We start from the raw sequence: 55,367 nt of genomic DNA, 5'->3' as shown, positions 1-55,367 counted from the left end.
AAGATCGCGTACCCGCCGGCCAGGGCGGCGGCGCCGATGACGATGAGCTTGCCGGTGCCGAACCGGTCGGCGAAGTCGCCCATCTTGGTCGAGGTGACCGCGACGAGCAGGCCGGCGGGCAGGAACGCCATGGCGGTGCCGAGGGCCGACCAGCCCAGCATGTTCTGGAAGTACTGCATGGCCACGAACTGGAAGGCCACGTACGAGCCCATGAGGATGACCAGCCCGAGGTTGGCCCGCACGATGTGGCCGGAGCGCAGGATGCCGAGGCGCACCAGCGGGTGCCTCACCCTCAGTTCGGTCAGCACGAACACGCCGAGCAGGGCGGCGACGGCGACCAGCGAGCCGATCGTCCGAACGGAGGCCCAGCCGGCCTCGGGCGCCTGCACGACGGTGTAGACCAGCAGCAGCATGGACGCGGTGATGGTCACGGCGCCGACGAGGTCGTGGCCGCCCTCGGCCCGCTCCTCGCGGCCGCGCGGCAGCACCTTCAGCGCGGCGACCAGCGCGACGATCGCGACGGGCACCGGCATGAGCAGCGTCCACCGCCAGCCGATCTCCGTCAGCAGGCCGGACAGCACGAGGCCGAGCGAGTAGCCGCTGGCGCCGCAGGCGGTGAAGATGCTGAGCGCCTTGTTGCGCTCCGGCCCCTCGGGGAAGGTCGTCGTGATGATCGACAGGGCCGCGGGGGCGGTGAAGGCGGCGGCCACGCCCTTGACGAAGCGGGCGGCGATCAGCCAGCCGCCGTCGTCGACCACACCACCGAACAGCGACGCCACGGCGAAGACCGCGAGGGCGATGAGGAACACCTTGCGCCGCCCGAGCAGGTCGGCGGTCCTGCCCCCGAGCAGCAGCAGGCCGCCGTACCCGAGCACGTAACCGCTGACCACCCACTGCAGGGAGGAGGTGTCGAGGCTCAGGTCGTGCTGGATCGCCGGGAGGGCGACGCCGACCATCGAGACGTCGAGGGCGTCGAGGAACACCACGGCGCAGAGCACGGCGAGCGCGCTCCAGCGAGAGCGTGAGGAGGTTGGGGACATGGCATGAAAGATACATGCACGTTCATCTAATGCAAATGCATTTAATGCATTTGCATACATCGATCGATAGTGGTAACCTCCGCCCATGGACGAGCAGATCGTCGTGGACACCTGGCAGTACGTCCTGTCCGCACACAGCAAGGCCATGTGTGCGCTGGAACGCGAGCTGGGCGAGCGGCACGGCCTCGGGGCCAGCGAGTTCGAGGTGCTCGACCGGATCGTCCACCACGACCGGCAGCTGCGCATCCAGGAGCTCTGCGACGAGGTCCACCTGAGCCAGAGCGCGCTCTCCCGCGTGGTGGCCCGCCTGGAGAAGGCCGACCTCGTCAAGCGCGGGGCGTGCGAGGACGACCGCCGGGGCGTCTTCGTCTGCATCACCGACGCGGGACGCGCCCGCCACGCGGAGGCACTCCCCACGCAGCGAGCCGTCCTCTGCGAGATCTTCGGCGACGCCCCGGCCCTGACCCGCTGACGGGTCAGGCGGTGATGCGGTCGATGACCAGCGGCAGCTGGGGCCGCGAGGCCGGGCCCACCGCGTAGGCGCCGTCCAGGGCCTCGATGGCGCGGGCGAAGCGGGCCGTCTCGTCGGCGTGCAGGGTCAGCAGCGGCTGACCCGCGCGTACGAGGTCGCCCGGCTTGGCGTGCAGCATCACGCCGGCTCCCGGCGACACCGGGTCCTCCTTGCGCGCCCGTCCGGCGCCGAGCCGCCAGGCGGCCAGCCCCACCGCGTACGCGTCCAGCCGGGTCAGCACGCCAGACTCCGGCGCCTCCACGGTCATGGTCTCGGCGGCGCGGGGCAGCAGCGCGTCGGGGTCGCCGCCCTGGGCCGCGATCATGCGTCGCCAGGCGTCCATGGCGGAGCCGTCCTGCAGTGCCTTGGCCGGGTCCTTGCCCGACACCCCGGCGGCCTCCAGCATCTCGCGCGCCAGCCGTACGGTGAGTTCCACGACGTCGGCGGGGCCGCCGCCGGCCAGCACCTCGACCGACTCCTCGACCTCCAGCGCGTTGCCGACGGCCCGCCCGAGCGGCCGGTCCATGGCGGTGAGCAGCGCGACCGTGCGCACCCCCGCGTCGGTGCCGAGCGCGACCATGGTCTCGGCCAGCTCGCGGGCGGTCTCGGTCGTCTTCATGAACGCGCCGGAGCCCACCTTCACGTCGAGGACGAGCGCCCCGGTGCCCTCGGCGATCTTCTTCGACATGATCGACGACGCGATGAGCGGGATCGACTCGACCGTGCCGGTGACGTCGCGCAGGGCGTACAGCTTCTTGTCGGCGGGAGCGAGGCCGGAGCCGGCCGCGCACACGACGGCGCCCGCCGTGCGCAGGACGTCGAGCATCTCGTCGTTGGACAGCGAGGCCCGCCAGCCCGGGATCGACTCCAGCTTGTCGAGGGTGCCGCCGGTGTGCCCGAGGCCGCGCCCCGACAGCTGCGGCACGAATGCGCCGCACGCCGCCACCAGCGGCGCAAGCGGCAGCGTGATCTTGTCGCCGACGCCTCCGGTCGAGTGCTTGTCGGCCGTGGGCCGGTCGAGCGCCGACCAGTCCATCCGCTCACCGGAACGGATCATGGCCTGCGTCCAGGCGGCGATCTCGCGCCGGTTCATGCCGTTCAGCAGGATCGCCATGGCGAGCGCCGACATCTGCTCGTCGGCGACCTCGCCGCGCGTGTACGCGTCGATCACCCAGTCGATCTGGGCGTCGGTCAGCTCGTGGTGGTCACGCTTGGCCCGGATGACCTCGATCGCGTCCACTCAGGCGCTCCGGCTCAGGTCCTGGGGGCCGAACGCGTACGGCAGGATCTCGGCCATCCGCTTGGGGCCGTCCTCGGTCTCGACCAGCAGGTCCTCGCCGCCGAACTCGTACAGCAGCTGGCGGCAGCGCCCGCACGGCATGAGCAGCTCGCCGTGGCCGTCACAGCAGGTGAACGCCACCAGCCGCCCGCCGCCCGTGGCCTGCAGCGCGGACACCAGGCCGCACTCGGCGCACAGGCCGAGGCCGTAGGAGGCGTTCTCGACGTTGCAGCCGGTGACCACGCGGCCGTCGTCCACGAGCGCGGCCGCCCCCACGGGGAACTTCGAGTACGGCGCGTACGCGTTCCGCATGGCCTCCTCGGCGGCGGCCCTGAGCGCGTCCCAGTCGATGTTCAATGCTGTTCCCCTCTGCGGTAGATCACGCCGTCGGCCTTGGGCATCCGCAGGCGTTGCGATGCCACCAGCAGCACGAGCAGCGTGAGCACGTGTGGCGTGATGAAGACGAGTTCACTCGGCAGCCGGTCGACCGTGAGCCACAGCCAGAACAAGCCGACCATGCCCAGGGCGGCGAACGCCATCACCGTGTACTGCCTGGCGTTTCTCGCGTCCAGATCGGACGACATGAGCTTGCGGGCCTGCATGACCAGGTAGGCCAGCAGCAGCACCGCGCCGACGAGCAGGAGCGAGGTGACCGCCCCCGAGTTCGAGCTGCGCAGTCTCAGGGCGTCGGCGTAGCCGAACAGGCCGGCACCGACGGCGAGCCCGCCGGGCCGCCAGTTACCGAAGATCATGGCGGCGAGGCCGATGAAGCCACGGCCCGCCGTCTGGCCCTCGACGTACTTGGTGGAGAAGAAGACCAGGAAGACGCCGCCGAGCCCGGCGAAGGCGCCGGAGATCATGACCGCGATGTACTTGACCCGGTAGACGTTCACGCCGAGCGACTCGGCGGCCCACGGGTTCTCGCCGACCGAGCGCAGCCGCAGGCCGAAGGCGGTGTGCCAGAGCACGTAGACGGTGATCGGCAGCAGCAGGACGGCGGGCAGGACCAGCACGTTCACGTTGTGGGTGAGTCCGCGCAGGATGCCGGCCACGTCCGACAGCAGGAACCAGTGGGTGCTCTCCAGCTTGCCCAGTAGGTCGGGGCCGTCGGAGAGGATCGGCAGGCTGGGCTCCCACGGGCGGCCGCTGATCGGCGGTGAGGTGGTGATGGCACCGCCCGCCTGCGAGGCCGCGGAGCCCTCCCGGTAGAGCACCTCCGACAGGAAGCGGGTCACGCCGGGGCCGAGCAGGTTGATGGCGACGCCGCTGATGATGTGGTCGACGCCGAAAGTCACGGTGGCGATGGCGTGCAGCAGCCCGCCGAGCGCGCCGCCGAGCATGCCGGCGACGAGCGCCGCCACGGGGCCCCACTGGTACCCGGCCCAGCCGGCGAACCAGGTGCCGAGCACCATCATGCCTTCGAGACCGATGTTGACCACGCCGGCCCGCTCGGCCCACAGGCCGCCGAGACCGGCCAGCGCGATCGGCACCGCCAGCACGAGCGCGGCGGAGAAGGTGCCGGAGGAGGTGATGTCGTCCTGGCCCGTCACGACGCGGACGAGCGACATCAGCAGCAGCAGCGCGGCGACCCCGATGAGCGCCAGATGGTATTTGCCGACCCTGGTCATGCTGTCACCTTCAGTTGCCTGGCGGCCCGCCGCTCCTCAAGCCTGAGGGCGAACCGGTTGGTCACCTCGTTGGCCACCACGACCAGCAGGACGATCGCGCCCTGGATGATCTCGATGACGGAGGGCGGGATGTTCGCGAACTGCAGCGCGCCCTGCGCCCGGTCGAGGAAGGCGAAGAGCAGCGCGGCGACCGCGATGCCGGCGGGCTTGTTACGGCCGAGCAGCGCCACCGCGATGCCGAGGAACCCCAGCCCTGAGGTGAACGTGGTGCCGAACGAGCCCGTGGAGCCGAGGATCTCGGGCAGTCCGATGAGGCCGGCGATCGCGCCGGAGAAGACCATCGCCGCGATCACCATGCGCTTGGCGTCGATGCCTGCCGCCTGGGCCGCGGAGTCGTTGAGCCCGCTGGCCTTGATGGCGAAGCCGAACTTCGTGCGCTCCAGCACCGCCCAGATCACCACGCCGAGCACGATCGCCATGACGAGGAAGCCCCACAGACCGCCCTCGCGCGTCGGGGCCGGCAGGCCGAACCACCCGAACACGAAGTTGAGGTCGGGGAACATGCCCGACGGGGGCAGCGGCTGCGTGCTGACGGTCAGCTGACCCTCGGCGCGCTCACCGGTGAAGGGGCCGCGCACGAGGTAGGCGGAGACGTTGATGGCGATGTAGTTGAGCATGATCGTGGAGATGACCTCGTTCACGCCCCTGGTCACCTTCATCACCGCGGGGATGAGCGCGTACAGGCCGCCGACCACCATCGCCACGATGATGATCACCGCGATCTGGATCGGCGCCGGCGCCACGAAGGTGGAGCCCACGTACGCCGCGCAGATGGCCGCGATGCGGTACTGGCCCTCGACGCCGATGTTGAAGAGGTTCATGCGGAAGCCGATCGCCACCGCGAGACCCGCGATGAACAGCGGCACCGCCCGGTTGAACAGCGTGGCGATGCCGTTGGCCTGGGCGCGGTCGGTGGCGCCGAAGTCGAAGAACGCCGCCAGCGCGTGCAGCGGGTCGCCGCCCGCCGCGACGATCGCGACGCTGCAGACGGCGATGGCCACGACGATGGCCACGACGGCGCCCGCGAGGGTGAGCAGCGCCCGGTTGAGCCCGGAGGGCATCACGCCTCCTCAGGTCCGGCGATGGCGCCGGTCATGTAGCCGCCCAGCCGCTCGGGCGTGACGTCGGACGGGTCGAGGGCGGCCACGAGCCGGCCCCGGTAGATCACGTGGATGGTGTCGGACAGGCCGATCAGCTCGTCCAGGTCGGCGGAGATGAGCAGCACGGCGAGGCCCGCGGCGCGCGCGTTGCGCAGGTGGTCCCAGATGGCGGCCTGGGCGCCCACGTCGACGCCGCGCGTCGGGTGAGCGGCGATGAGGAACGACGGCTCGCCGCTCATCTCACGTCCGACGATCAGCTTCTGCTGGTTGCCGCCGGACAGCGCCAGCGCGAGGGTGTCGACGCCGGGGGTGCGGACGTCGTAGTCGCGGATGATGCGCTCGGTGTCGGCCTTGGCGGCCTTGCGGTCGACCCACAGGCCCCTGCTCTTGTCGGCCTTGCCGGGAACGAGCTTCCTGGTCTGGTGGCCGAGGACGCGGTTCTCCCACAGGGGCGCCTCCAGGAGCAGCCCCTGGCGGTGGCGGTCCTCGGGGATGTAACCGATGCCCGACTCGCGGCGCTGCAGCGTGGACCACGCGCTGATGTCGCGTCCGTTCAGCGTGACGGCGCCGTGCGTGGGGCGGATGCCCATGATCGCTTCGATGAGCTCGCTCTGGCCGTTGCCCTCGACGCCGGCGATGCCGAGGATCTCGCCCTTGCGGATCTCGAACGACACGTCGTCGAGGAGCAGGCGGACGCCGTCCGCGCGCAGCTTGTCGACGTACTGGCTGACGGAGGTGCCCTTCGGCACGCGGCGGTGGCCGTCGGCCTCCATCGTCAGCCCGGCGACCGTCAGCGCGACGGTGTCGGTCACCGTGGACTCGCGGGTCTCGGGGGTGGGCAGCTCGCTGCCGACCATCAGCTCGGCGAGCTGACGCGCGGTGACCTCGCGGGGGTCGACGCTGGCGACCGTGGTGCCGCGCCGGATGACGGTGATCGCGTCGGCGATGCCGAGCACCTCGTCGAGCTTGTGGGAGATGAAGATGACCGTGAGGCCCTCGTCCTTGAGCTCGCGCAGGTTCTGGAAGAGCTCCTCGACCTCCTGCGGCACGAGGACGGCGGTCGGCTCGTCGAGGATGAGGATGCGGGCGCCGCGGTAGAGCACCTTGAGGATCTCGACGCGCTGGCGTTCGCCGACGCCGAGGTTCTCCACCAGCTTGTCGGGGTCGACCCGCAGGCCGTGGGTCTCGGCCAGCCCGGTGATGCGCTCACGCGCGCCGGCCCGGTCGAGCTTGCCGAACCGCTTCGGCTCGGCGCCGAGGACGATGTTCTCCAGCACGGTGAAGTTGTCGGCGAGCATGAAGTGCTGGTGCACCATGCCGATCCCGGCCTCGATGGCGTCGCTCGGCGTACGGAACGAGACCGGCGTGCCGTTGACCTTGATGGTCCCCTCGTCCGGCCGCTGCATGCCGTACAGGATCTTCATCAGGGTGGATTTGCCCGCGCCGTTCTCTCCCACGATGGCGTGCACCGTGCCGGGCTGGACGGTGATGCGGATGTCGTGGTTCGCGACGACGCCGGGGAAACGTTTGGTGATGCCCTCCAGCTCTACGGCGGGCTGCGCCGTGGCCAGGGTGTCAGCACTCATGTCGCCTCTCCTGTAGGGGCTGTACAGAACGAGGGCCCGAAGTACGGGGACTCCGGGCCCTCGGTCGTCACAGCGTCATCAGCTCTCCGGCGTGGTGGGAACAGTGATCGTCCCGTCGACGATGCCCTGCTTGGCCTTGTCGAGCTGGTCCTTGATGTCGTCGATCTCGCCGCCCGTGGTGGCGAGGCCGACGCCGTCGACCTTCAGGTCGTACGTGTCGTTCTGGCCGCCCTTGGCGCCGCCCTGGAAGGCCTTGATGAACTCGAAGACGCCGACGTCGACCCGCTTGAGCATGGACGTCATGATGACGTTCTGCAGGTTGGTCTCGGTGATCGTCTGGCGCTGGTCGGAGTCGACGCCGATGGCCTTCTTGCCGGCCGCCGCGGCGGCCTGGAAGACGCCGAGACCCGAGTCGCCGGCCGCGTGGTAGACGATGTCGGCGCCGTCCTGGTACATCTTCTCGGCCGCGATCTTGCCCTTGTCGGGAGCGCTGAAGCCGGAGAAGTCACCGTCGGGGGTGAGGTACGAGACGTCGATCTTGGCGTCGGGCTTGACCGACTTCACACCCGCGTCGAAGCCCGCCTCGAACTTCTTGATCAGGGCGTTCTCGACACCGCCGACGAAGCCGACGTGGCCGCTCTTCGACTTGGCCGCCGCCGCGACGCCCGCGAGGTAGGACCCCTGCTCCTCGGCGAAGAGCAGGCCGGTCACGTTCGGGCCGCTGGAGGCGGAGTCGATGACGGCGAACTGGATGTCGGGGTACTCGGCCGCGGTCGCCTTGATGTCGGCGTCGTAGGCGAAGCCCACACCGATGATCGGGTTGTAGCCGGCGTCGGCCAGCTGGCGCAGCAGGTCGCCACGGTTGGATCCGTCGGCCGCGGGGCTCAGCTCCTTGATGTCGGCGCCGAGCTCGGCCTTGGCCTTCTCGAGGCCGGCGTACGCGGCGTCGTTGAACGACTTGTCGCCACGACCGCCGACGTCGAACGCGAGGCCGACCTTGAGCGGAGCGCTGCTGCTGCTCGCGCCGCCGGCCGCGGGCTCCTCACTGGCCGTGGTGCCACCGCCGCTGCTGCTGCCACCACACGCGGCGGCGGCCATGAGCAGAACGCCGGCCACCGCACCGAACGCAACCTTGTTGAATCCCTTGCCGAGCAAGGCGACCCCTTTCCCTTCACGCCGTCTTGCGCCGCCGTCAGGAACTCATCGCGGGCGCGAAAGAGAACGTGCGGCATCTGCACGGAAGATAGTTGCATGACCAGGGGATACCAAATCCATACACAGGGTCGCAACCGCTCCGTTACCGACATCACTCGAGTCCGTGACCTGAAGCCAGATTCAGACAGATCGGGCGCGGCATCCAAAATGGTACCCAGCATTTGGACAACTTTGCCCCCTTGCCCTCAAGGCCGATCATGTGGGGAGATTTCTCCGACAGATCAACTTCACATCGGAGACCGTATGCGTCCCTGGAAGGCACTCTCCGTGCCGCTGGTCGCGTTACTTGCCGCGACCATGACCGGCACCACCCCAGCCTCAGCAGACACCCCCACCCTCAAGATCGAGAACAACGCCACCCAGCCCGTCTTCTCGCGGGCCGACGCCATCTTCCAGACGGTGTACGTCGAGGTCGCCGGGACCGACAGCGACCACGACGGCAAGCCCGACCGGGTGGCCGTGGACATCCTTCGCCCCAAGGAGACCGAGCAGGGCCTCAAGGTCCCGGTCATCATGGAGTCCAGCCCCTACTACGCCGGCGGCAACGACGTCGCGAACCACCCCGTGGACGTCGACGAGAACGGCAACCCGATCGCGACCCTACGCAAGCAGGTCACGCAGCCCGACCCGGTGCCGTTCGACGGCTACTACGACAACTACTTCGTGCCCCGCGGCTACGCCGTCGCCCTGGTGGAGAACATCGGCAGCGGCCGCGCCACCGGCTGCCCGACCAGCGGCGACGTCAACGAGACCGCCGGCCCCAAGGCCGCGATCGACTGGCTGAACGGCCGCGCCAAGGGCTTCGACGCCGAGGGCAACCCGGTCGACGCGAGCTGGTCCACCGGCAAGGTCGGCATGATCGGCGTCTCGTACAACGGCACGCTGCCCAACGCGGTCGCCGCGACCGGCGTCAAGGGCCTGGAGACGATCGTCCCGATCGCCGCGATCTCCAGCTGGTACGACTACTACCGCGCCAACGGCGGCGTCGTGGCGCCCGGCGGCTACCAGGGCGAGGACCTCGACGTGCTCGCCAAGTACGTCCTGACCAGGGAGAACGGCCAGGAGGTCTGCGGCGCCCAGCTCGACCAGCTCACCGTCGACCAGGACCGGATCACGGGTGACTACAGCGACCTCTGGGACGCCCGCAACTACCTGAACGACGTCGACAAGGTCAAGGCCAGCGTGTTCGTGGTGCACGGCCTCAACGACTGGAACGTCAAGACCAAGCAGTTCGCCCAGTGGTGGTACGCCCTGTCGGAGCGCCAGGTGCCGCGCAAGATCTGGCTGCACCAGGGCACCCACATGAGCCCCTTCAACCTGCGCACCGCCGAGTGGCTGCGCCAGCTGCACGGCTGGTTCGACTACTGGCTGCAGGGCATCGACTCGGGCATTATGCGCGAGCCGCAGGCCGACGTGGAGACCCAGGTCGGCACGTGGACCCAGGAGACGTCGTGGCCGCCGAAGGGCACCAAGCCCGCCACGCTGCACCCGGGCTCCGGCGCGAAGCTCGACACCCGCAAGGACCCGCACGCCCGCGACGAGACCTTCGTCGACCAGAACACGAGGACGGCCGAGCAGCTCGTCGAGGCCACCGGGACCGACCCGAACCGGCTCGCGTACACGACGCAGACGCTCCGCGACGACGTGCGGATCTCGGGCACGCCGACCGTCTCGGTGCGGGCCTCCTTGAAGAACGGCTCGTCGCCGTACCTGACGGCCCTGCTGGTGGACTACGGCACCGACGTGCGCCCGACCGGCTCCCTGGTCTCGACGGGCGAGAGCTACTGCTACGGCGAGAGCATCCCCGGTGACAGCGGCTGCACGACGCTGCGGACCCTCGGCACGGCCAGCACCCCGTACAAGATCGTCACGAGGGGCTGGCTCGACGTCCGCAACCGGAACCGCGCCGACCGGACCGAGGCGCTGCGCCCGGGCAAGGACTACAAGTTCACCTGGGACTTCCAGCCGACCGACTACACCTTCAAGAAGGGCCACCGGCTGGGCCTGGTGATCCTGTCGACCGACTACGACTACACCCTGCGCTACCCCGCGGGCACCGAGATCACGGTTTCGCCGAAGCACTCCGAGCTGAAGCTGCCCGTCTCGAACGGCAAGCTCCACTAGCGAAAACGGCCCGCCGCGTGAGCTTCTCTTAGCGGCGGGCCGTTACGCGAAGTCGGACCAGGTCAGGCCATGGCGCTGGTGACCGAGTCGAGCGACCCGGCCCCCCACAGCGAGCTGAGCGCCGTGGTGGCCATGACCCGCACGCCCATCGCGATCGCCGTCTCGTCGACGTCGAAGGTGCCCTGGTGGATGTCGTACGTGAGGCCGCCCGGCGTGCGGGTGCCGAGCCGGGCGAACGCGCCGGGGATGGACTCGAGGTACCAGGCGAAGTCCTCGCCGCCGAGCGACTGCTGGGTGGGCACCACCGCGCCCGCGCCCAGCGCCCGCTCGGCCGCCTCGGCCAGCATCTCGACGCTGACCTCGTCGTTGACGACCGGCGGCACGCCGCGCTTGTAGTCCATCGTGGCCTCGACGCCGTAGGCGCCCGCCACCGACTCCAGCAGCGACTTGATCAGGTCGGGGGCCGCGTGCCATGCCTCCTCGTCGAGGCAGCGGATGGTGCCCTCGGCCACGCCGTCGTCGGGGATCGCGTTGGCCGCGGAGCCGGCCTCGACCTTGCCCCAGACGAGGCTGAGCGAGGAGCGGGGGTCGACGCGGCGCGACAGCGCGGCGGGCAGCTCGGTGAGAATCTTGGCCAGCGCGAAGACCAGGTCGGCGGTGAGGTGGGGACGCGCGGTGTGGCCACCGGGCCCCGAGACCCGGACGACGAGCTTGTCGCAGGCGGAGGTGATCGGGCCGGTGCGCAGCCCGAGCTGCCCGACGTCGACCCGCGGGTCGCAGTGGAGGCCGAAGATGCGCTCGACGCCGCTGATGCCGCCGTGGGCCATGACCTCGAGCGCCCCGCCGGGCAGCTCTTCTGCGGGCTGGAAGATCAGGCGGACCCTGCCGGGCAGCAGACCGGCGGCGGCCTGCTGGGCGAGGAAGAGCGAGGTGCCGAGCAGGACCGTGGTGTGCACGTCGTGACCGCAGGCGTGGCAGACACCGGGCACGGTCGAGCGGTGCGGCACGTCCTTCTCGTCCTGCAGCGGCAGGGCGTCGATGTCGGCGCGCAGCGCGATGGTCGGGCCGTCGCCGCTGCCCACGTCGCAGATCAGCCCCGTGCCGCGCGGCAGCACCGAGGGGTTGAGCCCGGCGGCGGTGAGCCGCTCGGCGATGCGCTGCGTCGTGCGGTATTCGGCGAATGCCAGCTCGGGGTGCATGTGGAGATCGCGGCGGAACGCCACGAGATCCTGCTCGTTGTCCGCAAGGAACGCGTCGAGTTCGCCCCGAAGCTCACGTCCCCGCATATGTCACCGTCCTGTCCGAATGCCACGCGCCCCGCTCTGTGCCAGGCCATCGCGGCTCATGCGCTGAAATAACGCTCCATCCCCGGCCGCTCGGCGAATCAAAAAACACACCCGCTGGTGTCGGTGCGCGAGATCGTCAGCATGGGCTCCGCGATACATGAGTCGCGAGTGCCGCCGCGGACCGGGAGCACAGCGGTCGGCCGTGAGCCCGATGGCGATGCTTCGACTTTATCGCTCTCGCGCGACTTCCCGGCGACAGATACACCAAAAGTTGTCCGACGGCATGTCCGTAACCGCAGGTGGTCACGTTCCGTACGGCTTTGGCTGACCCGGAAATAGTCACAAGGGATCAGTAGATCGTGACCCGATGCACTCACTCCCAAACGTGGTTCCCGATTCCGAATCCTGTCACCTTCTGTCATGGTCATCACACTTCGGGGACTGCTGCGTTTGAGAAGAATGCGTGTTTCACTCGCCATATGATCACTAATATCCCGTTCGGGGAGAAGAGTGCTGGGTTGAGCATCTTCGAGCCGAGTGAGGGGACCCTGGTGGTCGTGCCCTCGCTCTCACTTCCGCAGGACGAGCTCCGCCGGATCAAGGGAGCGAGGTCGTACGAGGAACGCCTGCTCTTCCTGCTGCTCACGCTCCGCAACCCCGGGGTGAAGGTCGTCTACCTGTCCTCCGCGCCGATCGATCCCGACATCGTCGCCTACTACCTGTCGTTCCTGCCCGACCCGGACGACGCCGCAGGACGCCTCACGCTGGTCAGCGTGAACGAGCCCTGGTCCCAGCCGCTGACCAGGACCGTGCTCGCCAACCCCGAGGCCGTCGAGCAGGTGCGCGCGGCGATCAGTGGCGAAGCGTGGCTGGTGCCGTTCGTGCTCAGCGAACTGGAGGAGAAGCTCGCCGCCTCCCTCGGCATCCCCCTGTACGGCCCCGCCACGTCCCTGGCCTACTACGGCTCCAAGAGCGGCGCCAGGGAGGTCGGCCACGAGGCCGGCGTGCCCATGCCGCGCGGGTTCGGCGACGTGCGCACGATGGCGGAGATCGTGGAGGCCATCGAGGCCCTGCCGGGCGAGCGCGTGATCGTCAAGCTCAACGACGGCTACTCCGGCCTCGGCAACGCCATCGTGCCCCGGGCCGACAGATCAAGGACCAGCTTCGCCGCGGACGGCGAGACCTGGGAGACGTTCGCCGCCAAGATCTCCGAACGGGGCGGCGTGGTCGAGGAGTTCATCGAGCACAGCCCGCTCTTCCACCCGAGCGCGCTGGCCCAGATCACCCCCGGCGGCCAGGCGCGGGTGCTCGCCACCCACGACCAGGTGCTGGGCGGCGCCAACGGCCACGTCTACCAGGGCTGCACGTTCCCCGCGGCCCCCGAGTACCGGGCGGAGGTCAGCGGGGCGGCCGGTCGGATCGCGCAGGCGCTGGCCGACCGCGGGGTGATCGGCCTGTTCGGGATGGACTTCTTCGCGCTGAAGGCCGACGCCGGGTACGCGGCCCTGCTGTGCGAGATCAACCTGCGCATCGGCGGGACGACGCACCCGTTCGGGGCCGCGCTGCTGACGACGGAGGCGACGTACGACGCGGCCAGCGGCCTTCTCATGTCCGGAAATCAGCCGAAGTTCTATACCGCGACCGATAACTGCGCTTCGGCCTGTCTGCGCGGCCGTACGCCCGGTGAGGTGATCCGGACGGTGGAACGGCTCGGCATCGGCTTCGACGCCGAGCGGCGTACCGGAAACGTCTTCCACCTCCTCGGAGCACTCCCCGAGCACGGCAAGCTGGGCTTCACCTCCATCGGCGACTCCCGCGAGGAGGCCGACGAGCTGCACGCCCTCACCCAGCGTCTGCTCCGCGGCTCCTGACCGCCGCACCCGCCGACGGGGCGCGCAGCCCGCGCCAGCCGATCACCCCGAGGACGACGCCGATGACGACGTTCACCACGATCAGAATGCCGTGCACCACATAGAAAGCGGTCGGGTGACCGTCGGCCAGGTTAAACCCCAGATTCACCCACTCGAAGATCATGAACACGCCGAGGACGATCAGGAATCCGGCCAGCTTTCGTGACATGCGTGTGTCTCCAGTATCAAACGCGAACCTTCGGGGCATGTGTGGCGACATGCGTATTCACTCGAAGCTACGCTGAGACCGCCATGTGGACGAAACTCGTGCCGATCACGGCGCTCATCGCCTCGGTCACCTTTTCCGGCGGGACCGCACACGCCGAGCCGACGGCGCCGATCGGCGGCGAGGCCCTGGGCCGCCACGGCGTGGTCGCCCCGGCGGGCGTCAAGAAGCCGCCCAAGAGCAAGGCTACGTCCTACGTCGTCGCCGACGTCGACACGGGTCAGGTGCTCGCGGCCAAGGACGCCCATGGCAGGTACCTGCCGGCCAGCACGCTCAAGGCGCTGACCGCGCTCACACTGATCCCGAAGCTCGACAAGAACCACAAGGTCAAGCCGAGCCAGAACGCCTGCAACCAGGAGGGCAGCGCCGTCGGCCTGTCGCCCAAGGTGACGTACAAGGTGGACGACCTGTTCAAGGCGCTCATGATGGCCTCGGGCAACGACGCCGCGATGGCGCTGGCCGAGACGAACGGCGGCGTCGCGAAGACCATGACCGACATGAACGCCATGGCCAAGCGGCTGCAGGCCAACGACACGGTGGCGAAGACGCCGAGCGGGCTCGACAAGCCGGGGCAGAGCAGCTCGGCGTACGACCTGGCGCTCATCGCGCGCGCCGGTCTGGCCAACCCCGACTTCCGCCGGTACATCAGCACCAAGGTCACGAACTTCCCGGCCCCGAAGGGCCACTACGAGATCAGCAACCACAACAAGCTGCTCTGGCGCTACGACGGCATGATCGGCGTCAAGAACGGCTGGACCTCGAAGGCCCGCGCGAGCTTCGTCGGCGCGGCCACGCGCGGCGGGCACACCATCGTGGTGAGCATCATGCGGCACGAGGGCTACTTCTGGGACGAGGTGGCTTCGCTGCTCGACTGGGGCTTCTCCGTCGTGGGCAAGGCGCAGCCGGTCGGGCAGCTCGTCGACCCGCTCCCCGACCCGGCTCCGGCCGCCCAGGCGCACGCCACCGCGCCGGCCGCCCCGCCCGCCAGTCCGGCCGTGCAGGCGCCGTTGCTGGAGACGGCCGCGTCCCGGCAGAACGACTCGACCAGGACGGTCGGCGCGCTCGTGATCGGCGGAGGGCTGCTGTTCGGGCTGCTCTGGGTCGGTTACGGCATTCGGCGCAGGCGAGCCAGGTCACGCGTCTGAGGCTCGGCCGGTCTCCGCGGAGGGACCGGTCGACGGCATCGGTGACGGCGACGGCGGCGGGGAGAACCCCGCCGTCGCCGTCCAGGCGGCGACGTAGAGGACGAGCCGCGCCGAGAAGTTGATCCACAGCAGCAGACCGACGATCACGGCGAACGTCCCGTAGACCGGGTTGCCGAGCGTGTGGCCCAGCAGCAGCGTCGCCACCTGCTTGAGCACCCCGAACCCGACCGCCCCGAGCAGCGCGCCCTTGGCGAGCACCCGGAACGGCTGGGCGAGCCGCCCCACCCAGGCCAGCAGGATCACGAACAGCAGCCAGTCGGCCGCCGCGCTCGCCGCCACGCCGGCGGCCCTGAGCCCGAACGCGGTGAGCGACGACCCGCTGCCGAACAGGAAGTCCATGACGCGGTCCGTGGCCGTGGTGGCGACCCCGGCCACCAGCACGGACGCGATCAGCGTGATCCCGAGCACGGCGATCGAGGCGAGGTCGCGCAGCTTGCCGGTGAGGAAGCCGGGCGGCGGCGAGGTGTCCATCGCCATCTCCCGCAGCGCCCCGCGCAGCGCGTCCATGGCGCCGAGCCCGGCGTACAGCAGGCCGAGGAGGCCGATGATCCCGGCGGTCGCCTTGGCCTCGGCGATGCCGTCCAGGTTGAGCTGCCCGGCGAGGCCCGGCAGGCGCTCCTCGACGGCCTGCCCCAGCGCCTCCCTGGTCGTCTCGCTGGTCGCCACGACGAACCCCAGCACCGCGTACGACAGCGCGAGGAGCGGGAAGAAGGACAGGAACGCGAAGTAGGTGACCGCGCCCGCGAGCCGGTCGCCCGACTGCAGCTGGTAGCGGCGCACGGCCCGGATGAGATGGTCGACCCACAGGTGCCGGACCCGCCACTCCTCCACGGTGGCGCGTACGCGCGCCTTCACCGAGGCGACGCGGTCGGTCAGACTCGCCATCACTCGCCAGCGCCCCCTCCCGCACCGGGCTGTGCTGGATCTTCTGCCCACGCCCCGGGACGGCACGCTTCCCGAATCGTGCCGCTCCCCCCGCCGGCCGGGCCGAAATATGAAAGTCCCACGCGTTCTCTCCGGCCCGCCTCGGACGTGGAAAGCCCGCCTGACCTGCACCGAATCCAGGACGGCCGCGCGCCCCGAGCCCTAGCCTGAAAGAGCTCGGACCCCCGACCGGGAGGCGGCTACCGCATGTCCGAAATCACCACCGGACACATGATCAGACTCCAGCGCGAGCGACGCGGCATGAGCACCACCGCGCTGGCGACGCAGTCGGGCTGCACCCCTCGGCACATCGAGCTCATCGAGCACGGCAAGCGCACCCCCTCGCTCCCCCTGCTGCGCGAGATCGCCAAGGTGCTCGGCGTCCGCACCGCGGTGCTGCTGGGCGAGACCCCGCGCGACTCGCACCAGCCGAGCAGGCCGCAGATCGGCGACATCGAGCGGGCGCTGTTCACCTGCCGCGCCGCGCCGCCCGACCTGGAGCCGCCCGACGCGGGGCAGCTCTCCGAACGGGTGGCGGCGGCGCGCAACGCCTGGTTCACCTCGACCCGGCGCTACTCGATCCTGATGGCGGCGCTGCCGTCCCTGGTCACCGACGCCGAGAACCTGGTCCTCGACCGCGCGCCCGCCTCCTACCGGGTCGCCGCCGACGCCTACCTGCTGGCCCGCGGCGTCCTCAAGCACCTGCGGCGGGTCGACCTGTCGCACCTAGCGGCCGACCGCGCCATGCGCTTCGCCGAGGAGTCCGGCGACCCGCTGATGATCGCGTGGGCGTACTGGAACCTGGGGCAGTCGATGCTGTCCGACGACATGCACCAGATCGCCCACGACGTCGCCCTGCGCGCCATCGAGCAGCTCGAACCGCACGTCGGCGACGGCGACGAGCGCCATCTCAAGGCGCTCGGGGCGCTCCACCTGCTCGCCGCCGTCGGCGAGTCCCGCTCCGGGTCCGACGACCTGGCCAGGGAGCGCGTACGCGGCCCCGCGGCGCGGCTCGCCGAACGCGTCAGCGACGGCTCGACCTGCTACGACCAGGCGTTCTTCGGGCCCACCAACGTCGCCATCCACATGGCCGGCATCGAGAGCGACAACGGCCGTCCCGACGAGGTGCTGCGTGTCGCCGACGACGTCGACCTGCGCCGCATCCCGTCCATCGAACGGCGCACCACGCACCTCGCGGACGTGGCCCGCGCCTGCGAGGACGTCGGCGACGACGCCGCCAGCCTGCTCCACCTGCTGCGGATCGAGCGCGAGTCGCCCGAGGAGTTCGACCACAAGCTCCTGCTCAGGGAGATGGTCCAGTCGCTGGCCCGGCGGGCGCGGCCCTCCTGGGCCCCCGAGGTACGCCAGCTCGCCGAACGCCACGACATCCCGATCTGACCGAACGCGGAGTTCGGCCGGCGCGAACGCAGAGTTCCTGCGCCGCAGTTCGTCACGGGCAGGCGCGGAGATGCCACGCTGCGTTCATGACCAGAACGTCCGATGCCGACGCCGTCGTCGAGCGTCTCCTGGAGGAGGCGGCTCGAGAGTTCCCCGGGTGGTCGTTCGAGCGGGAGGCGGGTGGCTGGGCGGCCGTGCGGGGCGGGATCCGGCTCAACCGGCCCACGCTGGCAGCCCTGCGCGCGCTGCTGCGCCTGGCCGGCCCTCGCGCCCTCACCCTCGCCGCGGGCCACCGCCCGTCACCACCACGCCCGTGACCCCTACGACGAAGGCCCGGACACCCGTGAGGGGCCGGGCCTTCGCGGTTGCTCAGGCTAGGCCAGGGGCAGGAAGCCCACGCGGTCGCGGACCATCTCCATCGTCTGCCGGGCGACCTCCGACGCGCGCCGCGCGCCGACCGCCAGCATGCGGTCGAGCTCGGTCTCGTCGGACAGCAGCTTCTCGGTGCGCTCACGGATCGGCGTGAACGCCTCGACGACGGCCTCGGCGACGTCCTTCTTGAACGTGCCGTAGCCCTGGCCCTCGTAGCGGTTCACCAGGTCGGGGATGGCCGTGCCCGTCAGCGCGGACTGGATGCGCAGCAGGTTGGAGATGCCGGGCTTGTTCTCCTCGTCGAACAGCACCTCGGAACCCGTGTCGGTCACCGCGCGCATGACCTTCTTGCGCAGCGGGCCGGGCTGCTCGAGCACGTCGAGGATGCCCGCCGGGCTGGAGGACGACTTCGACATCTTCGCCGACGGGTCCTGAAGGTCGGTGATCTTCTCGACCTCTTTCAGAATGTACGGCTCCGGCAGCGTGAACGTGTCGCCGAACCGGTGGTTGAAGCGCTGCCCGAGGTCGCGGGTGAGCTCGAGGTGCTGCTTCTGGTCGGCCCCGACCGGAACCCGGTCGGCCTGGTAGAGCAGGATGTCGGCGGCCTGGAGGATCGGGTAGGTGAACAGCCCGACGCTCGCCGCGCTCTCGCCGAACTTGGCCGACTTGTCCTTGAACTGCGTCATGCGGGCCGCCTCGCCCATGCCCGTGAGGCAGATCAGCACCCAGGCCAGCTCGGTGTGCTCGCGGACGTGCGACTGCACGAACACGGTGGAGCGCTCGGGGTCGAGGCCCGCGGCGAAGAGCTGTGCGGCGGCCACGCGGCTGCGGCGGCGCAGCGCGTCCGGCTCGGTCGGCACGGTGATCGCGTGGAGATCGACCACGCAGTAGAAGGCGTCGTGGGTCTCCTGCAGGGTGACCCACTGGCGGACCGCACCCAGGTAGTTGCCCAGGTGGAAGGAGTCCGCGGTGGGCTGGATGCCGGAGAGTACACGAGGTCTGGCCATAGCAGGCAATTGTGTCAGGAGTTCTGGTCGGGAGGCGACTCGACCATCGGCCGGCGTTTCACGCGTACGCGGGAGATGCGCCGGCCGTCGAGCTCGGTCACGGCGAGCTCGACGCCCGAGAACTCCACCTTTTCCCCCTCTTCAGGCAGGTGCCCCAGCATGGCCATGACGAACCCGGCGAGCGTCTCGTAAGGGCCGTGCGGCAGGCGGATGCCGGTCTCGGTGGCGAAGTCGTTGAGGTTGGTCAGCCCGTCGATCTCCATCTCACCGGCGGGCAGGACGACGACGTCCTCCTCGACGTCGTACTCGTCCCTGATGTCGCCGATGAGCTCCTCGACGAGGTCCTCCAGGGTGACGATGCCGGCCGTGCCGCCGTACTCGTCGACCACGATGGCGAGGTGCTGGCCCTCGTCGCGCATCTCGTTGAGCGTGGTGAGCAGGCGCTTGGACGCGGGCACGAACTTGGCGGTCCTGATCGGCACGACCGCGCTGATCGGGTCGCCGCGCCCGGCGAGCTCAGGGTCGAGCAGGTCGCGGACATGGACGAACCCGACGACGTCGTCGTAGCTCTCGCGATAGACGGGGAAGCGGGAGTGCGGGAGCGTGGCGGCGAGCCGGGCGGCCTCGTTCAGCGGCGTGTCGACCTCCATGAACTCCACCTCGGTGCGCGGCAGCATCACCTCCCTGAGCTGCCGCTTGCCGGCCGCGAACACCTCGCCGATGAGCTTGCGCTCGTCGGCGTTCAGGTCGGTGTGCCCGACGACCATGTCGCGCAGCTCCTCGGTGGAGACCTCCTCGCGGTCGGCCTGGGGGTTGCCGCCGAGCAGCCGCACCACGCCGTCGGTGGACTTCGACAGCATCCAGATGACCGGACGCGACAGCGCGGCGATACGGTCGAGGAACGGCGCCACGTACAGCGACAGGCCCTCGGCCCGCTGCAGCGCCAGGCGCTTGGGCGCGAGCTCGCCCAGCACCAGCGAGAAGTACGAGATGGCCAGCGTGACGAGCACCAGCGCGAGGACGGGCGCGACCGACTGCGGCACCCGCCAGCCCTCCAGCACGGGCACGAGCTGCGCGGCCAGCCGGTCGGCGCCGAACGCGGCCGACAGCATGGTGGCCACCGTGACGCCGATCTGCACGGCCGACAGGAACCTGTTGGGGTCGCGGGCCAGCTTGGCCACGCGCTCGCCGCGCCGTCCGCGCCTGGACAGCTTGCGGACCTGGCTTTCGCGCAGCGAGACCATCGCCATCTCGGCGCCGGCGAAGAAGCCCCCGATCAGGATGAACAGCAGCACCAGGGCGATGTTTGCCGCGACGGTATCAAACATGGTGGTTGGCAGCGTACTCGTCCGCTTTCCAGCGTATGCTGAACCGCGAGCCGTACAAAATCAAACATATTTGAACAGGAGTGAACATGAGACTGCTGGTGACCGGCGGGGCGGGCTACGTCGGCAGCGTGGTCGCGGCCCAGCTCGTCGAGGCGGGGCACGAGGTCACCGTGCTCGACGACCTGTCCACGGGGCACGAGGACGCGGTTCCCGAAGGCGCCCGGTTCGTCCGCGGGAGCATCACCGAGGCCCACGACGCGCTCGACGGCGTCGAGGCCGTGCTGCACTTCGCCGCCAAGTCGCTGGTGGGCGAGTCGGTGGAACGCCCCGGCCTCTACTGGGCCCACAACGTCGGCGGCACGCTCGCGCTCCTGGAGGCCATGCGCGACAAGGGCGTGCACAAGATCGTGTTCTCCTCGACGGCGGCCACGTACGGCGAGCCGGAGCGCTCCCCCATCGAGGAGACCGACCCCACCCGGCCGACCAACCCGTACGGCGCCTCCAAACTGGCCGTGGACACCGCCCTGACGGCGTACGCCGGTCTGCGCGGGCTCGGTGCGGTGAGCCTGCGCTACTTCAACGTCGCGGGCGCCTACGGCCGTTTCAGGGAGCGGCACGCGATCGAGACGCACCTCATCCCCAACGTGCTCAAGGTGGCGACCGGCGAGCGCGAGTCCGTGAGCGTGTTCGGCACCGACTACCCGACGCCCGACGGCACCTGCGTGCGCGACTACGTCCACGTGGCCGACCTGGCCAGGGCCCACCTGCTCGCGCTCGACGCGATCACCCCGGGCGAGCACGCGATCTACAACCTGGGCAGCGGCGCCGGCTTCTCCGTGCAGGAGGTGATCTCGGTCTGCCGTGAGGTCACCGGCCACGAGATCCCCGCGGTCATCGGCGACCGGCGTCCCGGCGACCCGGCCGTGCTGGTGGCGTCGTCCGCCAAGATCCAGCGCGAGCTGGGCTGGAAGGCCGAGCGGCCCGCGCTGCGCGACATCGTCTCCGACGCCTGGGCGGCGCTTTCCGGCAAATGAGCCGTACGGTGCCGAAAGATGTGCTGTGATACCGAAATGTGAAGAGCTTTTCACCCAGGGTCACGAAGCTGCTCTTCGGCGCCGTCGTCACGGCAGGCAGCCTCACGGCCGCCGCGGCCGTGATCTACGCCACGCCTCAGCAGGCCCAGAAGATCCCGTCGGCCCAGTGCCCGGTGGCCGACCATGCCGTCGCGATACCCCGCGGTCAGCCGCCCGGGACGACAAGACGCGCGCCCCCTGAGCTTCAGGAGGCGCGCGTCTCGTACGCGGATGGGTCGCGGGCCGGTCAGATGAGACCGAGCTCCTTCACGGCCGTGCGCTCCTCCTCCAGCTCACGCACGCTGGCGTCGATGCGCTCGCGGGAGAAGGCGTCGATCTCGAGGCCCTGGATGATCTCGAACTTGCCGTCGACCGCGCGCACGGGGAAGGACGAGATGAGGCCCTCGGGCACGTCGTACGAGCCGTCGGAGACGATGGCGGCCGACGTCCAGTCGGTGCCGTTGACCCAGTCGTAGACGTGGTCGATCGCGGCGTTGGCCGCCGAGGCGGCCGAGGAGGCGCCGCGCGCCTCGATGATGGCCGCGCCGCGCTTGGCCACGGTCGGGATGAACGTGTCGCGCAGCCACTCCTGCTCGACCAGCTCGGCCGCGACCTTGCCGCCGACCTCGGCGTGGAACAGGTCGGGGTACTGCGTGGCGGAGTGGTTGCCCCAGATCGTCATCTTCTTGATCTCGGTGACCGGAACCTGCAGCTTGGCCGCGAGCTGCGACAGCGCGCGGTTGTGGTCGAGCCTGGTCATCGCGGTGAAGCGGTCGGCCGGCACGTCGGGCGCGTTCTGCTGGGCGATGAGCGCGTTGGTGTTGGCCGGGTTGCCGACGACGAGAACCCTGATGTCGTCGGCGGCGTGGGCGTTGATGGCCCGGCCCTGCGGGCCGAAGATGCCGCCGTTGGCGCCGAGCAGGTCGCCGCGCTCCATGCCGGCCTTCCGCGGCATGGCGCCGACCAGCAGCGCGACGTTCGTCCCGTCGAACGCGACGTCGGGGTTGTCGGTGATCTCGATGCCGGACAGCAGCGGGAACGCGCAGTCGTCCAGCTCCATCGCGGTGCCCTCGGCCGCCTTCACCGCCGCCGGGATCTCCAGCAGGCTCAGCTTGACCGGCACGTCGGCGCCGAGCAGCTGCCCCGACGCGATGCGGAACAGCAATGCGTAGCCGATCTGGCCGGCGGCTCCGGTGACGGTCACCTTGACGGGCACAGTGGCTGACGACGCCATGGCCTTTCCCCTAACTCGCTGCGAAGATGATTGACCTTGGGATGCTATCCGCTCGTGTCAGCAGGTTCCCATCGCGGGCACCTTCAGTTCGGCATCGAATTGGACGGTGCCGAAATGCCTGGTCACGAGCTGCTTCATGAAACCCGTGCGGTAGAGGTCGGCGATCAGCGCCTTGACGGCCTTGCAGGTCTTCACGTCGCCCTGCCTGATGCCGACGGCGTAGCGCTCGTCGGTGAGCTTCGCGCCGAGGATCTTGAAGCGGATGGGCTCGCGGGCGGCGAACCCGGCGAGGATGAGGTCGTCGCCCGGCACCGCGTCGACCGCGCCGCTCCTGAGGAGGTCCATGCAGGCGGCGTAGTCGCCGGCCATGACCGCCTCGACCGCGACGCGGTCCTGGACCACGCCCACGGACGGGGTGTTGGGCGCGCACATGCGCTTGCCCTTCAGGTCGGCCAGCTTGTCGATCGGACCGCCCGCGCGCACGAGGACGTCCTGGTGGGCGAGGTAGTACGGCCCGGCGAACTGGGTGTCGCCGCCGTCGATCGGGTACGTCGCGACGACCAGGTCGACGTCGCCCGAGGCCAGCGCGGCGGCGCGGTCGTAGCCGCTCACGCTCGTGAACGTCGGCTCCTCGACCCCGAGCCCGGCGGCGATGCGGCGCGCGATGTCGATGTCGAAGCCGTCGAAGCCGCCGCCGTTCTGCAGCGCGACGCCCGGCAGGTCGCCCCGCACGCCGATCACGATGCTGCCGGTCTGCGCCGCCTTCTCCACGACGCTGGCGTACGTGGGAGCGGGTTTCTGCCCGGACGGCGCCCCGGCGGGCGAGCGGGTCTGCTGCGCGCCGGAGGCCAGGGGCGCCCAGTCGTTCGCCGCCATGGCGATCACCACGGCGGCGATGAGCGCGAGCGCGGTGCCGACGACGGCCCAGACCCTCGTGCGCCGCGACACGCGGACGGCGGCGAACTCGGTCACCGAGGGCGGCGCCTCCTCAGGGACCCTGTCCGGCGGCACGGCGGGCAGCCCCTCCGGCAGCACGGTGGGGCCGGCGGCCGGCTGGGCCGGTTCCTGCCGCTGCGGCGGGGGCGGGGCAGGCGGCCGCGCGGGGGCCGCGGCGCCCGTACGGCTCTGGTGGTCGGTGATGGAGCGGGCCGGCACCCTGATGAACGGCTTGGTGTCGTCGCCGGCGACCTGCACGCCCCGGGTGAGCACCGCCGTGGACGCACCCACGCTGGTCGACTGCCCGAGCAGCCGCAGCAGGATCTGGTCGGCCGACGGCCGCTCGGCCGGCGACTTGGCCAGCGCCGAGCGCACCACGCTCTGCAGCGGCTCCGGCATCATGCTCACGTCGACCTCGTGGTTGAGGATCCGGTTGAGCACCACCGCGATCGACTTGCCGTCGAACGCGGGCGTGCCGGTCGCCGCGAACGCGATGGTCGCGCCCCAGGAGAACACGTCGGTGTACGGCCCGACGTCGTCGCCCGCGATCTGCTCGGGCGCCATGTAGGCGGGGGTGCCGATCGCGCGGCTGGTGATCGTGCCGGTGGAGTCGATGATGCGGGCGATGCCGAAGTCGACCACGCGCGGCCCGTCGGCGGCGATCAGCACGTTGTCGGGCTTGAAGTCGCGGTGGACGATCGAGGCGTGGTGGATCGCGGTGAGCGCGGTGGCGGTGCCGATGGCCAGCCGGTCGAGCACCGTGCCGGACAGCGGCCCGTCGGTCTCGACGATGTCGCGCAGGGCGCGGCCCTCGATGTACTCGCTGGCGATGTAGGGGGTGTCGCCGTCGAGGTCGGCCTCGATCACGCGGGCGGTGCAGAACGAGGCCACCCGCTGCGCCGCCTTCAGCTCTCTGGCGAAGCGGGAGCGGGCGCTGGTGTCACCGGTGAACTTGACGTGCAGGAGCTTGATCGCGGCACGTTCGCCCTGCTCGTTGACGCCGAGGTAGACGATGCCCTGACCGCCTTCCCCGACCCGTCCGGACAGCCGGTAGGACCCCAGCTCGGTGGGATCGCCGGCGACCAGCGGCGAGATCTGCGGCATTCGTCATCCCCACGTGTCCTGCACCCATCGACGCAAACTTTACGACGCCCGGCCGATCCTCGCGGATCTGTTAAGGCTTCGTGACGTCACGGCTTCGCCTCTTCCGTCGAGGTTTCCGGTACGTCGCGCGTCTCCGGAGCCCCCGGACGGGTGGCCCGGGACGCCGGTGCACCGCGCCGGACGTCGCGTCCCGCGAACCCCCGAAGGCGCTCGACCGGCGTGTTCACTGCCTCACATCCCCGTAGCCGGCGCCGTACGGCGCCGCGCCATGAGGTTACCGGGCGGTGGGCGTGCTCTTCGTTCCCGGAGCAGGACATGCGTGAGCCCGGCCCGCGCGGGCCGGGCTCACGCGACGCCCGTCAGTAGGGCAGACTCATGGCGCTGAAGGACTTGCGCAGGTACGGCTGCTTGAACTTCGGGTACGCCACGGTCTTCGGGTCACCATCGGAGGTGTACCGCATGTCCGGGTTCTTCTTCAGCCAGTCGAGCCAGGCCTCGGAGCAGAACTGGGCGCAGTCGCCCTTCTTCTCCATGACCTTGATCCGCGGGACGCCGGCCGCGTCGAACGACTTGCTGAACGGCGCGGGCGCCGGCGTGTACCCGGCGAGGAAGGCGCCCTTGTGCTTGTAGCCCTTGCCGTTCAGCGCCCAGTCCTTCTTCTTCGGCTGGGCGCCGTACGGCAGGGCGATGGTGACGGGCTTGGTGTACGTCAGCTGCTCGATCGTCTTGCCGATCGAGCCGATCTGCTCCTCGACCTGGGCCTGCGAGATCGAGCGCAGGTTGAGGTGGTCGCGGGTGTGGTTGGCGATCTCGAAGCCGTTGTCCTTCAGCCACAGGAGCGCCTGCGCCTGTTCCTCTGTCGTGGTCTTGCCGAACAGGTCGCGCGTCACGAAGAACGTGGCCTTCGGCCGCCAGCCCGGGTACTTGGCGGCCACCTCCTTCATGATCGCCACAGCGGTGTCCTTCTGCGGGACGCCCACGGCGTTCAGGGTCAGCTGCGACGGGGACGAGTCGTCGAAGGTCAGGACCACCGGGTACTTGCCGGCCGGGATGTCGATCTTTCCGGTCACCATCTCGGCGGCCGTGACCGGCACGTAGCCCTCCTTCGCCAGCCGCTCCAGGTCGGCCCGGAACTGCTTGGGCGTACGGTCGTCGGTGGTCTGCGGTGAAGGGATGACCCGGTGGAACATCAGGACCGGGATCTGGCCGAGCTCGTTGGCCTTGACCTTGGCGGCGTTGCGTATCTTGGCGTCCTTGGCGGCCTTCAGCCTGGCGGCGGCGTCGACCTTGGCGTCGACCTTGACGGGTTGGGGTGGCTCCGAACCGCAGCCTGCCATGATCGTGGCAACCGCGAGCAGTCCCACCCCACTCAGCATTCCCAGTCGCATCCGAACCCCCCGATACGCGTACGACTGTGAGCGGCCCGCGTTCGACGGGTCACTGCAAGTAGCGATACCTGCGATTGACTCCTACCCAGATGATCAATTCCGCCACGCCGCCGTACCGTCAAGAGATAGCCCGGGAACGCGAAAGGTGCGTTCTCCGAACGTTCATGAACTCACCGACCTGACCCGATTTGCTGCCAGTCACTTCGGTTCGTAGACCATGACGACGATGCCCGAGGCGAACCGCGTGGACCTGGCGAGCCTCAGGTGGGTCAGGTCGACCCCGTCGAACAGGCGCTGACCGCTCCCGGCGAGCACCGGGAAGATCCAGAAGTGGTACTCGTCCACCAGCCTGTGCTCCAGGAGCGTGCGGTCGAGCTCGCCGGTGCCGTACTTCAGGATGTTCTTGCCCGGCAGCTCCTTCAGCCGGGCGACCTCCTTGGCGACGTCGCCCTGGATGATCGTGGCGTTCCAGGTGGCCTCGGTCAGGGTCCTGGAGGCGACGTACTTCGGCAGGGCGTTCATGGGGGCGGCGCTCTCGTCGCCGGCGGCCTCCATCGCGGGCCAGGCCTGGGCGAACGCCTCGTACGTCACCCGGCCGAGCAGCAGGGCGTCGCACTCGACCGCCAGCGCCTCGCTGTAGGCGTTGTGCTCGTCGTCCCAGTACGGCGGGCCCCACCGGTGCGGCTGGTCGATGGTGCCGTCCAGCGTGACGAACGTCGACTCGACGAGCTTGCGCATGCGTGTCTCCTCGTTCCGGGAAGCGGGGGGCGGAACGGCCCTCCCTTTCGGTGCCCTCAGCTTCGCCGGACGGGCTTACGAAACCCTTCAGGTTCGCCTCATGCCAGGGGGTCGGGCATCTCGGGATCGAGGCCGAGGACCGTGCGTCCGCCGTCCACGGGGATCGTCGCGCCCGTCACGAAGGCCGCGTCCGGGGAGAGCAGGTAGGCCACGACCGAGGCCACCTCGGCGGGATCGGCGACGCGGCCCAGCGGGTGCAGCCGCGCGAACTCCCCCTCCAGGGCGGCGGCCTCCTCCTGGCTCCGCGCGGCGAGGAACTCCTCGTACCGCTCGGTGGCCACGGACCCGGGGGCCACCGCGTTGACGCGGATGCCGTGGCGGCCGTACTCGACGGCGAGCGACCTGGTCAGGCCCTCCACTGCGGCCTTCGCGGTCGCGTACGGCAGGCTGCCAGGCACCGCCCTCGTCGCCTGGTGGGAGGTGACGTTGACGACGGCGCCCGGCCGGCCCACGGCCATGAAGTGCCGCACGGCGGTGGCGCAGCCCACCAGGGCCAGGTCGAGGTTGGCCGCGATCAGCGTCCTGACCTGCGCGATCGAGGACGAGTGCACGGAGGCGTCCCGGAACACGGCGGCGTTGTTGACCCAGCCCGCCAGCGGGCCCGCCTCCTCGGCGAGCGCGGCCGCGCGGGCCGCGACCTCCTCGTCGGCCGCGTCACCGATCACCCGGACGACGCGGGAGCCGGCCCACGCGAGGGCCGCCGGGTGGCGTTCGACGGCGACCACCGTGTTCTTCTCGTCCTTGTCGTCCTTCTCGTCCTTCTCGCCGAGCAGCCGCTCGACCACCGCCCTGCCGATCCCCCGCCCACCACCGGTCACCACGTACGAGAGGCTCATGCCTTCGACGCTACCCACGTGCCCCGCGACGGGAGAGGTACAGGCTTCACACCGAGCGGGAAGCGCCGTGTGCCGGATCGTGATGTCATGATCCCCACGTGGAGGAGGCGCGCGTGCCGGTGTTCGAGTCGTTGCAGCCGCACGACCCGTCCAGCGTGGGCCCCTACCGGTTGGAGTCGCGGCTGGGAGCCGGCGGGATGGGCCGGGTCTTCCTGGGGCGGTCGCGCAGCGGGCGGGTCGTGGCGGTGAAGGTCGTCCATCCTGAGCTGGCCGCCGACCGCGACTTCCGGCAGCGGTTCGCGCGCGAGATCACCCTGGCCCGTACGGTGAGCGGGTTCTTCACCGCCGAGGTGGTGGACGCCGATCCCGAGGGGACGCCGCCGTGGCTGGCTACCGCGTACGTGCCCGGCATGTCCCTCGACGCGGCCGTGGGCGAGTACGGGCCGTGGCCCGAGCGGGACGTCCTCGCGCTGGGGGCGGGGCTGGCCGAGGCGCTCGAGTCGATCCACGCGGCCGGTGTGGTGCACCGCGACCTGAAGCCGTCCAACGTGCTGCTGGGGGCCGACGGCCCGCGGGTCATCGACTTCGGGATCTCCGTGGCCGTCGAGGGCAGCCGTCTGACCAGGACGGGCATCGCCATCGGCACCCCCGGGTTCGTCTCGCCCGAGCAGCTGACCGGCGCGCCGGTGGGGCCCGCGGCCGACGTCTTCTGTCTCGGGGCGGTGCTCGCGTTCGCCGCCACCGCCACGGGACCGTTCGGCGGCGGGTCGTGGCAGGGCCTGTGGTACCGCACGGTCCACGAGGAGCCCGACCTCGCGGCGCTCCCGCCGCGACTGCGCCCGCTGGTGGAACGGTGCCTCGCGAAGTCGCCCGCCGACCGCCCGACCGCCTCGGCGCTGCTGGACCAAATGGCGGGCCACCTCGGGCACGGCGATCGGCTCGCCGGCCTCTACGCCGGGGCCGGGTGGTTGCCCGAGCCCGTCGCCGAGGTCGTCCGCACCCTCGTCATGACCGCCGCGCCGGAGGACGCCCGGGCGACGGTCACCGACCTCCCGCCCCGACCCACCCGGCCCCAGGAAAGCCCTCAGGTACCCGCCTCCCCGCAGACCCGTCCCGCCGGGGCGCCGTCGCGAGGTGCCGACCTGTCGCCGTTACAGGCCGCCGCCGCCGAGGCAGCCGCCAGGCGGCTCTCCGCGGCGTCGTCCCGAGCGCCGGGCAACGTGTCACCGTTACGGGCAGCCGCCGCGGCCGCTGCCGCGAGGCGGCTGTCGGCCGCCGCCGCGCGTCCGTCCGGTCAGGGCGCCGCGACAGGGCCCGTACGGCGGAACCACGCCACGCGGCCTGGCGCGCACGGCCGCCAGGAGTCGCGCGGCAGGAGCGCGGCCGAGACGTGGGCCGAGGCGACGGCGCGCAGGGCGAAGTCCCGGGTCACGATGCTGCTCATGATGGTGATTCCGCTGCTCATGCTGGCCGTGGCCGTCGCCGACGCGCTGACGGCCTAGCTGAGCGCCTGGGCGGCGTGGATCAGGTGGATGTGGGTGAACGCCTGCGGGAAGTTGCCGAGCTGCCGCGCCTCGACGGGGTCGTACTCCTCGGCGAGCAGGCCCACGTCGTTGGCCAGGCCGAGCAGCCGTTCGAACAGCTCCACGGCCTCGTTCTTGCGTCCGGCCAGGGCGAGCGCCTCGGCCAGCCAGAAGCTGCTCGCCAGGAAGACGCCTTCGGTCCCCGGCAGGCCGTCCACGTCGTTGTGCTGGGCGATCGGGTAGCGCAGGAGCAGCCCGTCCGTCATGAGCTCGCGCTGGATCGCGTCGATCGTACCGACGACCCGTGGGTCCTCAGGCGGCAGGAAACCGACGATCGGGATGAGGAGCAGGGCCGCGTCGAGCTCGCGTGAGCCGTACGACTGGGTGAACGTGCCGCGCTCCCGGTCGAAGCCCTTGGCGCAGATCTCGGTGTGCATCCGGTCGCGCACGGCCCGCCAGCGGTTGACGGGACCGCTGCGGCCGAACTCCTCGACGGACCGGATCAGGTGGCTGACCGCCACCCACATCATGACCTTGGAGTGGACGAAGTGCCGCCGCCGGCCGCGGACCTCCCACAGCCCTTCGTCGGGCTGGTTCCAGCCGCGTTCGATGAACTCCATCAGCTTGCTGACGGTGGACCAGGCGTAGTCGTCCGGCGGCGGCATCCCGTGCTTGCGGGCCTGGTAGATGCACCCGACCACCTGGCCGTAGACGTCGAGTTGGAGCTGGGTGACGGCGTCGTTGCCGATCCGCACCGGACGCGACCCCTCGTACCCCGACAGCCAGTCCAGCGTCTGCTCGGGGAGCCGCCGCTCGCCCGCCACCCCGTACATGACCTGAAGGTCCTCGGGACGGCCGGCGACGGCGCGGAGCAGCCAGTCGAGCCAGGCGCTCGCCTCCTCGACGTAACCGGCCCTGGACAGGGCGTCGAGCGTCATGCCCGCGTCACGCAGCCAGCAGTACCGGTAGTCCCAGTTGCGGACGCCGCCGAGGTGCTCGGGCAGCGACGTGGTGGGAGCCGCCACGATGCCGCCGGTCGGGCTGTAGGTCAGCCCCTTCAGCGTGATGAGCGAGCGGACCACCGCGTCGCGCCACGGGCCCGTGGCCTGGCATCGGGAGGCCCATTCCGCCCAGAACGTCCTGGTCTTGGTGAGCTGTTCACCGGGGTCCATCCGATGGGGTTCCGGCTCGTGCGAGGGCTGCCAGGCGAACACGAACGCCCGGCGCTCGCCCGCGGCGACCGGGAAGGCGGCCGCGTGCCGGTGTCCGTCGCCGTCCAGGGGGACGGGGGTGTCGATCCAGACCGAGTCGGGGCCGCCGATGGCGCGCAGGCGTCCGCCGACGGCGCGCACCCAGGGAACGATCCTGCCGTAGTCGAACCGGATGCAGAGCTCCGTGGTCATGTCGACCGTCCCGGACAGACCCTCCACGATCCGGACGAGGTCGGGGTTGCTGTGCCGGGGAGGCATGAAGTCGACGACCTTGACGGTTCCGGTGGCGGTCTCCCACACGGTCTCCAGGATCAGCGTGTTCATGGCGTACGCGCGCCGCGTGGCCGTCGTGTGCCCGGCGGGCGCGAGCCGCCAGTACCCGTTGGACGGATCGCCCACGAGCTTGGCGAAGCAGGCGGGCGAGTCGAACCGGGGCAGGCAGAGCCAGTCGATCGAGCCGTCGCGGCCGACGAGGGCCGCCGACCTCGTGTCCCCGATGAGCGCGTAGTCCTCGATCCTCATGCGCCCCAGCTACCCGCCGGATCCCGCTTCACCGGCGTTCAGCCGTGCGTTCTGACGGGCCGGGAACGGATGGACGTGGATGAGCGCGACCACCGCGTCGGCGGTGCGGTCGAGGTGGCTGCGGCCGTCGGGCAGCCGCTCGTCAGGGTCGATGTAGCTGCGCCGTCCCATGTGGGTGGCCGGGTCGAGCGCGTACGCGCTGACCTTCCCGGCGCGTACGGCGCGGTTCCACCCGCTGCGGCGGAACAGCGGCCAGCGCTGCGGGAAGATCCAGGTGCCGACCCGTTCGATCCAGTCGCTGCCGCTGGTGAGCCGGTACAGGTGGCGGACGTGGGTGAGGTCGTTGGCGCCGTTGTGGAACCCGCCGAGGGTGATCAGCCGCAGCGGGGCGCGCAGCCGGGCGTGCAACTCCTCCACCGCGCCGGTGGCGACCTGGGCGCCGCCGCTGTAGCTGAGCAGCACCACGGGGACGCCGCTGCCTGGACGGTAACCGGCCCGGCACAGCTGGTCGGCGATCTGGGCGCCCACGGCGTGGTTGTACAGCGGACGGTAGCGCCGGTCGGCGGCCACGAAGATCTGCATGACGTTGTGCAGGAACAGCAGGATCCCGGCGCGGTGCCGCAGCCACTCCCACACCGGCCGGTTGACCAGCGGGTGCGCCAGCGGCGAGTACGGCTGCACCTGGCCCAGCACCCGCAGTTCGGGCGCCTTGGCGATCACGGCCTTGACCAGCCGGCCGCCGTCGCGGGTGTCGGTGAAGCGGCGCTTGCCGATGCCGTCCAGGTAGACCAGGTACGCGGCAGGGGGCCGGTCCGGGTCGGCGCCCCGCGCGTACGGCATGCCGTGGGGAAGCTCGGTGGTGGGGGTCCGCCAGCCGGCCGTGTAGGCCATGACCTCGTGGCGGGCCAGCAGGGCCTCGGCGAGCAGGACGGGGCCGAGCACCAGGGCGAAGAGCGGGAACTCGATCATGCGAGCAGCCCCCGTGGCGCCACGCCGCTGAGCCTCGCCACGAGGCGCCGTACAACCTCGACGGTCACGCCGAGCCCGACGCCCGCGACGGCCACGCAGCCCGCGGCGGCCCACCAGCCCACCCCCGTCGTCGCGGCGAGCGGCGTGACGAGACCGGCCCCGACCCCCACGAAGAGCAGCAGGTGCAGCAGGGGCCCGAGCAGCGGGAACGCCAGGATCGCGGCGAGCAGCAGCGGAGCGGCCATGCCCGGGGTCCAGGTCAGCGAGGCGACGCCGGACAGCGGAGGCGACACCAGCAGCTCGGCGAGCGTCCACGAGGTCAGCGGCCACAGCGCGAACACCGCGCCCTCGACCGCGGCGCCGCACAGCAGGAGCATGACCGCTTTGCGGCGCGACATGCCGGGACGGCGGGCCACGAGCGGCAGGATCCGACCGGCCGCCTCCGAGAGCCCGGCGAACAGCAGCAGGACCACCACGACGGGAGACATCGCTCAGCGCTCCCGTGCCGACCCTGAGTGGAGCAGGTAGCGCTCCAGTTCGTCGGCGGCGCGCAGGTAGCCGCCGGCCTCGCGCTGGGCGACCTGCAGCGCCCGCGCCGCGGCCAGGAAGCCGGGCTCGCCGAGCAGGCGTCCGGCGAGGGCGCGCACGGGCCCCTCGGCGGCGTCCTCGGTACGGATCGACAGGCCGGCGCCGAGCTCGACGACCCGCCGGGCCACGACCGGCTGGTCCGCGCCCTGCGGGATCACCAGCATCGGGACGCCGGCGTACAGGGCCTCGTTGACGCTGTTCATCCCGCCGTGCGTCACGAACAGCGCGGCGCGGGCCAGCACCTCGGGTTGCGGGACGAAGCGCCGGGCGAGCACGTTGTCCGGCAGCGGGCCGAGCGTGGCCGGGTCGGTCTGTCCCGTGGCGATGACCACGGTTCCCGCCAGGGGTGCGAGCGCGGCGGCGAAGGCGCGCAGCAGCCCCGGCTCGGCGGTGAACACCGTGCCGAGCGAGGCGTACAGCACCGGGGAGCGCAGCCTGTCGAGCGGGAACGTCGGGTCGAGCGGACGGGCGCCCAGGCTGGGGCCGACGAACCGGTAGGTCGCGTCGAAGGCGCCGGCGTCGGGCTGGAACGCGCGCGAGGTGAAGACCACGTTGAGCGGCTCCCGTACGTTGAGCAGGTCGAGCAGCGGCAGCCCAGAGGCGTGGTAGCGGCGGTGCAGCCGCCACTGCGAGCGCATGTAGCTCACGGCGTGGCGCGGCCGGACGGCCGCCGAGGCCAGCAGGTCCCAGGACGCGCGGGTGGGGCTGGGCGCGTGCCGGTTGAACGCGAACGTGGTGAACAGCGCCGCCGCCGGCACCCCCAGTTCCTCGGCGGCGACCGCGCCCCACGGACAGGCCGCCCCGTGGACGACCAGGTCGGGACGGACGCGCCGCAGGTCGGCGAGCACGGCGGGCAGCAGGCCGACGGCGGCGCGGGTGAGCCCGTCCAGCATCGTGAACGGCACCGGCGGGTCGGGAAGCGGCGCGTCGCCTCCCGGGTGGAGGCGCACAGTGGCTCCGGTGGCCTCGATCCCCTTCGCGAAGGCGGACGAGGTGTGGCAGACGACGGAGTGCCCCCGCCTGACGAGTTCCGCCACGACCGGCAGCGTCGGGTTGACGTGCCCGTGCATAGGGATGTTGAGGAACGCGATGGTGCTCACCGGCCCACCTCCGCCGTGACCGTGTCGTCGATGCCGTGATCCATGCCGTGATCCATGCCGTCGTTGATGCCGTACAGGCCAGGGCCCGCGATCCTCAGCCCGTCGAGGAAGCGGCCGGCCGCGTCGGCGGCGGTCTCGATCAGCCGCTGGGAGTGACCGAAGTCCCACGGGGCGGGCCAGGTCTCGACACCGGTCGGCAGCACGACCGTGGGGATGCGTTCTGACACCTGGCGCAGGTCGCTCTCGATCTGGTGGTGCATCAGCAGCAGCCATGCCCGCGCGGCGACCGCGCGGGCGTGCCGGGGCGGGACGACCGGGCGCAGCGGCCAACTGTGCGGCCCGGTGGACAGCACCACCACGCTGGCCGCCCCGGCCTCCAGGGCCGCCCGTACCGGGACGAAGGCGACCACTCCCCCGTCCACGAGCGTGCGGCCCTCCCGGTCGACCGGGGGCAGGACCCCGGGGATGGCCGCGCTGGCGAGCAGTGCGGACTCCAGGTCTCCGCGGTCGAGCAGCTCCTGCGCGCCGGTGGCCAGGTCCATGGCGACCGCGGTGAACGGGATGTCCAGTTGTTCGATCCGCCGCGGCAGCTCGGCGCGGGCGATCAGCCGGCGCAGGCCGCGGTCGGCGAAGATGCTCGCCCTGGAGGACCAGACGCCGAGCGGGAACACCTCGCGGCGCCGTACGTGGGTCCAGACGTGGTCGAGCCAGGGGGCGGCCCGGCCGGGGTGGGCGGCCGCGATGGCTCCGTTGAGCGCGCCCACCGAGGTGCCGATGATCAGGTCGGGGACGAATCCTCGCTGTTCCAGCGCGTACCCGACGCCGACCTGGGCGGCCCCGAGGACGCCGCCGCCCCCGACCACGACCGCCACGGGACGCGGAAGGGCACGCAGGCCCATCGGTGCCTCCGCGCCGCCCGTCATGGTTCGACGCCTTTCACGGCGATCCGGCGAGCCGGGGTGTTCATGATCTTCGTCATCTGCCCTCCTGGTAGTTAGTATCAAACGATACAATATCGAATGAGAAGGTTTCTGTTAACATAGGGGAATGAGCTCCGACAAAACGTCCGCCTCGCGGGCGACCGCCCGCCCCGGCGACACCTCGCCCTTCGCTCTCGGCCTGCTGCTGCGCCAGGCGCACTGGCGCGCGCTCACGGTGATGACGGAGGCGGTCCGGCCGCTCGGCATCGAGCTGCGGCATTTCGCGGTGCTGATCGTGCTGGTCGACCGGGGGCCGACCGTGCAGCGCGACCTGGCCACCGCGACGGGGTCCGACAAGGCGGGGATCATGCGGGTCGTGGACGATCTCGAGCGCAAGGGGCTGGCCGTACGCAAGTCCGTCCCGGGCGATCGGCGGGTGCGCGCGGTGGAGATCACGCCCGAGGGCATGGAGCTGTTCGACGCGGCCCACCTCACGGCCGAGCCGGCGGCCGAGCGTCTGGTCGCCGACCTGGAGCCCGGCGAGACCGAACTGCTGAAAGACCTGCTGACCCGGCTCGCTTACCCCGCCGCCAAGTAGGCCAGGACGAAGCACACCGACCTCCACGTACCCTGAGATAAGTATCGAACGATACTGTTTCTGTCGATACCGTTATGAAAGCAACCGGTCGGGGGGTCGGTGACGTTGTACGTTCATGACGAGGTGAGTGCCCTCGAACAGGCCGCCGGCACGTTCATGGAGCTGGGCCCGCGCCTGTTCGGCATCGCCTACCGGGTGGTCCGCTGCGCGTCGGAAGCCGAGGACGTTCTCCAGGACGTCTGGGTGCGCTGGCAGCACACCGACCGATCGGCCGTGCGGAACGACGCGGCCTACCTGTCGCTGGTCACCACCCGGCTGGCCATCAACGTCGCCCGTTCCGCCCGCCGGCGGCGCGAGACGAACGCGGAACCGTGGTTCCATGAACCCGTCGCCACCGGCGACGACCTCACGCTCGCCGTCGAGCGGGACGAGGACCTCGAACGGGCCCTCGTGCTGCTGGTCGAACGGCTCACCCCCGCCGAGCGGGCGGTCTACGTGCTCAGGGAGGCCTTCGTCCACCCCTACACGCGGATCGCGGAGCTGCTGCACCTCAGCCCGGTCAACGTCCGCCAGGTGCTGAGCCGCGCCCGCAGACGCCTGGCCACCGCCCGCCGCGGGCCCGCCCGCACGGTCGAGCACCGCCGCCTGCTGGCCGCCTTCCTGGCCGCCGCCCGCACGGGGGACGTCGCCGCGCTGGAGACGTTCCTCGTCTCTGACGTCCGCGGCGCGGACCGCCTCCCCCGCGCCGCCTGAGCGCTCACGCCGCGTGCGACGACGCGACCGGCCCCTCGACGAACGTGACCGTCTCCTCCAAGGGCGCCCGTCCCGTACGGACGTAGTTGCCCGTGGTGTCCTCGAACCCGATGGACATGCCGCAGAACAGGATGAGCCCGTCAGGGGGCGACACGATCTCCGCGACGGTCGCGCGGTAGACCGACCATGCCATCTGCGGGCAGCTGTGCAGCCCTTCCGCGCGCAGCAGCAGCATGACCGTCTGCAGGTACATGCCGAGGTCGGCCCACTGCGGCCGGCCCATGTCACGGTCGATGTAGCAGAACAGGGCGGCGGGGGCGCCGAAACACTGCCAGTTGCCCGCGGCGGCCCGCTGGCGGGCCTCCCAGTCCTCGCGGGCGACGCCCAGCGCGCTGTACCGCTCCCTGCCGAAGGCCGACCGGCGCTCCCGGTACGGGTTCTTCAGGTCGGCCGGGTACATCTCGTACTCCCGCTCGTCCCAGGGGTCGACGGCGGCGACCCGCTCACCGGCGCGCTTCTTCAGCTCGGCCAGCGGGGCACCGGTCACCACGTAGATGCGCCAGGGCTGGATGTTCGATCCGGACGGCGACCAGGCCGCGGCCGACAGGACGCGCTCCAGCACCTCCCTGGGGACCTCCCGGTCGGTGAATGCGCGAACCGCCCGCCGGCTCTTGACCGCCTCGTACACGTCCACCATCGGCTGCCTCCCCCGTCCGACTTCGCATGTCACCTCATTTGACAGTAGAACATCGGATTATGTGACAGCCTGCGGTCAGGTGCGTCGGGCCCGGCGTACTTCGCGGTCGAGCGCCCAGGCGTCCGCCACCGGGCCGAGATGGGTGAGCTTGTCGGGGTTGATCACCGACCGGACCGTCTGGACCTTCCCGTCGAGGACGTCGAGCACCACGGTGTAGAGCACCTTGTCGTCCCGGTCGCGGAAGATCGCCCCCGGCTGGCCGTTGACCTCGTGGGGCTCGAACGACACCCCCATCTCGATCAGCCGGTCGAACACGGACGCGAGCAGCCGGGCCACGTTGTCGGCGCCGGCGACCGCCCTGGCGAGCTGCGGGGCCTTGCCTCCGCCGTCGCCGACCAGCGACACGTCCGCGGCGAGCAGGTCGCGCAGGCCGGTGACGTCGCCCTGGCTCAGGGCGGCGAAGAACCGTGACGCCAGCTCCTCGCGCTCCCTGCGGGCCGCCGCGAAGCGCGGCCGTCCGGCCTGCATGTGCCGCCGCGCCCGTACGGCGAGCTGCCGGCAGGCCGCCTCCGAGCGGCCCACCGCCGCCGCGATCTCGTCGTAGCCGAAGCCGAACACCTCGCGCAGCACGAAGACCGCCCGTTCGAGCGGGCTGAGCCGTTCCAGCAGCAGCAGCGACGCCATCGACACCGAGTCGGCCAGCTCCGCCGCCCGCGCCGGGTCCTCGTACGGGTCGGCGAGCAGCGGCTCGGGGAACCACGGGCCGACGTACGCCTCCCGCTGGACGCGCGCCGAGCGCAGGACGTCGATCGAGATCCTGGTCACCACGGCCGAGAGGAACGCCTTCACCGACTCGGGCCGCTCAGGCGCGAGCTCGTAGCGCAGCCACGTCTCCTGCACCGCGTCCTCGGCCTCGCTCACGCTCCCGAGAATCCGGTACGCGATCGAGAACAGCAGCGGCCGCAGGTCCTCGAACTCCTCGATCCTGCCCATCTCGCTCACCCCTTCCGCGGCCCGGCTCAGTGGAACTGGCCGACCTGGTAGTCGCCGGCCGGCTGGCAGGTGATGATGTTCAGCCGGTTCACCGCGTTCATGAACGAGACCAGGAACACCAGGGTGGTGAGCTGCTCCTGGTCGTAGTGCTTGGCGGCGTTCGCCCACACCTCGTCGCTGACCCCGGTGCCGGCGTCGGCGACCCGGGTGCCCTGCTCCGCGAACTCCAGTGCCGCGCGTTCTGCCTCGGTGAAGACGGTGGCCTCCCGCCACGCCGCGACCAGGTTGAGCCGCACCGAGCTCTCGCCCGCGGCGGCGGCCTCCTTCGTGTGCAGGTCGACGCAGGCGGCGCAGCCGTTGATCTGACTGACGCGCAGCGCCACGAGCTCCTGCGTGGCGGCCGGCAGCGACGACTCCCTGAAGGCTCTGCCCACCGACATGAACTGCTTGAGCACCTTGCCCGCGGTGGGGTTGTCGAAGTAGTTCAGTCGTGCGTCCATGGTGCGTTCCCTTCGTGAATCGATGGTGACGCACCCTGAGACGAACGAGCCGCTCCCGCTGTGACATCCCGTCCCGATTCCTGGACGGCACGGACCCAGGACCGGCGGGGGCGGGTGCGAGGATGGCGGTGCGGCTGTGCCGCGTCGTCCTCGTCCAGCTTCAGCCTTTCCGAGGCCGACCTGCTGAACGAATGGACCACGCCCGTCGGCTCAGCCGTGTTCGCCGTCCCGCCGGGCTGCCGTCAGGACGGCTGGATCGGCGAGAGCCTGCTGACCTGGCTCTGGTCACGCCGTCCCCGACCCGACCCGGCCCGGACACACGAGCGCAACCACGCGTAGCGCCGTGGACGCCAGTCGCGTCAGAGCTTGGCGAGCCGGTTCACCAGCAGCTCCACCCTGCGTTCTGTGTGCTCCGGCGGCAGCCGGCCCGCTCGGGTGAGGGTGGCCAGCCCGTGCAGGGACGCCCAGAACAGCTCGGTGAACAGCCCCGGGTGGACGCCGTCGCCGGCGACCTCGGTGAGGCTGTCGAGCAGGGCGGCGAAGGCGTCCTTCAGCGGTTGCGGGGTGTCCTCGTGCGCGAAGGCCAGGCCGCCGTCGAGCTCGAACATGGCGTCGTAGACCGCCGGGTTGCGCGCGGCGAAGTCGAGGTAGGTGCCGGCGAGGGCGGCGACCCGGGCGCGAGGGCCGTCAGCGGCCGAGGTCGCCGCCCGCAGCGCCGCGGCCATCTCGGCGGCGCCTTCGAGGGCGACCGCGCCGATGATCTCGCGCTTGCCGCGGAAGTGGCTGTAGAGGACGGGCTGGCTGTATTCGATGCGCTCGGCGAGCCGGCGGGTGGTGACCGCGTCCCAGCCCTGCTGCTCGGCGAGCTCGCGGGCGGTCGCCACGATGAGGCGCTCGCGCTCCGCCCGTTCCCGCTGCTTGCGTTCCTGTACGGACATGAGCTGATCCTAGCATCGCTAGACAAACGAGCGACAGTAGCTCTAGCGTTGCTTCATCAGCTAGCAGCGCTAGATTATGGAGAGGTCGTCATGCTCAACGCACTCGAGGTCTTCACCACCGTGGTCGTCGGCCTGATGGTGGGGGTGGAGTTCTCCGTCGCCTTCGTCATCAACCGGATCCTCGACGCGCTTCCCACCGACAGCAGCCAGCTCGGCCGCGCCCACGGGGGACGGATGCTCGGCGCCGTGATGCCGTTCTGGTACATCGGTTCGCTCGTCCTCGTCGCGATCTGGGCCGTCCTGGGATGGCAGCACCCCGGCAACGTCCTCACCGTCACGGCCGGCGCACTGCTGATCGTCAGCGTGCTCATGTCGGTGCTGCTGCTCGTCCCGATCAACAACCGGAGCAGGACGTGGACCCCCGACAACCGACCGGCCGACTGGCAGCAGCAGATGAACCGCTGGGACCGCCTCCACCACGTCCGCGTCGCCGTCATCGTCGCCGCCTTCGCCCTGCTGGTCACCGCCCTCGCGTGACCCCTCACCGGGGGCGGTCAGGGTGAGCGCCCTCGGCGACGAACCAGGCCGCCACCCGGGCACGCGAGGTACAGGCGAGCTTGGTGAAGATGCCGCGGACGTGTGCCTCCACGGTGCGTTCCGAGAGTCGCAGCCGACTGGCGATCTCCCGGTTGCTGAGTCCCTCGGCGATCAGACCGGCGATCTCGTGCTCGCGCCCGGTGAGCGGTCCGCGTGAGGACGTCCTGATCGCCATGGGCATCGCCGCGGCCTGCGCGACGAGCGGGCGCATACCGAGCCGCAGCGCCGTCCTGTGCGCCGCCGCAAGATGGGCCGCCGCCTCCTCGCGCGGCGCCGTCGTCGGATCTGCCGCATCGAGGAGACGGACCGCGGAAGGCCGGAAACGCGAAAAGGCCCCTATCCTGCGGAACGCAGGGTAGGGGCCGTGTTCGACTAGGCCGACATCTTCTTCTTGAGGTTCTCGTCGAGCGCCGCCAGGAAGTCCTGGGTGGTCAGCCACTCGGCGTCGCCGCCGACCAGGAGCGCGAGGTCCTTGGTCATCTGGCCGCCCTCGACGGTCTCGATGCAGACCTGCTCCAGCTTGTCGGCGAACTCGACCACCGCGGGGGTGTTGTCGAGCTTGCCGCGGTGGGCCAGGCCACGCGTCCACGCGAAGATCGAGGCGATCGGGTTGGTGGAGGTGGGCTTGCCCTGCTGGTGCTGGCGGTAGTGGCGGGTCACGGTGCCGTGCGCCGCCTCGGCCTCGACGGTGCGGCCGTCGGGGGTCATGAGCACGGAGGTCATCAGGCCCAGCGAGCCGAAGCCCTGCGCGACGGTGTCGGACTGGACGTCACCGTCGTAGTTCTTCGCGGCCCAGACGTAGCCGCCCTCCCACTTGAGCGCCGCGGCGACCATGTCGTCGATGAGGCGGTGCTCGTAGGTCAGGCCGGCCTTGTCGAACTCGTCCTTGAACTCGGTCTCGAAGACCTCGGCGAAGATGTCCTTGAAGCGGCCGTCGTACGCCTTGAGGATGGTGTTCTTCGTCGAGAGGTAGACCGGGTAGTTACGGGCGAGTCCGTAACGCATCGACGCGCGGGCGAAGTCGCGGATCGACTCGTCCAGGTTGTACATCGCCATCGCGATGCCGCTGCCGGGGAAGTCGTAGACGTCGAGCTCGATCGGCTCGGAGCCGTCCTTCGGCGTGAAGGTCAGCGTCAGGGTGCCCTCGCCCGGGATCTTCAGGTCGGTGGCGCGGTACTGGTCGCCGAAGGCGTGACGGCCGACGACGATCGGCTTGGTCCAGCCGGGCACGAGCCGCGGCACGTTCGACATGATGATCGGCTCGCGGAAGATGACACCACCGAGGATGTTGCGGATGGTCCCGTTGGGGGACTTCCACATCTTCTTGAGCCCGAACTCCTCGACACGCGCCTCGTCAGGGGTGATGGTGGCGCACTTCACACCGACGCCGTACTTCTTGATGGCGTTCGCGGCGTCGATGGTGACCTGGTCGTCCGTCGCGTCCCGGTGCTCGATGCCGAGGTCGTAGTACTTCAGATCGACGTCGAGGTAGGGAAGGATCAGCTGGTCCTTGATGAACTGCCAGATGATCCGGGTCATCTCGTCGCCGTCGAGCTCGACGACCGGACCCTCCACCTTGATCTTGGGCATGCGAATGTTCCCCTTCAATGAATGGCTGCGTTGAGGCTATCGGACCGTCCGTCACTGGGTGAAAAGGGACAGGATGACCGCCTTCAGCTCGTTGTTGTCGAGCAGCATCGAGGTCAGCACCAGCACGAACCCGAACAGGGACAGCGTGATGGCGTCGATCTTCCTGCTCCGTACGGCGAGCTGGCCGCCGAACCCCGCGAAGCGCAGAGCCGCGGCGACCATGATGACCCCGCCCAGCGCGAACCCGCCCCAGCGCGGGTTCGCCATGATGATCACGACCACACTGACGACCGCACCTGCCAAGACCAGCAGGTACGGCCCCCAGCGCTCGCGTTCGGTCCGTTCGTTCAACGCTCTTCTATCGGCTTCCACTTCTGGTCGGTCTCACCGATGTACTCACTGTCGGGGCGGATCAGCCGGTTGTCGGCGTGCTGCTCGATGACGTGAGCGGTCCAGCCGGACATGCGGCTGATGGAGAAGACCGGCGTGAACAGGTCTGTCGGAATGCCAAGGTAGTGGTAGACGGAGGCCGCGTAAAAGTCGACGTTGGGATAGAGGCCCTTCGTCTCGAAGACGACCTCCTCCATTTCCTTCGACATGCGGTAGTAGGTGTCGTCGCCGCTCGCCTCGGCCAGCTCCGCCGACATGCGGCGAAGGTGGGTGGCGCGCGGGTCCTCGGTCTTGTAGACGCGGTGCCCGAAGCCCATGATCTTCTCGCCTGCGGCGAGCTTGTCGCGTACGGCCTGCGCCACGCCGCCGGCGGGAATCGACTCCAGGGTCTTCATGACCTGCTCGTTCGCCCCGCCGTGCAGCGGGCCCTTGAGGGTGCCGATGGCGGCCACGATGGCGGAGTGCATGTCGGACAGCGTGGCGGCGCACACCCGGGCGGCGAACGTGGAGGCGTTCATCGTGTGGTCGGCGTGCAGCACCAGGCACTCGTCGAAGATCTCGACCTCGCGGGGCGCGGGCGTACGACCGGTGACCTGGAGCAGGAAGTTGGCGGCGATGCTCAGGGAGTCGTCGGCGTCCGGGGCGCTGCCGCCGGTGCGGGCGGCGTGGTAGCGGGCGACCAGGAGCGGCTGCTGCGCGACGAGCCGCGCGGCTTTGCGCAGGTTGGCGTCGTGGGCGGTGGAGTCCTTGTCGGGGTCGTCGGCGCCGGCCAGGGAGACCAGCGAGCGCAGCGCCTCCATGGGTTTCTGCTTCTCGGCGATCTCCGCGATGTTCGCGGAGACGAGCGCGCCCAGTTCGCGTCCGCGCGCCAGCTCGTCGCCGTAGGAGTCAAGCTCGGTACGGGTGGGCAGCTTGCCGCGCTGCAGCAGATGTGCGGTTTCCTCGAACGTCGCTCGACCGGCCAGGTCGTGGATGTCGTATCCCCGGTAGAAGAGGCGACCGGCTTTTCCGTCGATGTCGCTGAGCGCGGTGGACGCCGCTACGACATCGGCCAAACCTTTCGTGGGCTTGTCCGCCATGACTGTTTCCTCCGCTTATCTCCGTCCGAAGTCTACCCGTGAGCAGGCAAAACCGACGGCGGAGGTCCAGACCAATTTCACGCCGGATTCTCCTTTCGGCAAAGGAGATTCCGCATCCCCTCGGTTGGGTAAGCCGGAGCTGTAGTAATAGTTACGGCGGGCTACCTGGGGAGGAACTGCCGTGGAGGGGCCGTTCATACGCATCGAGGACACCGGAGAGGTGGTCCCGCTGCGCCCCGAGATCACGACGGTCGGCAGAGGCCGGGGTGTCGACATCCGGCTCAGCGACCCGAGCGTGTCTCGACTCCATGCCGAGTTCGTCAGACGAGGACCTTACCTGTATGTCGTCGACCTGGGGCTGTCCAGGAACGGCACGCGGGTGAACGGCAGACCGATCGCCAGAAGGGTCCTCGACGACGGCGACGTCGTCTCGTTCGGCGCGGCACGGGGTCGCATCGGTGGAGTCCCCCGAGAGGACTTCACCCCGGAGGTCGAGCTGCGCAGGGCGGCCGCACCCGAGCTGACCAGGCGCGAGGTCGACGTGCTGACCTCGCTCTGCAGGCCGGCGCTGTCCGACGAGGCGTTCGTCGCCCCGGCGACCGCGCGCGAGATCGCCGACGACCTGGTCGTCACCGAGGCCGCGGTCAAGCAGCATCTGCTGCGGCTCTACCAGAAGTTCCGGATTCCCGAGGGCACCAACCGGCGCACCCGGCTGGCCAACGAGGTCGTCGCGCTCGGGCTGGTGCGTCCGACCCCCGTGGTGCCGCCGCAGCGGTCGTCGGGAGCCCCCGCCGACCAGCCCTCACCGGCGGGACGCAGGGCCTCGTAGGGGCGCGGCACCTCAGGGGACGACAGCGACCGGGGCTACGGCGAGGGGTTCCGGCAGCTCAGGAACCCGAGCCCCGGACCGGCCGTCACCGCTCCGCCGGGACACCACCGCGCCGCCGGACACCTCACGGGCGCCAGCGCGCCCGAGAACCCGCGCCACGTGGCAGGGCCTGCTTCCGTACGCGCGGCGGAGCGTGCTGCGACTCCTGAGGGGCCCGCTTCCGTGCGGTGGGACCGGTTCACTGCGAGCGCCCTCGGTCAGGGGCGGGCATCCCATCTCGGGAACGGTCCACAGGGTGGCGTTCGCGGCGTGAGGTGGTTGTGTCAGTCGCGGCGATGACAGAAACTTACCTTCAGATGGAAACATGTGAAGGAAAATGCCGATGAGCGATGAGCTGACCAGACTGGCGATGACGGTGCTCCATCCGGGGTTCGACGGAACCTCGGCCCCCGACTGGGTGCGCCGCGCGCTGGGCGAGGGTCTCGGCGGCGTGGTGCTGTTCGCCCGCAACTCCGTCGGAGAGCCGCTCATGCGGCAGCTCCGCGCCGAGAGCCCCGGCGTGGTCGTCGCCATCGACGAGGAGGGCGGCACCGTCACCCGGCTGGAGGTCGCGACCGGCAGCTCCTTCCCCGGCAACCGCGCGCTCGGCGTGGTGGACGACGTGCGGCTCACCGAGCAGGTCGGCCGGCAGATCGGCAGAATGCTCGCCGAGCTCGACATCACGCTCGACTACGCGCCCTCCGCCGACGTGAACGCCAACCCCGCCAACCCGGTGATCGGCGTCCGGTCGTTCGGGCCCTCCCCCGAGCTGGTCGCCCGGCACACGGTCGCCTACATCGAGGGCTTGCAGGGCGCCGGGGTGGCGGCGTGCGCCAAGCACTTCCCCGGGCACGGCGACACGGTCACCGACTCCCACCTGGCGCTGCCCACCGTGCACGCCTCGCGTGAGCTGCTGGCCGAGCGCGACCTGCCGCCGTTCCGCGCCGCGATCGAGGCGGGGGTGCGCTCGATCATGTCCGGCCACCTGCTCATCCCCGCGCTCGACCCGTCGGTGCCCGCGACGCTGAGCCGTACCGCGATGACCGAGCTCCTCAGGGGTGAGCTCGGCTTCGACGGGATGCTCGTCACCGACGCGATCGAGATGCGGGCGGTGGCCGCCATGTTCAGCCCGGGCGAGATCGTGGTGCGGGCGCTCGGCGCGGGCGTCGACGCGATCTGCGTGGGGCTCGCCACCGAGGACGGCCTGCGCGCGATGCGCGACGCCATCGTGGCGGCGGTGCGCGAGGGCACGCTGCCCGAGGAGCGGCTCGCCGAGGCCGCGGGCCGCGTCATGGCGCTGTCCTCCTGGTACGCCGACCGCGCCGCCCTGCGCGAGCAGGTCCGCGGCGACGTGGACGAGAGCGTCGGCCTGCGGGCCGCCCGAGCGGCGCTGACCACGACCGGCGCGGCCCGCCTCGATCGTGCGCCGCTCGTGGTCGAGGTCAACACCCGGTTCAGCCAGGCCGTCGACCCGGCGACGCCGACCGGCATCACGGCCGCGCTCGCGTCCCTGCTGCCGGAGACCGAACGGGTGCAGCTGGAGCCGGAGGGCGAGCTGCCGTCGTTCGACGAACGGCCGGTCGTGCTCGTGGTCCACGACGCCGCGCGGCACGCGTGGGTGCGCGAGGCCGTCTCCCGGGCCCTTGAGGCCCGCCCGGACGCGATCGTCGTCGACACCGGCATCCCGGCCCCGCCGGAAGGGGCGGCGCACGTCGCCACGCACGGCCTGTCCCGGGTGTCCGCCCTCGCCGCGGCCGAACGGCTCACCCGGTGACGACCGAACCCGCGAACCCCGTCGCTGCCGTACGCGCCGTCCTGCCCTCTCTCACACCGGCCGCGCAGTCGATCGCCCGGATCATCCTCGCCGACCCCGGTGTCGTCGTGCGGAGCACGATCACCGAGTTCAGCGCGGTGTCCGGGACGAGCGAGGCGACGGTCGTCCGCACCGCGCGGGCGCTCGGCTTCACCGGCTACTCGCAGCTGCGGTTCGCGCTGGCCGCGGCGGTGGCCAAGGCTCCCGAACGGCTCGTACCGGGCGATCTCGGGCCGGACGACCCCCTCACCGACGTGATCGCCAAGGTGGCGCGGGCCGAGTCCGAGGCGCTCGCCGACACGGCCGCCCAGCTCGACCCCGTCCAGGTCGCGGACGTCGTGACCGCCATCTCGGAGGCGCGGCGGGTCGACGTGTACGGGGTGGCGGCCTCCGGGCTCGTGGCGACCGACATGTCACACAAACTGCTGAGGATCGGGCTGTCCAGCCATCCGTTCAGCGACGCCCACCTCGCGCTGACCAGCGCCGCGCTGCTCCGCGACGGGGACGTGGCCGTCGCGATCAGCACCGGCGGCGAGACGCCGGACGTGCTCGTCCCCGCCCGCACGGCGGCCGAGCGGGGCGCGCTGGTCGTGGCCATCACCAACAACCCCCGCTCGTCCCTCGCGGCCCTGGCCCATCACACCCTGGTCTCGGCGGGACGCGAGACGGCGTTCCGCCCGGGTGCGCTGGCCAGCCGGATCAGCCAGCTGCTGATCGTCGACTGCATCTTCGTGGGCCTGGCGCAGCGGCGCTACGAGACGGCCGACGCCGCCATCCGCGCCACCCGCCAGGCCATCGACAGTTACCACAACCGCTCCGCGGGGGACGGCATCCGCCGCCAGCCCTGACCCTTTTTCTGGCGCTGCCGGGGAACGATGGTCGGGTGACCACGATCAGGGACGCCTTCTTCGACGTGCTGCGGCACCACGGGCTCACCACGGTGTTCGGGAATCCGGGCTCGACCGAGATCTCGCTGCTCGCCGGGCTGCCGGACGACCTGCGTTTCGTACTCGGCCTGCACGAGGGCTCGGTGGTCGGCATGGCCACCGGCTGGGCGATCGGCGGCGGGCGTCCGGCCCTTGCCGTCCTGCACACCACCGCCGGGCTGGGCAACGCCGTCGGCGCCATCGCCACCGCGCGGGCCAACCGGGTGCCGCTCGTGGTCGTCGTCGGGCAGCAGGACCGCCGCCACCTGGCACTGGAGCCGTTCCTGGCCGGGCGGCTGCACGGGCTGGCGGGCGAGTACCCGGTGCGGGCCGACCATCCCGTACGCCCCCAGGACGTGCCGGGCGCGACGGCGCGGGCCGTGCACGAGGCGACCACGTTCCGCGGCCCGGCCCTCGTCGTGGTGCCGATGGACGATTGGGACGCCCCCTTCGACGGCGTGGAGCCCCTGGCCGCGCCGCGGCGGCTGCTGCGCCCGTCCCTGGTCGCCGACGCCGATCTCGCGCCGCTGGTCGAGCTGCTGGCCGGGGCGCGGTCGCCGGCGCTCGTGGCGGGCGCGGGCTCCGCGTGGGACGCCCTCGTGCCGCTGGCCGAGCGGCTGGGGTGCCCGGTGTTCCAGGAGCCGTTCGGGGCGCGGGCCGGGTTCCCGCAGGACCATCCCCAGTACGCCGGGGTGCTGCCCGCCGACCGGCCCGGGTTGCGGGAGGCGCTCGCGGGCCATGACGTGGTGCTGGCGGTGGGGGCGCCGGTGTTCCGGCAGTACCCGTACACGCCGGGACCGCTGGTGGCGGCCGGGACGGTGGTGGCGCTGGTCACGGACGACCCGGCGGAGGCGCACCGCAGCCCCGCCGACCTGGCGTACCTGGCCTCGCCCGCCGACGTGTGCGACCGCCTGACCGCTCTGCTGCCCGTACGGGAGGAAGGACACGGCCATGAGGACGGCAGCGCGCAGAGCGGTGGGGAGGCGCAGGTCGCGCAGGCGCCTGCGGGTGGGGGGCCGTTGCGGACGGTGCAGGTGCTGCGGGAGCTCGCGGCGCGGTTGCCGCGCGACGCCGCGCTCATCGAGGAGGCCCCGTCCGCCCGGTCCGACCTGCACCGGCTCGTGCCCGCGCGCACCCCGCTCGGGTTCCTGTCGGCGGCCATGGGCGGGCTCGGGTTCGCCCTGCCCGCCGCCGTGGGCCTGCGGATGGCGCTGCCCGGCCGTCCCGTGATCGCCGTCGTCGGCGACGGATCGGCCCTGTACGGCCTGCACGCCCTCTGGAGCGCCGCCCACTACCGAGTGGGCGCCCTTTTTGTCGTGCTTTCCAACGGCCGTTACGCGATCATGGATCGACTGGCCGAGCAACGCGACCACGGGAAGGCCCCGTGGCCGCCGTTCACGGAGGTGAACATGGGCGCGCTGGCCAGGTCTCTCGGCTGCCCGGCCCGGCACGTCGGCACGTACGGCGAGCTGACCGCGGCGCTCGACGAGATCATGCCGACCCTCACCAGCCGCGACGAGCCCCTGCTGCTCGACGTGTCCGTGACCGTGGATCCCTGACCCCCCAAGGAGAACCATGACCTTCCTCGACCCCAAGATCTGGACCGGAATGATCTTCGATGGCGGCTGGACGCACTCGCGCTCCGGCGACTTCCCCGTCATCGAGCCCGCCACCGGCAACGAGCTGGGCCGCGCCGGCGCCGCAGGACCCGACGACGTGACGGCCGCCGCCGCACGGGCGCGCGAGGCGCAGCGGGAGTGGGCCGCCACCCCGTACCAGGAGCGGGCGGCGCCGCTCCGGCGGGCCGGGCGGCTGTTCGAGGAACACGCGCAGGAGATCCAGGACTGGATCGTGCGCGAGTCCGGCGGCGTGCCCGGCAAGGCGGGCTTCGAGACGCACGTGGCCGCGCAGGAGTGCTACGAGGCGGCGGCGCTGGCCTCGCAGCCGCTCGGCGAGGTGTTGCCGACGGCCCACAAGCGGCTCAGCCTGGCGCGCCGGGTGCCGGTCGGGGTGGTCGGCGTGATCGCACCGTTCAACTTCCCGCTGATCCTCGGCATCAGGTCCGTCGCCCCGGCGCTGGCGCTCGGCAACGCGGTCGTGTTCAAGCCCGACCCGCGCACCGCGGTGTGCGGCGGGTACGCGGTCGCCCGCGTCTTCGAGGAGGCGGGCCTGCCGAGCGGGCTGCTGCACGTGCTGCCCGGCGGCGCGGACGCGGGCCAGGCCATGGTGAGCGACCCGAACATCCCGGTCATCTCCTTCACCGGCTCCACCGCCGCGGGCCGGGCCGTGGGCGAGCTGGCCGCCCGTTCGCTCAAGCGCGCCCACCTGGAGCTGGGCGGCAACTCGGCCCTCGTGGTCTTCGACGACGCCGACCTGGAGGCGGCCGTGTCGGCGGGCGCGTGGGCGTCGTTCTTCCACCAGGGCCAGATCTGCATGACCACGGGCCGGCACATCGTGCACGAGGCCGTGGCCGAGGAGTACGTCGAGCGCCTGGCCGCCAAGGCCGCCGCGCTGCCGATCGGCGACCCTGCCACCGGCCAGGTGGCGCTCGGCCCGCTCATCGACGAGCGGCAGCGCGACCGCGTGCACCGGCTGGTCACCGACAGCGTGGCGGCCGGGGCCAGGCTCGCGGCGGGCGGCACGTACGAGGGGCTGTTCTACCGGCCCACCGTGCTGGCCGAGGTGCCGGTCGGCGCGCCCGCGTACGCAGAGGAGGTCTTCGGGCCGGTCGCGCCGGTGACGACGTTCGCCACGATGGAGGAGGCCGCCGCTCTCGCGGCGGACTCCGAGTACGGCCTGTCGCTCGGCATCCTGACCCGCGACGTGATGAAGGGCCTGGCCCTGGCCGACCTGGTGCCGACGGGCATCGTGCACATCAACGACCAGACGGTGGACGACGAGGCGGTCGCTCCCTTCGGCGGGATGGGCGCGTCGGGCACGGGCTCCAGGTTCGGCGGCACGGGTGCCAACGTCGACGCCTTCACCGAGACCCAGTGGGTCACCATGCAGGGCGACATCGCCCGTTACCCGTTCTAGCGGACCGCGTGCTCAGGTCTCGAGGTGCTCGGACGGCTCGTGTCCGCACGTGTCGATGACGGCGCCCCCGGTGGGGCCGGTGATCCCGGTCTCGCAGGCCCCACCGTGGCCGGTGTAGTCATTGCAGCCGCACGACTGCATCCCACACGGGCTGCCGAACCAGCTGGGATCGGACGGCGGCTCGATCCCGGCGCGCATCAGCATCGAACGCCCCTCGGCGCGCGCGTTGATGACCTTGAGCGCGGCGCTCTCCAGAGCGCTCTTCTGCTTGGCGGTGAGATCCTGATAAGTGGACATACGGGTAGCTCCTCTGGTGCGTACATCGGGTGACGTGCCGGACGTGCCGGCCCTGTCGCACTTGTGCCCGTTCGCGCCCGATCGGAGCGCCAAGAACCCGCCACGAAAGCATGTGCGACCCGCGCGGGGCCTGGACTCGCGGGTCAGGCCCCGTCCCGGAAGGCGCGGGCGGCCTCCAGGCACGTACGGAAGACGAGCGGCCGCTCGAGGCAGGCGTCGAGGAACCGTTCGAGCGCCAGCATGCGATGCCCGCGCCCGATGACCTGCGGATGGAACGTCAGCACGCACACCCCGCCGGGCTCCTCACGCAGCATGTAGTCGACGTCGTCGAGGAAGTTGCCGAACACCGCGCGTGGATCACGCAGGCCGGGCAGAATCCCGGAGTCGGTACGCAGGTACTCGAAGTGCGGGTAGTCGTCGAGCGACCACGACACCGGCAGCTCCACGAGCGAGGTGGGCTCCCCGAACCGGTACGGCCCGTCGGGATCGGCCACGTCGCCGCGCCTGGCGTAGTAGGGGGCGTAGTCGGTGGCCATCAGGCTCGAGTCGTACTCGATGCCGAGCTCCAGCAGCACCTCGACGGTGGAGGAGGTGAAGTCCCAGCTCGGCGTGCGGTTGCCGCGGGGCTCGTACCCCGTCACCCGCCTGATCGACGCCCGTGCCCGCTCGCCGGCGGCCAGCTCGGCGTCACGGTCGAGCGTGGAGACGGGCTCGTGGACGTACCCGTGCAGGGCGATCTCGTGTCCGGCCTCGGCGATCATGGCGCACTGGGCGGGATAGGTGTCGACGGTGTGCCCGGGGACGAAGAACGTCGCGGTGATGCCGCGTTCGCGCAACGTCCTGAGGATGCGCGGCACCGCGTGCGCCCCGAACTCGCCCCGCGACACGGGGCCAGGGGTGGTCTGGCCACGCGCCTGCCACAGCGAGATGGCGTCGAAGTCGAAGGTCAGGCAGATCGTCGCAGGCATGATGCTCCCGGGCGGACGTCAGGGGGTGCGCGTCGGACGGCCTGGGCGGGCGTCAGGGCTGACGCCCGCCGTCCGGGGGTCAGCCTCGCTGGGCGTGCTCGGCGGCCTCGACGACGTTGGCCAGCAGCAGCGCGCGCGTCATCGGCCCGACACCGCCCGGGTTGGGCGTGAGGAAGCCGGCGACCTCTTCCACGTCGGGCGCGACGTCACCGGCGATCTTGCCGTTGACCCGGGAGACGCCCACGTCGAGGACGGCCGCGCCGGGCTTGACCATGTCGCGCGTGATGAGCCCGGGCACCCCGGCCGCCGCCACCACGATGTCGGCGCGGCGCACGTGGGCGGCGAGGTCCTGCGTGCCGGTGTGGCAGAGGGTCACCGTGGCGTTCTCGCTGCGACGGGTCAGCAGCAGGCCCAGCGAGCGGCCCACCGTGATGCCGCGGCCGACCACGACCACGTCGGCGCCCTTGATCGGCACGCCGTACTCCTGCAGGAGGAGCACGATGCCGTGCGGGGTGCAGGGCAGCGGCGCGTCGACCATGTGGACGAGGCGGCCGAGGTTGACCGGGTGGAGGCCGTCGGCGTCCTTGGCCGGGTCGATGCGCTCCAGCAGCGCCATCGTGTCGAGCTGCTTGGGCAGCGGGAGCTGGACGATGTAGCCGGTGCACTCCGGTGACGCGTTGAGCTCGTCGATCGCCGACTCGACGTCGGCCTGGGTGGCGGTGGCCGGGAGGTCGACGCGGATGGAGGCGATGCCGACCTCGGCGCAGTCGCGGTGCTTGCCCGCGACGTAGATCTGGCTGCCGGGGTCGTCACCCACGAGCACGGTGCCCAGGCCGGGCGTGATGCCGCGTTCCCTGAGCGCGGCCACGCGCTTCGTCAGGTCTGCCTTGATCTTTGCGGCGGTCGCCTTGCCATCGAGTTTCACTGCGCTCATGCGGCAATCCTTCCATGCCTGCTCACGGCCTTCGTACAGACCCTTCGCGTTGCGGCAGGAGGCTACTCGCGCTCCGCGGCGGCGGCCTGGGCGTCGCGGCGTTCGATGATCCGGCGGGTGAACGGGATGACCTCGACGGCGCGGATCCCCAGATAGGAACCGATGAAAGCGACCACCAGAAGCACGAAGGGGCTGGTGGCCAGGCTGTTCATGGTGACGAACGCCTGCAGGATCGCGTCGAGAGCCATTGGGGTACTCCGAGGGGAAGGCGGGCGGGAATGCCTCAGGGTAGCCGGGGCGCAGGAGTGCTCACCGCAAATTCGGATAAATCACCGCATGATCACCTTTTTTGCCATTTATGGCGCGAAAAAGATCAGTGTCGCGGGCGCTTGCTGCCGCGTCACGGCCCGTCCACCGGGCGGAGGTGGCGCAGGGCGCGGGCGGCGGGGCTGCCCGCGTCCGCGGTCATGAAGACCACCTGGTGGTCGTCGTCGGGGACGACGAGCACGTCGCAGTTCACCTTCAGCGGGCCCAGCTCGCGATGCCGGAGGGTCTTGGTCCGGTGCCCCGGCGCGTGCACGGGGTTGGCGGCCCAGAGCGCGACGAACTCCTCGCTCCCGGCCCGCAGCTCGGCCAGCAGCCCACCGAGAGCCCTGTCGCCGGGGTGACGCTCGGCGGCCCGGCGCAGCCGGGAGACCACGACACCGCCGAACTCCTCCCAGCTCGCACCTTCCGCGTAGAACGGCTGCTCGCCGAGGAACCGCCGGCGGGCCAGGTTGGGCTCCGCCCTGAGGTGGTCGCCCAGCAACGCGTCGGCGAGCGGGTTCCAGGCGATGACGTCGTAGCGGGCGTCGGTGACGAAGGCCGCCGTGTCGGGGAGGCGTTCGAGGAGACCGGCCACGTACGGGCGCACCCGCCGCACCGGTCCAGGCGGTGGGGTGTGCGGCGTCCCGGCGAGCTGGAACAGATGCGTGCGCTCGACGAGATCCAGCCGCAGCGCGCCGGTAAGGGCGTCCAGCACGGCCGCGGACGGGCGGGGGCCGCGCGCCTGCTCGAGCCGGGTGTAGTAGTCGGCGGACATGCCGGCCAGCTCGGCGACCTCCTCCCTGCGCAGACCGGGCGTACGGCGACGCCGGCCGGGCGGCAGCCCCAGGTCCTCGGGGCGCAGGCTCTCGCGCCGGTCGCGGAGGAAGCGGGCCAGGTCCTGTTTCGCCATGTATGCACCCTCCGGCTGACAGGGATCGGTTGTCCCTGGTTACGCCCGTCCCGCTGCGGAATCGTCGAGGTATGAACGATGTCGCGACACCGCACGATTCCACCGCCCTGGTCACGGGCGCCAACAAGGGGATCGGCAAGGAGACAGCCAGGCAACTCGCCGACGCGGGCCTGATCGTCCACGTCGGGTCGCGCGACCCTGAGCGGGGACGGCGAGCCGTCGAGGAGATCGGCGGCAGGGCCAGGCTGCTGGTCCTCGACGTCACCGATCCCGAGAGCATCGCGGCGGCGGCTCATCAGGTCGGCGACCTGGACATCCTGGTCAACAACGCCGGGATCATGGCCGAGGACGCACCGGCCCCCGAGTCGGACCTGGACGCCTTCCGGCGTACGTACGAGACGAACGTGTTCGGTGTCGTCGCGGTCACCAACGCCTTCCTGCCGGCGCTGCGCCGTTCCCCGAGGCCGCGGATCGTGAACATCTCCAGCGGCACGGGGTCGCTGGCCTGGAGCACCGATCCGGAGCGGGCGTTCGCGTTCTCGCGCGGCGCCGGGGCCGCCTACCGCTCGTCCAAGACGGCGCTGAACGCGCTCACCGTCTACTACGCGCAGGCGCTCGAGAGCGCGGGGTTCAAGGTCAACGCCCTGGCCCCTGGGCTGCGGCGGACCGACCTCAACGAACGCGCCACGTCCGCCGACGGCGACCCCGCCGAGGCCGCGGCGGGCGCCGTCCGCCTGGCCCTGCTCCCGGACGACGCCCCCACCGGCGGCTTCTTCAGCTGGGACGGAACCACCGTGCCCTGGTAGGGGCAGCGGCTTCAGGGCAGCAAGAGATCAACGGCCACCTCCAGCCGTTCGCGGTAGTCCTCCCGCGATGCGACCTGATGCTTGATGCCGATCGATGCGCTGATCATCGTTTGCGCGACAGGGAGCGCCGCCTCTCGTCCCGACCTGATGGCGATCGCGTCTGTGACCAGCTCCTCGAAACGCCGCCGCAAGGTGTCGATGATCTCCCCGACGAGGTCGGGATTGTCCTCGATGACCATCGCGACATCGCTCGTCAGCGGGCCGATGTAGCGGCCCGCCCACTGGTCGAACGCTTCGACGAGACGCTCCAGAAGGGGCCGGCCGGTGTCGGCCAGGACGTGTTCGACCACTGTGAGGTCGCGATGCAGTGCCTGGCCGACCGCGGCACGGAACAGGGCCTCCTTCGAGGAGAAGAGGAAGTAGAGCCCCGGCCGGGAGATGCGCGCCGCCCGCGCCACCTCCTCCATCGAGGTCTTCCGGTAGCCGAACCGCGCGAACGTGACCATGGCGGAGTCGAGAACCATGGTCCGGCGGTCGGCATCGGCGACTGTCGGCGGCGGGTGACCGACCTCGGAACTGCTCATGAGACGAGCATACGAGCCATAAACGCACTAGACAATTCATGTCCAGTCTGTATAGTCACGGCAATGGCCATACGCAGACTCATCTCCACGCCGTTCACCTCCTCCAGCACCGCGGCCGAGGTGCTGGAGGGCGTCGACCTCGCCGGCGTCCGCGCGATCGTGACCGGAAGTTCCTCCGGGATCGGGGCTGAGACGGCTCGTGTGCTGGCCTCAGCCGGAGCGGAAGTGACGCTGGCGGTCCGGAACACGGGCGCGGGCGACGCCGTCGCCGGGGCGATCGCGAGGTCGACCGGAGGGGTCCGGCCCCGGGTCGTCCGGCTCGACCTCGCCGACATGGCCACCGTCGGGCGATTCGTCGAGGCGTGGAACGGTCCGCTCCATCTGCTGATCAACAACGCGGGCGTGGTCACCGGTGGCCTCGAACGAACGCGTGAGGGCTGGGAGCTGCAGTTCGCGACGAACCATCTCGGCCACTTCGCCCTGTCCGTCGGCCTCCACCACGCCCTGGCCCTGGGAGCGGGCGACCGCGACGGAGCCCGGATCGTCTCGGTCAGTTCGACGGCGCACATGCGTTCCTGCATCGACTTCGACGACCTCCACTTCGAGCGCCGCAGGTACGACCCGCAGATCGCCTACGCCCAGTCGAAGACGGCGAACTCGCTGTTCGCCGTGGAGGCCACCCGCCTTTGGGCGTCCGACGGCATCGTCGCCAACACGGTGAACCCCGGCGGTGTCGCGACGGGGCTGCAGCGGAACTTCACAGCGCGGCAGAAGGCGTCGCTCGACGCGGCCGAGGCCGCCGGAGTCTTCACCTACAAAACGGTCGAGCAGGGAGCCGCCACCAGCGTCGTCGCGGCCGTCGCCCCGGAGTTCGCCCGCTCCGGAGGCCACTACCTCGACGATGCGCAGGAGGCGTACACCGTTCCGAACGACGCCGACCTCGCGCGACACCCGCACGGCGTCAAGGAATGGGCGCTCGATCCCACTGCCGCCGAGCGCCTCTGGACGGTCTCGGCCGACCTGGTGACCGCCTAGGGCGTGTCTGATAATTCGGCGTGCCGGAGCCAGAGCATGAGCGAGGCGATGGTGACACCCGCCAGATAGCGGCTGGCCAGCTTGTCGAAGCGGGTGGCGATAGCACGCCATTGTTTGAGCTTGCCGATGCAGCGCTCGACCACGTTGCGCTGCTTGTAGGTGAGCGCGTCGAAGGCGTGGGGGCGGCCTCCGCGGCTGCCTTTGCGCTTGCGGTTGGCGATCTGGTCCCGTCGTTCGGGGATGACCGCCTTGATCCCGCGCCGGCGCAGGTCGAGCCGGATCTTGCGGCTGGAGTAGCCCTTGTCGCCGATCAGCTGGTCGGGCCGGGTGCGCGGGCGTCCGCCGGCC

Annotated in this window: 56 protein-coding genes (1 of these 56 running past the window's edge); 19 read left to right on the top strand and 37 right to left on the bottom strand. The window is 70.9% G+C overall.

What is annotated here, in order from left to right; translation table 11 throughout:
- Window positions 1–1,040, bottom strand: the 5' portion of a protein-coding gene (locus BLR04_RS12765) for an MFS transporter (protein WP_090763218.1). It extends 373 nt beyond the left edge of the window; only the first 1,040 of its 1,413 coding nucleotides appear in the window; it begins with the start codon at window positions 1,038–1,040; the stop codon falls past the left edge of the window.
- 85 nt (window positions 1,041–1,125) lie between these two features.
- On the opposite strand from BLR04_RS12765, the gene BLR04_RS12760 reads away from it, so the two are divergent.
- Window positions 1,126–1,512, top strand: a complete 387-nt coding sequence (locus tag BLR04_RS12760) for a MarR family winged helix-turn-helix transcriptional regulator (RefSeq protein WP_090763215.1) — start codon at window positions 1,126–1,128, stop codon at window positions 1,510–1,512.
- A 4-nt stretch (window positions 1,513–1,516) separates the two neighbouring features.
- Here BLR04_RS12760 and BLR04_RS12755 read toward each other — a convergent pair whose 3' ends face one another.
- The 6 genes from BLR04_RS12755 to BLR04_RS12730 form a co-directional block, all read right to left on the bottom strand.
- Window positions 1,517–2,791 (bottom strand): thymidine phosphorylase, encoded by a 1,275-nt coding sequence (locus tag BLR04_RS12755; protein ID WP_090763212.1) that lies wholly within the window; start codon window positions 2,789–2,791, stop codon window positions 1,517–1,519.
- Entirely contained in the window at window positions 2,792–3,187 is a 396-nt protein-coding gene (locus tag BLR04_RS12750; protein WP_090763209.1) for a cytidine deaminase, read from the bottom strand. It abuts the gene before it with no gap.
- Window positions 3,184–4,458 carry an ABC transporter permease gene (locus BLR04_RS12745; RefSeq protein ID WP_090763206.1) on the bottom strand — a complete coding sequence of 425 codons (1,275 nt, stop codon included), beginning with the start codon at window positions 4,456–4,458 and terminating at the stop codon, window positions 3,184–3,186. Before BLR04_RS12745 ends, BLR04_RS12750 begins: the two co-directional genes overlap by 4 nt.
- Complete coding sequence (locus BLR04_RS12740) at window positions 4,455–5,579, bottom strand: ABC transporter permease (RefSeq protein WP_090763205.1); 1,125 nt, start codon at window positions 5,577–5,579, stop codon at window positions 4,455–4,457. The genes BLR04_RS12745 and BLR04_RS12740 overlap by 4 nt, the downstream gene beginning before the upstream one ends.
- Window positions 5,579–7,204, bottom strand: a complete 1,626-nt coding sequence (locus BLR04_RS12735; protein WP_090763202.1) for an ABC transporter ATP-binding protein — start codon at window positions 7,202–7,204, stop codon at window positions 5,579–5,581. The genes BLR04_RS12740 and BLR04_RS12735 overlap by 1 nt, the downstream gene beginning before the upstream one ends.
- Before the next feature lie 78 nt (window positions 7,205–7,282).
- Window positions 7,283–8,359: a BMP family lipoprotein gene (locus BLR04_RS12730; protein ID WP_090763199.1), complete on the bottom strand. Its 1,077-nt coding sequence runs from the start codon at window positions 8,357–8,359 to the stop codon at window positions 7,283–7,285.
- A gap of 303 nt (window positions 8,360–8,662) precedes the next feature.
- Here BLR04_RS12730 and BLR04_RS12725 point away from each other — a divergent pair, with 303 nt between their 5' ends.
- Window positions 8,663–10,543: a Xaa-Pro dipeptidyl-peptidase gene (locus BLR04_RS12725; RefSeq protein ID WP_090763195.1), complete on the top strand. Its 1,881-nt coding sequence runs from the start codon at window positions 8,663–8,665 to the stop codon at window positions 10,541–10,543.
- 62 nt (window positions 10,544–10,605) lie between these two features.
- Here the strand turns inward: BLR04_RS12725 and BLR04_RS12720 are convergent, their stop codons facing one another.
- A complete protein-coding gene (locus BLR04_RS12720; protein WP_090763192.1) occupies window positions 10,606–11,829 on the bottom strand; it encodes a M20 family metallopeptidase in 1,224 nt (407 codons plus the stop codon).
- 518 nt (window positions 11,830–12,347) lie between these two features.
- Between BLR04_RS12720 and BLR04_RS12715 the strand changes: the two genes are divergently transcribed.
- Complete coding sequence (locus BLR04_RS12715; RefSeq protein ID WP_090763189.1) at window positions 12,348–13,700, top strand: peptide ligase PGM1-related protein; 1,353 nt, start codon at window positions 12,348–12,350, stop codon at window positions 13,698–13,700.
- Here BLR04_RS12715 and BLR04_RS12710 read toward each other — a convergent pair.
- Window positions 13,672–13,908: an SCO4848 family membrane protein gene (locus tag BLR04_RS12710; RefSeq protein ID WP_176903057.1), complete on the bottom strand. Its 237-nt coding sequence runs from the start codon at window positions 13,906–13,908 to the stop codon at window positions 13,672–13,674. The genes BLR04_RS12715 and BLR04_RS12710 overlap by 29 nt on opposite strands.
- An 83-nt stretch (window positions 13,909–13,991) precedes the next feature.
- On the opposite strand from BLR04_RS12710, the gene BLR04_RS12705 reads away from it, so the two are divergent.
- The gene (locus tag BLR04_RS12705) at window positions 13,992–15,110 is read left to right on the top strand and encodes a D-alanyl-D-alanine carboxypeptidase family protein (RefSeq protein ID WP_090763184.1); all 1,119 of its coding nucleotides are present in this window, start codon (window positions 13,992–13,994) and stop codon (window positions 15,108–15,110) included.
- Here BLR04_RS12705 and BLR04_RS12700 read toward each other — a convergent pair.
- Window positions 15,099–16,055, bottom strand: coding sequence for a YihY/virulence factor BrkB family protein (locus BLR04_RS12700; protein ID WP_090763181.1), 957 nt, complete (start codon window positions 16,053–16,055; stop codon window positions 15,099–15,101). The genes BLR04_RS12705 and BLR04_RS12700 overlap by 12 nt on opposite strands.
- A gap of 270 nt (window positions 16,056–16,325) precedes the next feature.
- Between BLR04_RS12700 and BLR04_RS12695 the strand changes: the two genes are divergently transcribed.
- Window positions 16,326–17,492, top strand: a complete 1,167-nt coding sequence (locus tag BLR04_RS12695; protein ID WP_176903056.1) for a helix-turn-helix domain-containing protein — start codon at window positions 16,326–16,328, stop codon at window positions 17,490–17,492.
- An 86-nt stretch (window positions 17,493–17,578) separates the two neighbouring features.
- A complete protein-coding gene (locus BLR04_RS12690; RefSeq protein WP_090763175.1) occupies window positions 17,579–17,809 on the top strand; it encodes a hypothetical protein in 231 nt (76 codons plus the stop codon).
- Window positions 17,810–17,866: 57 nt separating this feature from the next.
- On the opposite strand, the gene trpS is transcribed toward BLR04_RS12690, so the two are convergent.
- Together trpS and BLR04_RS12680 are read right to left on the bottom strand one after the other, a co-directional pair.
- Window positions 17,867–18,871, bottom strand: a complete 1,005-nt coding sequence (gene trpS / locus BLR04_RS12685) for a tryptophan--tRNA ligase (protein WP_176903055.1) — start codon at window positions 18,869–18,871, stop codon at window positions 17,867–17,869.
- A gap of 14 nt (window positions 18,872–18,885) precedes the next feature.
- Window positions 18,886–20,199: a hemolysin family protein gene (locus BLR04_RS12680; RefSeq protein WP_090763166.1), complete on the bottom strand. Its 1,314-nt coding sequence runs from the start codon at window positions 20,197–20,199 to the stop codon at window positions 18,886–18,888.
- Between the two features lie 86 nt (window positions 20,200–20,285).
- Here BLR04_RS12680 and galE point away from each other — a divergent pair, with 86 nt between their 5' ends.
- The gene (gene galE, locus BLR04_RS12675) at window positions 20,286–21,233 is read left to right on the top strand and encodes a UDP-glucose 4-epimerase GalE (RefSeq protein ID WP_090763163.1); all 948 of its coding nucleotides are present in this window, start codon (window positions 20,286–20,288) and stop codon (window positions 21,231–21,233) included.
- 286 nt (window positions 21,234–21,519) lie between these two features.
- Here the strand turns inward: galE and BLR04_RS12670 are convergent, their stop codons facing one another.
- The 5 genes from BLR04_RS12670 to BLR04_RS12650 form a co-directional block, all read right to left on the bottom strand.
- Entirely contained in the window at window positions 21,520–22,506 is a 987-nt protein-coding gene (locus tag BLR04_RS12670; RefSeq protein ID WP_090763160.1) for a malate dehydrogenase, read from the bottom strand.
- A 57-nt stretch (window positions 22,507–22,563) separates the two neighbouring features.
- Window positions 22,564–24,546: a serine/threonine-protein kinase gene (locus BLR04_RS12665; protein WP_090763157.1), complete on the bottom strand. Its 1,983-nt coding sequence runs from the start codon at window positions 24,544–24,546 to the stop codon at window positions 22,564–22,566.
- Window positions 24,547–24,905: 359 nt separating this feature from the next.
- A complete protein-coding gene (locus BLR04_RS12660) occupies window positions 24,906–25,910 on the bottom strand; it encodes a polysaccharide deacetylase family protein (protein WP_245740208.1) in 1,005 nt (334 codons plus the stop codon).
- 222 nt (window positions 25,911–26,132) lie between these two features.
- The gene (locus BLR04_RS12655; protein ID WP_090763154.1) at window positions 26,133–26,672 is read right to left on the bottom strand and encodes a dihydrofolate reductase family protein; all 540 of its coding nucleotides are present in this window, start codon (window positions 26,670–26,672) and stop codon (window positions 26,133–26,135) included.
- Between the two features lie 98 nt (window positions 26,673–26,770).
- Window positions 26,771–27,568: an SDR family NAD(P)-dependent oxidoreductase gene (locus BLR04_RS12650; protein ID WP_090763149.1), complete on the bottom strand. Its 798-nt coding sequence runs from the start codon at window positions 27,566–27,568 to the stop codon at window positions 26,771–26,773.
- Between the two features lie 98 nt (window positions 27,569–27,666).
- On the opposite strand from BLR04_RS12650, the gene BLR04_RS12645 reads away from it, so the two are divergent.
- Window positions 27,667–29,070 (top strand): serine/threonine-protein kinase, encoded by a 1,404-nt coding sequence (locus BLR04_RS12645; protein ID WP_218128863.1) that lies wholly within the window; start codon window positions 27,667–27,669, stop codon window positions 29,068–29,070.
- Here BLR04_RS12645 and BLR04_RS12640 read toward each other — a convergent pair.
- Genes BLR04_RS12640 through BLR04_RS12620 form a run of 5 tightly spaced genes read right to left on the bottom strand, consistent with a single transcriptional unit; the run spans window position 29,067 to window position 34,404 of the window.
- Entirely contained in the window at window positions 29,067–30,824 is a 1,758-nt protein-coding gene (locus tag BLR04_RS12640) for a glycoside hydrolase family 15 protein (protein ID WP_090763148.1), read from the bottom strand. The two genes, BLR04_RS12645 and BLR04_RS12640, sit on opposite strands and share 4 nt — an antisense overlap.
- A 9-nt stretch (window positions 30,825–30,833) precedes the next feature.
- Window positions 30,834–31,793, bottom strand: a complete 960-nt coding sequence (locus BLR04_RS12635) for a hypothetical protein (protein ID WP_218128862.1) — start codon at window positions 31,791–31,793, stop codon at window positions 30,834–30,836.
- A complete protein-coding gene (locus tag BLR04_RS12630) occupies window positions 31,790–32,281 on the bottom strand; it encodes a hypothetical protein (RefSeq protein WP_090763146.1) in 492 nt (163 codons plus the stop codon). The genes BLR04_RS12635 and BLR04_RS12630 overlap by 4 nt, the downstream gene beginning before the upstream one ends.
- A gap of 3 nt (window positions 32,282–32,284) precedes the next feature.
- The gene (locus BLR04_RS12625; protein ID WP_090763144.1) at window positions 32,285–33,481 is read right to left on the bottom strand and encodes a macrolide family glycosyltransferase; all 1,197 of its coding nucleotides are present in this window, start codon (window positions 33,479–33,481) and stop codon (window positions 32,285–32,287) included.
- Window positions 33,478–34,404 (bottom strand): patatin-like phospholipase family protein, encoded by a 927-nt coding sequence (locus tag BLR04_RS12620; protein WP_090763141.1) that lies wholly within the window; start codon window positions 34,402–34,404, stop codon window positions 33,478–33,480. Before BLR04_RS12620 ends, BLR04_RS12625 begins: the two co-directional genes overlap by 4 nt.
- A gap of 124 nt (window positions 34,405–34,528) precedes the next feature.
- Here BLR04_RS12620 and BLR04_RS12615 point away from each other — a divergent pair, with 124 nt between their 5' ends.
- Window positions 34,529–34,999, top strand: coding sequence for a MarR family winged helix-turn-helix transcriptional regulator (locus BLR04_RS12615; protein ID WP_090763137.1), 471 nt, complete (start codon window positions 34,529–34,531; stop codon window positions 34,997–34,999).
- A gap of 123 nt (window positions 35,000–35,122) precedes the next feature.
- Window positions 35,123–35,752 carry a sigma-70 family RNA polymerase sigma factor gene (locus BLR04_RS12610; RefSeq protein WP_218128861.1) on the top strand — a complete coding sequence of 210 codons (630 nt, stop codon included), beginning with the start codon at window positions 35,123–35,125 and terminating at the stop codon, window positions 35,750–35,752.
- A 4-nt stretch (window positions 35,753–35,756) separates the two neighbouring features.
- On the opposite strand, the gene BLR04_RS12605 is transcribed toward BLR04_RS12610, so the two are convergent.
- The 3 genes from BLR04_RS12605 to BLR04_RS12595 all read right to left on the bottom strand — a co-directional run bounded on the left by BLR04_RS12605 (window position 35,757) and on the right by BLR04_RS12595 (window position 37,942).
- Window positions 35,757–36,449, bottom strand: a complete 693-nt coding sequence (locus BLR04_RS12605; RefSeq protein WP_218128860.1) for a nitroreductase — start codon at window positions 36,447–36,449, stop codon at window positions 35,757–35,759.
- A gap of 75 nt (window positions 36,450–36,524) precedes the next feature.
- Window positions 36,525–37,442 (bottom strand): RNA polymerase sigma-70 factor, encoded by a 918-nt coding sequence (locus BLR04_RS12600; RefSeq protein WP_090763844.1) that lies wholly within the window; start codon window positions 37,440–37,442, stop codon window positions 36,525–36,527.
- A gap of 26 nt (window positions 37,443–37,468) precedes the next feature.
- Window positions 37,469–37,942: a carboxymuconolactone decarboxylase family protein gene (locus BLR04_RS12595; protein ID WP_090763134.1), complete on the bottom strand. Its 474-nt coding sequence runs from the start codon at window positions 37,940–37,942 to the stop codon at window positions 37,469–37,471.
- A gap of 114 nt (window positions 37,943–38,056) precedes the next feature.
- Between BLR04_RS12595 and BLR04_RS42295 the strand changes: the two genes are divergently transcribed.
- Window positions 38,057–38,281 carry a hypothetical protein gene (locus BLR04_RS42295; protein WP_090763131.1) on the top strand — a complete coding sequence of 75 codons (225 nt, stop codon included), beginning with the start codon at window positions 38,057–38,059 and terminating at the stop codon, window positions 38,279–38,281.
- Between the two features lie 20 nt (window positions 38,282–38,301).
- Here BLR04_RS42295 and BLR04_RS12585 read toward each other — a convergent pair whose 3' ends face one another.
- Window positions 38,302–38,880 carry a TetR/AcrR family transcriptional regulator gene (locus tag BLR04_RS12585; protein ID WP_090763128.1) on the bottom strand — a complete coding sequence of 193 codons (579 nt, stop codon included), beginning with the start codon at window positions 38,878–38,880 and terminating at the stop codon, window positions 38,302–38,304.
- A 90-nt stretch (window positions 38,881–38,970) separates the two neighbouring features.
- Between BLR04_RS12585 and BLR04_RS12580 the strand changes: the two genes are divergently transcribed.
- Window positions 38,971–39,417: an anthrone oxygenase family protein gene (locus tag BLR04_RS12580; protein WP_090763125.1), complete on the top strand. Its 447-nt coding sequence runs from the start codon at window positions 38,971–38,973 to the stop codon at window positions 39,415–39,417.
- Between the two features lie 4 nt (window positions 39,418–39,421).
- On the opposite strand, the gene BLR04_RS12575 is transcribed toward BLR04_RS12580, so the two are convergent.
- From BLR04_RS12575 to BLR04_RS12560, 4 genes are all read right to left on the bottom strand, one after another.
- Complete coding sequence (locus BLR04_RS12575; protein ID WP_090763122.1) at window positions 39,422–39,688, bottom strand: helix-turn-helix domain-containing protein; 267 nt, start codon at window positions 39,686–39,688, stop codon at window positions 39,422–39,424.
- A gap of 161 nt (window positions 39,689–39,849) precedes the next feature.
- Complete coding sequence (locus BLR04_RS12570) at window positions 39,850–41,067, bottom strand: NADP-dependent isocitrate dehydrogenase (RefSeq protein ID WP_090763119.1); 1,218 nt, start codon at window positions 41,065–41,067, stop codon at window positions 39,850–39,852.
- 51 nt (window positions 41,068–41,118) lie between these two features.
- Window positions 41,119–41,418 (bottom strand): DUF3017 domain-containing protein, encoded by a 300-nt coding sequence (locus tag BLR04_RS12565; protein ID WP_176903053.1) that lies wholly within the window; start codon window positions 41,416–41,418, stop codon window positions 41,119–41,121.
- Complete coding sequence (locus BLR04_RS12560; protein WP_090763114.1) at window positions 41,415–42,536, bottom strand: citrate/2-methylcitrate synthase; 1,122 nt, start codon at window positions 42,534–42,536, stop codon at window positions 41,415–41,417. The genes BLR04_RS12565 and BLR04_RS12560 overlap by 4 nt, the downstream gene beginning before the upstream one ends.
- A gap of 181 nt (window positions 42,537–42,717) precedes the next feature.
- On the opposite strand from BLR04_RS12560, the gene BLR04_RS12555 reads away from it, so the two are divergent.
- The 5 genes from BLR04_RS12555 (at window position 42,718) to BLR04_RS12535 (ending at window position 49,179) form a co-directional block, all read left to right on the top strand.
- Window positions 42,718–43,365, top strand: coding sequence for an FHA domain-containing protein (locus tag BLR04_RS12555; protein ID WP_090763111.1), 648 nt, complete (start codon window positions 42,718–42,720; stop codon window positions 43,363–43,365).
- A gap of 382 nt (window positions 43,366–43,747) precedes the next feature.
- Complete coding sequence (locus BLR04_RS12550; RefSeq protein ID WP_090763108.1) at window positions 43,748–45,178, top strand: glycoside hydrolase family 3 protein; 1,431 nt, start codon at window positions 43,748–43,750, stop codon at window positions 45,176–45,178.
- Entirely contained in the window at window positions 45,175–46,065 is an 891-nt protein-coding gene (locus BLR04_RS12545; RefSeq protein WP_090763105.1) for a MurR/RpiR family transcriptional regulator, read from the top strand. Before BLR04_RS12550 ends, BLR04_RS12545 begins: the two co-directional genes overlap by 4 nt.
- A 35-nt stretch (window positions 46,066–46,100) precedes the next feature.
- A complete protein-coding gene (locus BLR04_RS12540; protein ID WP_090763102.1) occupies window positions 46,101–47,702 on the top strand; it encodes a thiamine pyrophosphate-binding protein in 1,602 nt (533 codons plus the stop codon).
- Window positions 47,703–47,718: 16 nt separating this feature from the next.
- Window positions 47,719–49,179, top strand: coding sequence for a benzaldehyde dehydrogenase (locus BLR04_RS12535; protein WP_090763099.1), 1,461 nt, complete (start codon window positions 47,719–47,721; stop codon window positions 49,177–49,179).
- A 12-nt stretch (window positions 49,180–49,191) separates the two neighbouring features.
- Here the strand turns inward: BLR04_RS12535 and BLR04_RS12530 are convergent, their stop codons facing one another.
- The 5 genes from BLR04_RS12530 to BLR04_RS12510 form a co-directional block, all read right to left on the bottom strand.
- Window positions 49,192–49,476, bottom strand: a complete 285-nt coding sequence (locus tag BLR04_RS12530) for a DUF6422 family protein (protein WP_090763096.1) — start codon at window positions 49,474–49,476, stop codon at window positions 49,192–49,194.
- A gap of 143 nt (window positions 49,477–49,619) precedes the next feature.
- A complete protein-coding gene (locus tag BLR04_RS12525; RefSeq protein WP_090763093.1) occupies window positions 49,620–50,444 on the bottom strand; it encodes a polysaccharide deacetylase family protein in 825 nt (274 codons plus the stop codon).
- 79 nt (window positions 50,445–50,523) lie between these two features.
- Window positions 50,524–51,378: a bifunctional methylenetetrahydrofolate dehydrogenase/methenyltetrahydrofolate cyclohydrolase gene (locus BLR04_RS12520; protein ID WP_090763090.1), complete on the bottom strand. Its 855-nt coding sequence runs from the start codon at window positions 51,376–51,378 to the stop codon at window positions 50,524–50,526.
- Between the two features lie 62 nt (window positions 51,379–51,440).
- Entirely contained in the window at window positions 51,441–51,626 is a 186-nt protein-coding gene (locus tag BLR04_RS12515) for a hypothetical protein (protein WP_090763087.1), read from the bottom strand.
- 152 nt (window positions 51,627–51,778) lie between these two features.
- The gene (locus BLR04_RS12510; RefSeq protein ID WP_090763084.1) at window positions 51,779–52,594 is read right to left on the bottom strand and encodes a helix-turn-helix transcriptional regulator; all 816 of its coding nucleotides are present in this window, start codon (window positions 52,592–52,594) and stop codon (window positions 51,779–51,781) included.
- 71 nt (window positions 52,595–52,665) lie between these two features.
- Between BLR04_RS12510 and BLR04_RS12505 the strand changes: the two genes are divergently transcribed.
- Window positions 52,666–53,400: an SDR family oxidoreductase gene (locus BLR04_RS12505; RefSeq protein WP_090763079.1), complete on the top strand. Its 735-nt coding sequence runs from the start codon at window positions 52,666–52,668 to the stop codon at window positions 53,398–53,400.
- A gap of 11 nt (window positions 53,401–53,411) precedes the next feature.
- On the opposite strand, the gene BLR04_RS12500 is transcribed toward BLR04_RS12505, so the two are convergent.
- Window positions 53,412–53,906 carry a TetR/AcrR family transcriptional regulator gene (locus tag BLR04_RS12500; protein ID WP_218128858.1) on the bottom strand — a complete coding sequence of 165 codons (495 nt, stop codon included), beginning with the start codon at window positions 53,904–53,906 and terminating at the stop codon, window positions 53,412–53,414.
- Window positions 53,907–54,047: 141 nt separating this feature from the next.
- Here BLR04_RS12500 and BLR04_RS12495 point away from each other — a divergent pair, with 141 nt between their 5' ends.
- Entirely contained in the window at window positions 54,048–55,019 is a 972-nt protein-coding gene (locus tag BLR04_RS12495; RefSeq protein ID WP_090763073.1) for an SDR family NAD(P)-dependent oxidoreductase, read from the top strand.
- Here the strand turns inward: BLR04_RS12495 and BLR04_RS12490 are convergent.
- Window positions 55,016–55,367, bottom strand: a 352-nt coding sequence (locus tag BLR04_RS12490; protein ID WP_143022024.1) for a transposase, incomplete at its 5' end; no start/stop codon positions are given. The two genes, BLR04_RS12495 and BLR04_RS12490, sit on opposite strands and share 4 nt — an antisense overlap.

Origin of the sequence: Nonomuraea maritima, assembly GCF_900100395.1 — a bacterium.
GTDB classification, from domain to species: domain Bacteria; phylum Actinomycetota; class Actinomycetes; order Streptosporangiales; family Streptosporangiaceae; genus Nonomuraea; species Nonomuraea maritima.
This window is presented reverse-complemented; position numbering and strand designations above follow the sequence as displayed.

Bases quoted from the DNA above. Each gene is read 5' to 3' on its own strand.
- BLR04_RS12760 (WP_090763215.1), top strand. From the start codon at position 1,126: ATGGACGAGCAGATCGTCGTGGACACCTGGCAGTACGTCCTGTCCGCA.
- BLR04_RS12745 (WP_090763206.1), bottom strand. From the start codon at position 4,458: ATGACCAGGGTCGGCAAATACCATCTGGCGCTCATCGGGGTCGCCGCG.
- BLR04_RS12740 (WP_090763205.1), bottom strand. From the start codon at position 5,579: ATGCCCTCCGGGCTCAACCGGGCGCTGCTCACCCTCGCGGGCGCCGTC.
- BLR04_RS12735 (WP_090763202.1), bottom strand. From the start codon at position 7,204: ATGAGTGCTGACACCCTGGCCACGGCGCAGCCCGCCGTAGAGCTGGAG.
- BLR04_RS12725 (WP_090763195.1), top strand. From the start codon at position 8,663: ATGCGTCCCTGGAAGGCACTCTCCGTGCCGCTGGTCGCGTTACTTGCC.
- BLR04_RS12720 (WP_090763192.1), bottom strand. From the start codon at position 11,829: ATGCGGGGACGTGAGCTTCGGGGCGAACTCGACGCGTTCCTTGCGGAC.
- BLR04_RS12710 (WP_176903057.1), bottom strand. From the start codon at position 13,908: ATGTCACGAAAGCTGGCCGGATTCCTGATCGTCCTCGGCGTGTTCATG.
- BLR04_RS12705 (WP_090763184.1), top strand. From the start codon at position 13,992: ATGTGGACGAAACTCGTGCCGATCACGGCGCTCATCGCCTCGGTCACC.
- BLR04_RS12700 (WP_090763181.1), bottom strand. From the start codon at position 16,055: ATGGCGAGTCTGACCGACCGCGTCGCCTCGGTGAAGGCGCGCGTACGC.
- BLR04_RS12695 (WP_176903056.1), top strand. From the start codon at position 16,326: ATGATCAGACTCCAGCGCGAGCGACGCGGCATGAGCACCACCGCGCTG.
- BLR04_RS12690 (WP_090763175.1), top strand. From the start codon at position 17,579: ATGACCAGAACGTCCGATGCCGACGCCGTCGTCGAGCGTCTCCTGGAG.
- trpS (WP_176903055.1), bottom strand. From the start codon at position 18,871: ATGGCCAGACCTCGTGTACTCTCCGGCATCCAGCCCACCGCGGACTCC.
- BLR04_RS12680 (WP_090763166.1), bottom strand. From the start codon at position 20,199: ATGTTTGATACCGTCGCGGCAAACATCGCCCTGGTGCTGCTGTTCATC.
- galE (WP_090763163.1), top strand. From the start codon at position 20,286: ATGAGACTGCTGGTGACCGGCGGGGCGGGCTACGTCGGCAGCGTGGTC.
- BLR04_RS12670 (WP_090763160.1), bottom strand. From the start codon at position 22,506: ATGGCGTCGTCAGCCACTGTGCCCGTCAAGGTGACCGTCACCGGAGCC.
- BLR04_RS12665 (WP_090763157.1), bottom strand. From the start codon at position 24,546: ATGCCGCAGATCTCGCCGCTGGTCGCCGGCGATCCCACCGAGCTGGGG.
- BLR04_RS12655 (WP_090763154.1), bottom strand. From the start codon at position 26,672: ATGCGCAAGCTCGTCGAGTCGACGTTCGTCACGCTGGACGGCACCATC.
- BLR04_RS12650 (WP_090763149.1), bottom strand. From the start codon at position 27,568: ATGAGCCTCTCGTACGTGGTGACCGGTGGTGGGCGGGGGATCGGCAGG.
- BLR04_RS12640 (WP_090763148.1), bottom strand. From the start codon at position 30,824: ATGAGGATCGAGGACTACGCGCTCATCGGGGACACGAGGTCGGCGGCC.
- BLR04_RS12635 (WP_218128862.1), bottom strand. From the start codon at position 31,793: ATGATCGAGTTCCCGCTCTTCGCCCTGGTGCTCGGCCCCGTCCTGCTC.
- BLR04_RS12630 (WP_090763146.1), bottom strand. From the start codon at position 32,281: ATGTCTCCCGTCGTGGTGGTCCTGCTGCTGTTCGCCGGGCTCTCGGAG.
- BLR04_RS12620 (WP_090763141.1), bottom strand. From the start codon at position 34,404: ATGACGGGCGGCGCGGAGGCACCGATGGGCCTGCGTGCCCTTCCGCGT.
- BLR04_RS12615 (WP_090763137.1), top strand. From the start codon at position 34,529: ATGAGCTCCGACAAAACGTCCGCCTCGCGGGCGACCGCCCGCCCCGGC.
- BLR04_RS12605 (WP_218128860.1), bottom strand. From the start codon at position 36,449: ATGGTGGACGTGTACGAGGCGGTCAAGAGCCGGCGGGCGGTTCGCGCA.
- BLR04_RS12600 (WP_090763844.1), bottom strand. From the start codon at position 37,442: ATGGGCAGGATCGAGGAGTTCGAGGACCTGCGGCCGCTGCTGTTCTCG.
- BLR04_RS12595 (WP_090763134.1), bottom strand. From the start codon at position 37,942: ATGGACGCACGACTGAACTACTTCGACAACCCCACCGCGGGCAAGGTG.
- BLR04_RS12585 (WP_090763128.1), bottom strand. From the start codon at position 38,880: ATGTCCGTACAGGAACGCAAGCAGCGGGAACGGGCGGAGCGCGAGCGC.
- BLR04_RS12580 (WP_090763125.1), top strand. From the start codon at position 38,971: ATGCTCAACGCACTCGAGGTCTTCACCACCGTGGTCGTCGGCCTGATG.
- BLR04_RS12575 (WP_090763122.1), bottom strand. From the start codon at position 39,688: ATGCGCCCGCTCGTCGCGCAGGCCGCGGCGATGCCCATGGCGATCAGG.
- BLR04_RS12570 (WP_090763119.1), bottom strand. From the start codon at position 41,067: ATGCCCAAGATCAAGGTGGAGGGTCCGGTCGTCGAGCTCGACGGCGAC.
- BLR04_RS12560 (WP_090763114.1), bottom strand. From the start codon at position 42,536: ATGGCGGACAAGCCCACGAAAGGTTTGGCCGATGTCGTAGCGGCGTCC.
- BLR04_RS12550 (WP_090763108.1), top strand. From the start codon at position 43,748: ATGAGCGATGAGCTGACCAGACTGGCGATGACGGTGCTCCATCCGGGG.
- BLR04_RS12535 (WP_090763099.1), top strand. From the start codon at position 47,719: ATGACCTTCCTCGACCCCAAGATCTGGACCGGAATGATCTTCGATGGC.
- BLR04_RS12530 (WP_090763096.1), bottom strand. From the start codon at position 49,476: ATGTCCACTTATCAGGATCTCACCGCCAAGCAGAAGAGCGCTCTGGAG.
- BLR04_RS12525 (WP_090763093.1), bottom strand. From the start codon at position 50,444: ATGCCTGCGACGATCTGCCTGACCTTCGACTTCGACGCCATCTCGCTG.
- BLR04_RS12520 (WP_090763090.1), bottom strand. From the start codon at position 51,378: ATGAGCGCAGTGAAACTCGATGGCAAGGCGACCGCCGCAAAGATCAAG.
- BLR04_RS12515 (WP_090763087.1), bottom strand. From the start codon at position 51,626: ATGGCTCTCGACGCGATCCTGCAGGCGTTCGTCACCATGAACAGCCTG.
- BLR04_RS12510 (WP_090763084.1), bottom strand. From the start codon at position 52,594: ATGGCGAAACAGGACCTGGCCCGCTTCCTCCGCGACCGGCGCGAGAGC.
- BLR04_RS12505 (WP_090763079.1), top strand. From the start codon at position 52,666: ATGAACGATGTCGCGACACCGCACGATTCCACCGCCCTGGTCACGGGC.
- BLR04_RS12500 (WP_218128858.1), bottom strand. From the start codon at position 53,906: ATGGTCACGTTCGCGCGGTTCGGCTACCGGAAGACCTCGATGGAGGAG.
- BLR04_RS12495 (WP_090763073.1), top strand. From the start codon at position 54,048: ATGGCCATACGCAGACTCATCTCCACGCCGTTCACCTCCTCCAGCACC.